We start from the raw sequence: 57671 nt of genomic DNA, 5'->3' as shown, positions 1-57671 counted from the left end.
CGCTGGGGATGCGCCCCGATTTATTGGAGCCCGCGCTATCGCACGCCGTTAACCCAACCGTGAGCGTGAGAGTGGTACAAATTACCCTGCATATCCCTATAGCCATCTGAACTCCATTGGCAACTTATGTTATTGAAATGTAAATCTATTAATCCGAAAATTGGCGACATTATACACAAAAAAGCCCCTAGGGAATAAAAAGCTCATGCCAATCAGGGGGCAAGATCAGTCGTAAGTTTGCATGATGAATATCGGCCTAAGGCGAGAAAGCCGATTGCCCTAATCAGGCTTCATCCTTTACTCTTGTTAACGCCGCTAGATAACTCACAAGCTAGGGAAGATAAACCTGTGGTAGCTTGTTCAATGGAGAAAGAACGATGAGCCCACAACCCAAGTCCGACAATAACGCGCCAGCTGCCCAGCCTATCCCGCAGGAGGCCTTCGATTGGTACGATGAATATGCCCACGGCATCATCGACCGCCGCGAGTTTATGGCTCGCCTCGCAGGCCTTGTGGCACTGGGGTTTACCATGACAACGCTCACTGGCGCACTCATGCCCAACTATGCCTTAGCCGAGCAAGTCTCCTTTAACGATCCCAGCATTCAAGCCAGTTATGTGAAGTTTCCCTCCCCCGAGGGCTATGGCGAAGGTCGCGGTTATTTAGTGATGCCAACTTCCATGCTAATTCCTGGCAAAGAGGCGGGCGATCCTAATACCTTGGACCCCACTAAAAAAGCCGCCGTGGTATTAGTGGTGCATGAAAACCGTGGCCTGAATCCTTATATCGAAGATGTGGCACGCCGCTTAGCGGCCAAAGGCTATATCGCCTTTGCCCCCGATGCGCTTTATAGCCTCGGCGGCTATCCCGGCAATGACGATGCGGGCCGTGCCATGCAAGCCAGTCTCGACAGATCCAAAATTGAGCAGGACTTTATCGCCGCCGCCCGCTTTTTAAAGGCCCACCCCCAGAGTAATGGCAAACTCGGCGCCGTCGGTTTCTGCTTTGGCGGCTATATAGTCAATATGCTCGCCGCCAGCATTCCCGATGAGCTAGCAGCGGGCGTGCCTTTTTATGGCACTCCAGCGGCAACAGAGTTACGCAGCCGAGTCACAGGCCCGCTGATGTTGCAATTTGCCGCGTTAGATCAACGGATTAACGACACTTGGGCCGAGTACGAAACCCAATTAAAGGCTAACAAGGCCGAGTATATTGCCTATCTCTATCCCAATGTGAATCATGGTTTCCATAATGATTCCACCGCTCGCTACGATGAGCCAACCGCCGAGCTCGCATGGGCAAGAACCTTGGATTTTTTTGGGAAATACCTACAAGGTTAGGGATTGCCGAACGGCAATTGAGAAACGTTTGATTTGCGGTCTATCGACCGAGGTAAACCAAAGTCGTGGGGCTTCACCCCACACTAGATCATATTGCTGTTATCTGTTTATTGCGGCCTATCGGCTGTGATAAGTCAAAGTCGCGGGGCTTCACCCCACACCCGACCAAGGAGGACTGCTCGTCCTATCCTCCTTGGATGCTCCAAGACGCCCCTAACGGAGTTGAAAGCCCCTTGTGCTTATAGCCAAATTTGCTATCGCTTCCGAAGGATGCGTCCCTGCACCTGCGAAAGCTAGCTCGCCATCCATGGCGAGACTCACGCAATTTGTCTATTTGCCCTGCGGCAACTCCGAGGGGATGGTGTATTCCTTAGGCTATGGAGTTGTAAGCTTGTTCTTAAAAGCTAAGTGCCAAGATTAGTCATCACTTAACTACTTAATTTGTAATGTGAAAGTGGTAGACAGATATTAAGCAGAACGTTATCTTAGGTTTTTAACAAGGATGAAACTTAATCGTGACCTCGGTTCAGTTCACTTGCATCAGGAAGATGTATCTTTATTTCGCTAGAAACGCCTCCTGAAGAATCCAGCCCTTACCATCGTTGGCTAATGACTGTTAGCCAAGTGCGGTAGCTATGGGAAGCTTTGTCGAACGACAAAGTTAAAACATTTTGATAGTGCTGGTTTGCTGGGCGTCGCGAATTGGCAATGTTATCACTGCCAATTATCAGTTTTTTGCGGCCTGTCGGCCGAGATGAATCAAGGTCGTGGGGCTTCACCCCACACCCGACCAAGGAGGACTGCTCGTCCTATCCTCCTTGGATGCTCCAAGACTCCCCTAGCGAAGTTACATGCATTAGTTACTGGCCTAGCGCTTATTCGAAAATCACTAACGCTTCCGATGGTACATCCTGTACCCCGAAAGCTAGCTCGGCATCCATGCCTCGCTCACGTGATTTCTTCAACGCTCGTCGGCAACTTCGCAGGGTATTGGCGCAACTCTTGGTATTAGTGTTTATTCAAAAAACTTTATTAAAATTCAGATTGTTACTTTTATGGCTACTATTTAGCTAAGGAATAAAATGTCTGTTGCTCTAAATACATTTAAGCGTGCAATTGGTGATGCGCGAGTTTTAATCGAATGCTATGACAACCTTAATGCTGGTCAAGGCAAGGCTGCACCAGAGGCATTAAAAAGAGCTGCTTTGATCATGACTATGACTGCTTGGGAAACCTATGTAGAAGATGTTGCTACAGAACTTTTCAACAACAAGTTTGGTGCATTAAAAGGGTGTCAAATTGGAAACTTTATGGAGCAGCAGTTTTCTACCCGCTTGAAAATGTTTCATAACCCTGACTCGGCTAAAACTAAGCAAATTTTTGAAGAGTTTTTCGGGGTTGATGTTACAGAGCATTGGAAATGGCCGAATTATATCCCTAAACAAGCCAGAGAAAACCTTAATACTTGGCTAAAAAAGCGTGGAGATGCGGTTCATCGTGCACAGGTCGAAATAGGAGCCCCTCAGATTATTAAGCGCGATGAAGTGGATAAGTGTATTCGATTTATAACCGAGTTAGTGACTGCTACAGATAAAGCATTGGGTTCAGTTTAGTTAGGTTAGTGTGAGCAGCGATGAAACTAGTACTCCAGATTACCTTAGGGATCTTGCTAGCGAGCTTGGTTACTTTGTTAGTACGAATTGGCTATCTAAGCTACGTCGAATATCGGGTTAAGCAAGAAATAAATGAAATCGCGCTACAGCAGCAACAGCGAGAAAAAGCTCGCCAACAAGCTGTAAAAGAGCGTCAGCTTGCTGAATATCAAAAGCAACAAATTGCAATGCAACAGGCTGCGGAACAACAACGTATCGCCCAGCAAAACGAAGCCGCACGCATACGTAAAGCTGAAGCATGGCGCAAATACTACATCGTCCCCGAAGACTGCAAAAACTATAAGTCAGATGAGCATATGGTCAACTGCCTAAACCATAAAGCCGATGCCAAAGCAGAATTTGATAAGGCGTATGACTCTGGTGAATTGGTACTTCCGCAATAAAGTAGTCGATATTTCTACCATAAATCAAAGTTGTGGGTCTTCTCCCTTGATTGTTAAACAAGAGTCGACCAAGGGGGGAGCAACAGCAATTCTCTCTTGCCTCTTTGTTAATAAGAATCCTTGCCGCCCCTAACGGAGTTGAAAGCCCCTTAGAATCATTGGCAAATTTGCTATCGCTTCCGAAGGATGCGTCCCTGCACCTGCGAAAGCTAGCTTGCCATCTGATAGGCAGGATGCGTGAATGTTGTGAAGTGCATGGTCAATGATGTTCCATGCATCACCCTGACATTTTACCATTTCCCTATGGATCAGATGCACGAGAGCGACCATGCCTCGCTCACACAACGAACGCAAATGCGCGCGGTAACTAGGGGCATTCCTTCGGCTTGTGAGTTATTCAACTTTTAAGCATAAAATGTGTCCCTCCGAGTTTTTACTTGCCTGAGTATTTTAGATTGAATTTGCACAACATATGTATCTTCCATACTCGTATGAGGTAAGTTATTATAACTTGTTTATTAATTGTGATTTTTTTGTTTGGTATGTGTTTTGATTTTTCTCAAGGATGAAAGGATATGAGAATAACAATTTTTGCAGTAACCATTTGTGGTCTGCTAACCAGTATGACAAGTATCGCTGTGGGCTATAAAGTAGTAAATACAAATCCAAAATTTGATAAGCTATCATATCTAGATTCTGACAGTGAATTCGTTATTCCAAGTGTCAATCCTACTGATTTTGAGGAAAAGGCACTGATTCTAGGTGATAGATTAGTTTTTACGGCTGTTGATTCTAATGGGAGTAGACAATTATATTCTTATTCTAATTTAGATAGAAACTTCAAAAAACTTAGTGCTTCAAATACTACAGGATTAATTAATGGTTTAAGACGAATAGGTAAAGATAAGGCTGTATTTACGGCAGAGAAAGGTCTTTTTGAGACAGATGGTACAATTGTCAATACTAAAAAAATATTTACTGATGATTTTATTAAATCTACTAGGATTATATCAGTTAATAATATAATAAGAGTCGATGATGATGGAATCGTACATCAAAACGTTAATGAAATCGTTAAACGACAAATTTCAGGAGAAGAGACTGTAATCTATTCTGGCGTTAATAGTACATATGATATTGCGAGAATAGGTCGTTATAGTGTTACACAACAAAGAAATTCTCAAATCTCTGCAGAAGGGTTTATAGACTCAGTTGTGACAGATGGAACTATAGAGAATACTCATGAAGTGAGTATGAAGAAAATTAAAAGTCCTGATAGATTGAAGCGCAATGTAACCTATAATTACAATGAAAATTCGATGTTCTTTTTGAGTGAAATTGGTTCTGATATTGTTTTTTCAAAACTGACAGATGATGGTATTGAAAATATTCTCAGCCTTAATGGCGACATTGCCTGTGGTGCTAAAAAATCAGATATGGTTACATTCTTCTCTTTTTCTAATATTTTTGAGAATGAATATAGCTATTATATATCGAGTGATGATGAAAATGATTTGATGGAATCAAGGACATTTAAGAAAAACTCTTGTGTGGTCGTTATTGGAAAACAAAGTAAAAAAATAGAAAAGATCATAAACTATAATAAAAATAGCTATGTCTATGCTGATTTCATCGGCTTTAATTCTGCAGGTGAATTGATAGCTGTAGTTGATCAATGGCAGAATGGAGATTATAGCTCCTATGGAACTCGTTTTGAAAAAAACAACATACTGATTTTCGACCCTGTAACAGAAAAGTCAAGATTTATTTTCGAGTCTGATTATAGAACATTTGAATCTTTATACGTTTCAGATTCAAACTTTATGTTTAATTTAGTGGACTTCAATTCACCAATGGTTGATTCAGAAAAATGGCGCACTTCAATCTATAAACTCAAATTAGATAATCTAAAGTTAACAAAGGTTTCTGGAAACTCGAATAATTTTGATCAATATGGACGGCCAGCAGGTTTCGTTCTTGTCGATAAGACAGAAGACCTTGCTCAATTTTACGAGATCAATGGCAATGTAATTTCAATTGGTTATTTCCCATTTTTTGGTATGTACAGTTTTACTGATAAGGTTAATTTAGTTAGATTAGATTCAAGGTATTATCTCGATGGTGGAAGTGATACCTCCGAATATAATTACTTTCCTGTATCGAATGGATGGGTTTTTAATGATAGAAAAAACAATAAGATTGGCCATATAAATTTTCGAGGAGAGATGGCTTATATTGACTTTCCTGTTAAATGTGGGGGGGAGTGTGGTTTTTATTTTAATGGAGTTATTGGTGATGGAAGTTATTACTATGTGAAAATTGACGTTAACGATGAGTCTTTACTTTTTAGACTTAATCAAGAAAATACTGCTCCAGTAGATAAAATAAGACTAGCGAATGAATTTTTAAATTTAAATCTTAATTCTGTTATTGATGCTAATCCTGTTGTTGATGGTAAATATCTTAAAACTGCGGTAGGTTTTTATGACTTTAAGGCTGGTACTTTTGTCGAACCACAATATCAGTGTGGAAATTCGACACTTTTTTCAAAGTATATAGATCATAATCAACATGTGAAGCTTATTTCTCAGCAAGGCAGAGAACTGTTTAATAGTGAGTATGTTGCTTCTATTGAATTCAGTTCAAAAACATTTGGTAAAGTTTTAATATCTTATGCTGACGAAAATTATAGATTTAAATTATCCTTGTTAGATTGTAACGATGGAAGTTTATCGGTTATACCAGAAGATAAATCACCGTTTGTCGATCTTAGTCGCAACATCGCATTCAATAAATATGATGGAAAATATTATTACTTTGCGAATAGTATGCTGTATTCACTGAATGTGATGACTGGTAATATTGATTTAGTCTATGATGCAACCCTGATACCATTCCCATATGGCATTCAGAATTTGGCCTTTGTTGGTGAAACAGTTTTATTTTGGTCTGAGCAACTAAGCCCCATGGATGAATACAAGGTCTATTACATCAAGGCTGGGAGTTTTGGTGAGATATATGTAAATGATGGCGTAACTCATCAGTTATCACTAGTTAAAGGCCAGTATAATACTGATGAAAGATATATTTATGGATATTATCGTCGCGCGTCTACTCAATTTGACTCTGGCAGTCAAAATAAGTTTTTTATTTTTGACAATGAAACATTGAAAGTGAAGTTCTTGGATATGTTTCCTGATTCCTCCCGTTCTGATATATCTACTCCTAAATTTTCATCCGGTCGTGTTATGTATAATGGTAGTGCTCCTGGTTTTCTTGATGAATTCATTTTGATCGATCCTGATTGTACATTTTATGAACGATGTGACTGGGCGAATTCCCCGCCAAATGTAGATATGAATTTGACATTATATTATGCGGCTGGGGATCATTTTAATATTCCAGTGAGAGCTATTGATTCGGATTTTGATAAGTTGACATTTAGCTTGGAAGATAAACCAAACTGGATGAGTGTTACCGCTGATGGATATATTAAAGGAGTAATTCCTGATAATGCAAAGGCAACCAATCCTATAACTATCTTCGTAGATGATGGTATTAATCGTGTCAGTCAGACATTTTCTTTAAAAATAGTGGATGCCAATGTTAATGATGATGGAACTAAGCCTCCTCCGATCGATCCGTCTGAGCCTCCGACGACAGAAGATTCAAGTGCGGGAGGTGGCGGGGTTGATATTGCTTTTTTATCGGCATTGTTGCTGCTCTTGTTTTTGAGAGAGTTTTTTTACTTTCGCAGAATGCAGTTTTAGGACGACGTCGTTTTCTTATCTTGTGCTACTGTTCTTATCTTGTGCTACTGAATGTGTAAACAGATCTCATTGCATAGTAAGCAAAGATCTAGGATAAAAGTCAGAACTTGCATAGCTCTTTTAGTGCGAAAAGTTAACTCTAACCTTGCAGAAGTTCACTATCCCCTGCGAAGTTGCTGAAGGGCGTTGAAGAAAATAGCGTGACGCAGACAGGACGCCTGCGTAGCTTTCGGGGGGAAGGGATGCCCCATCGGAAGCGTTAGCGATTTTCGAATAAGTACAAAGTCTGTCTTTTATGTGGCTAATTTTTTAATTAATTAGTCTACAAAAGATATGCTGAAACTGATGGGTGCACCAGATAAGGCATTGTTGCACCAGTGACCTTCTAAAACATGGATGTTTTAGTAGAGCCTACAAGGATACTTTTTTAAAGCATAAGTACGGCGTGTCACTGGGGTAACAGTGCGAAAGCCTGCGGCAGGCAATGAGTTGCATCATTACTTTACAGCGATATGGTTGCTAGTTCGCAATGCGACACGAACCAGCAACATCGGGTGTGGGGTGAAGCCCCACGACTTTGATTTTGATTTAAAATTTCAAACGAAGTTTGAATCAGCTTTTCAAACCGCGTTAGCGTAAGTCCGATCCTGATTACTCAGGATCATAATCCAACACTGGCGCTAGCCACTTCTCCGTTTCACTCACTGTCATTCCCTTACGCTTAGCGTAATCCTCCACCTGATCGCGGCCAATATTGGTCACGCCAAAGTAGCGGGATTTTGGATGGGCGAAGTACCAGCCGGACACTGCGGCGGTGGGGAACATGGCGTAGCTTTCAGTAATGTTTAAGTCGATGGTTTCATTCGGCTTTAACAGTTCCCACAACAGGCCTTTTTCGGTGTGATCCGGGCACGCTGGGTAACCCGGTGCGGGGCGGATCCCTTTGTATTTCTCACGGATTAAGGCTTCGTTATCTAAGGCTTCATCTGCGGCATAACCCCAGAATTCCTTACGCACGCGCTCGTGCATCCGCTCTGCAAAGGCTTCGGCTAAACGGTCGGCTAAACACTTGAGCATAATGGCGTTGTAGTCATCGTGATTGGCCTCGAAGCGGGCGATATGCTCGTCGATACCATGGCCAGCGGTCACCGCAAAGCCGCCCATATAGTCGGCAACGCCGCTGTCTTTTGGCGCCACAAAGTCGGCCAGACAGAAGTTATCGTTACCTACACGCTCAAGCTGCATCCGCAGGTGATGGGTGGTCATTTCGACTTCGGTGCGAGTCTCGTCGGTATAGAGCTCAATATCATCGAAGCCGACGGTATTGGCGGGGAATAGCCCAATTACGCCCTTGGCGGTGAGCCATTTTTCATCGATGATTTTTTTAAGCATCGCCTGACCATCGGCAAACAGCTTTTGCGCCTCAACGCCCACTACTTTGTCGGTTAAGATCTCGGGGTAATGGCCGTGCAGCTCCCAGGCGCGGAAGAAGGGCGTCCAGTCGATACGGTCGACTAAATCGGTTAATGGATAGTCTTCAAACACTTGGCGACCCAGCACATTGGGTTTGAACGGGGTGTAGTTTGCCCAGTCGTGCTGGCAGCGGTTTTCGCGGGCGGCCTCCAGCGAGACGATTTCCTTACGCTTGGTTTGCGATAAACGCTTAATGCGCATCTCTTCGTATTCGGCGTAGATCTCATCGATAGTCGCTTGGCGAGTTTCATTGCTCACTAGCTTGCTGACCATAGGCACGGCGCGCGAGGCGTCGGCAATGTAAATCGCGCCATGGGGATAATGGGGGGCAATCTTCACTGCGGTATGGATTTTCGAGCAGGTAGCGCCGCCGATAATCGCCGGAATGGTAAGGCCTTCACGGTGGAAGGTTTTCACATTGTGCACCATCTCATCGAGGCTTGGGGTGATAAGCCCAGACATACCGATAATATCGATATTGTGTTCTTTCACGGCCTCGAGAATGCGTTCCACCGACACCATCACGCCTAAATCGAACACCTCAAAACCGTTACAGGCGAGCACCACGCCGACAATGTTCTTGCCGATATCGTGCACATCACCCTTAACCGTGACCATCAAAATTCTGCCGTTAGATTGGCCTTCGACCTTCTCTTGCTCGATAAAGGGGTTGAGGTAGGCCACGGCCTTTTTCATCACCCGCGCCGATTTTACCACCTGTGGCAGGAACATTTTGCCCGAGCCAAACAGGTCGCCGACGATATTCATACCGTCCATCAGCGGGCCTTCGATCACATCCAGCGGACGGGAGGCAAGTTGGCGCGCCGCTTCGGTATCTTCGTCGATAAATTCGGTGATGCCTTTAACCAGCGCATGGGCGAGACGTTGATTAACTGGCCATGAGCGCCATTCTAAATCTTCTTTTTTCGCGCTACTTGAGCCATCGCCCCGGAATTTTTCAGCAATCTCAAGCAATTGCTCGGTATTATTTGAGTCTTCAACTGGGCAAGGCAGGTTGAGCACGACGTTCTCGACCTTATCCTTAAGCTCGGGGTCGATATCGTCGTAAATCGCTAATTGGCCCGCGTTAACGATACCCATGTCCATGCCGACTTTAATCGCGTGGTACAGGAACACCGCGTGGATCGCCTCACGCACTGGATTGTTACCGCGGAAGGAGAACGACACGTTTGACACCCCGCCGGAAATCATCGCGTGGGGCAGGGTGGCCTTAATCTCTTTAATGGCTTCAATAAAATCGACGGCATAGTTATCGTGCTCATCGATACCCGTGGCAATGGCAAAGATATTCGGGTCGAAGATAATGTCTTCGGGCGGAAAGCCGACCTTATCGACCAGCACGCGATAGGCGCGGGTACAGATCTCGACTTTACGCGCCTTAGTGTCGGCCTGACCTTGCTCGTCGAATGCCATAATAATGGCCGCAGCGCCGTAGCGTTTCACTAGGGTTGCCTGCTCGATAAACTTCTCTTCGCCTTCCTTCAAGGAGATAGAGTTGACGATTCCCTTGCCTTGAATACATTTGAGGCCCGCTTCAATCACCTCCCACTTAGAGGAGTCGATCATAATCGGCACACGGCTGATATCCGGCTCAGAGGCGATAAGGTTTAAGAACTTATGCATCACCTCCACGCCATCGAGCATGCCTTCGTCCATATTGATGTCGATGATCTGCGCGCCGCTTTCTACCTGTTCACGGGCGACATCGAGCGCCTGCTCGAACTTACCTTCTTTGATCAGCTTTAAAAACTTGGCCGAGCCAGTGACGTTGGTACGTTCACCCACGTTCACAAACAGGGTTTGGGCGTCGATAGTGAGTGGTTCCAAACCAGAGAGACGGCAGGCTACGGGGATCTCGGGTAATACCCGTGGTGCAAATGGCTCTACGGCTTCGCGAATGACCTTAATATGCTCGGGCGTGCTACCACAGCAGCCGCCGATAATGTTGAGCATGCCTTCGCGGGCCCATTCTTGGATAACGCTCGCCATATCCTCTGGGGTTTCATCGTAACCGCCAAACTCGTTCGGCAGACCCGCGTTAGGGTGCGCCGAGACGTAACACTCGGCGATGCGTGACAGTTCTTCAACGTAGGGGCGCAGCTCCTTAGGGCCGAGGGCGCAGTTAAGGCCGATGGATAAGGGCTTGATATGGCGAAGGGAGTTATAAAAAGCTTCGGTGGTTTGTCCGGTCAGGGTTCGGCCCGAGGCATCGGTAATAGTGCCTGAGATCATCACAGGCAAACGCGCTGGCGAATTTGGCCCAAAGAGTTCATCGAATACGGTTTCGATGGCAAATAAGGCGGCCTTGGCGTTCAAAGTATCGAAAATAGTCTCGACCATAATGATATCGGCGCCGCCCTCAATTAAGGCGCGGGTCGATTCGCAGTAAGCGGTCACTAACTCATCGAAGTGGATATTGCGAAAGCCTGGGTCGTTTACATCCGGGCTGATAGAGCAGGTACGGTTAGTGGGCCCTAACACACCGGCGACATAACGTGGCTTACCCGTGGCCTGCTCTATTTCATCACAGGCCTCACGGGCGAGGCGCGCACCTTCGCGGTTAATTTCGGCGGACAGCGACTGCATATCGTAGTCGGCCATGGCGATAGTGGTGGCGTTGAAGGTGTTGGTTTCAATAATATCCGCACCGGCTTTAAGGTAGTCGATGTGAATTTGTTTGATGATGTGTGGCTGCGTGAGCACTAAAAGATCGTTATTGCCCTTAACGTCGGTATGCCAATCCTTGAAGCGCTCGCCACGGTAATCCTCTTCCTCAAGCTTGTAGCCTTGGATCATAGTGCCCATGGCGCCGTCTAAAATCAGAATGCGCTTTGACAACTGGTTGCGAATGTCTGCCAGTGCTTGGCTGGCTCGATGGAGAGATATCGCCATAAATGATTACCTTTACTACAGCTAAGTTGAGTCCAAAGTACGCAATCGGGTGACAAATTGCATTTTATTATTGAATGTCGTTCGTTATGTTTTGGACATTTATACGTATAGACGTCCATAATACGCGACATCGGATTGTCAGGGCAAGGCTAAAGTTGGTATAGCATAGGCGAGATAAGGCTGATAAAAACGCTAAAAGGAAAGATTAGATGAAGCAGCTCAGGTTATTACTGTTACGCCATGGAGAATGCGAGGGCGGGGCAATTTTGCGGGGCCGAGTCGACGTGCCACTGAGCGACAAGGGCTGGCGGCAGATGTCGGCGGCGGTGGAGGCGCAGGCGACTGTGTGCCACGGCATTTATAGCTCGACCTCGAGGCGCTGCGCCGAGTTTGCCAAGGCCTTTGCGGCCGAGCTGCATTCGAGTGCGTCTGTAGGCATAAGTTTAGATGCACCCGCACCGTCGATGCTCAAGGTCAACCTGCTGGAGGAGTTACAGGAAATAGCCTTTGGCGATTGGGATGGCTGCCTGCTTGATGACTTATATCAACACGATGGCGAGCGGATGGCGGCCTATTGGCTGAATCCCTGGGAGGTGACGCCGCCCAATGGCGAAGCCATGGCAAACTTTGAAGCCCGTATCGATGGTGCGATAGCACAAATCTTCGATAAAGAGTTTGCCCTGCTGGCGATGGATGATGAACAGGCCCATGGGGAGTTTAATGCTAATGCTCCTGCGGCCAATATCTGGGTGGTGACCCACGGCGGGGTTATTCGCCACTTGATGTCAAAAGCGCTGGGGGCGGTGAAAACCCTAGGTTTTTACAGTCAGCTCGCCTTACCCGTGGCGGCGGTGGTGACCATTAATGTGCTCGAGGATGAGCAAGGCAAAAGATACTGGCGCTTAGACTGGCCATCGGGCCACTGTGAGTAGCTTGTAAGCATCAGTCATCGACATGATGAAAATTTTCTGATTTAAACAGCATTGCCTAATGGGCAAGATATAGGATAATGCTTTTCCCTGACATTTGAGCCAGATAACACACCCAGTACGTTAAGCTCAAAGGTCGCAGAAATAGGTGTTGGGAATTTTGTGCGATTTAGTGCTATTGCTTAAGGGCAACAGCGTTTAAGCGCGCCGGATAACCCAAACATAATAGGGAATCGGGGAGCTGCCCGTCAGTAGCCCGAACTGTACCCGCAACTGTGAGTAGTCGAAGCGCTTTGCTTCTTATCTACGAGTCAGGATACCTGCCTATTTCTGTTTTCGCTGCGTGCAGCCTTAGTTCTCGAGCGGGTAACTCGAGGGAGCAGAAGATGACATTAATGAGTTTCGCCCTGTTAGCCCAAGCGGCGGCAGGCACAGATAACACCAATCAATATCCATGTGGGAGCAATCGTTAGTGATGCACTCCACATCGAGCCTTGCGCCCTTAGCGCCCGCTGCGACTTCCGCCAAGATAGCACTTAAGGTCAGCCAACTGAGCTGGGCGATTGAGGGAAAAACCATCCTCTCGGAGATAAGCTTTGCCTTGCCGCAGGGGGAAATGCTCGGGCTGATAGGCCCCAACGGCGCGGGTAAATCCAGTTTGCTGCGCTGTTTATACCGCTTTATTCGCCCTGCTAAAGGTCATATCAGTTTGTTTTCGCAGGATATTAGCGAGCTGTCGCCCAAGGCGTTTGCCTGTAAAGTGGCTGTGGTGCAGCAGGATACGCCGCAATATTTCGATATGACCACAGAGCAATTGGTTGCCATGGGACTCACGCCGCACAAGGGGATGTTTGATACCAACTCCAGCGGCGACGGTGAAAAAATTGTTAAGGCGCTGGAAAAGGTAGGCCTCAGTCATAAAGTGCATCAACAATACGATCGTTTATCCGGCGGTGAGAAGCAACGCGCCCTGATCGCCCGTGCCATAGTGCAGCAGCCGCAATTGTTGATTTTAGATGAGCCGACAAACCACCTCGATATCCGCTATCAAATTCAAATCTTAGAGCTAGTGCGAAGCCTTGGGATCAGCGTAATCGCCTCGATTCACGACCTGAATTTAGCCAGCGCCCTCTGCGACCACTTATTGCTGCTCGATAAGGGGCAGGTGAGTGCCATGGGCACGCCAGCTCAGGTTCTAACCGAGGAACGTATCGCCGAAGTGTTTGGGGTATGCGCCCAAGTGACGCCCCATCCACAGCATGGTAACCCCTTGATTAATTACTTTTATGGTTATCAAAAGCCTAAGAGCGATGCTGTGGACGCGGCGAGTGACTTCCACTCAGCTTCGGCTCAAGAATTACCTTCTGTGGCCTGCGCCTGCCATAACTCTGGCGCGCCAAACGAGGTCTTACAAAGAGCTGCATTGCAAAATGAGAGCGTCGAGAACACGCCATGATAGACACACTTAAACTGGTGACCATGAATTTTTTTAGCCACATTTTTACGCCGCTCACGCGCCAGCAATGGCTCATCTTAGGCTTAACGGGGTTTGCCCTGCTCACCCCCATCGCCGCCGCAAGTTTTGGTGCGGCAAACATTAGCTTCTTAGATGTGCTGCAGGTGTTTATCAATAAACTCAGTCACTTGTTTATGGCCGATGAGGCCGTGAGTACCAGCAGCATGACAGAGCGGATTGTGATGGAGCTGCGACTGCCACGGATTATACTCGCCTTTGTGGCGGGGGCGGGGCTGTCCTTGGCGGGCAGCGTGCTGCAAACCGTGACTCGCAACCCCCTTGCCGATCCTTATCTGTTCGGCATTAGCTCCGGCGCCTCCTTTGGTGCCGTGGTCATGCTGACGCTATTCACAGGTTCTGGCCTGTTTGGCAATGCGGGCACGATAGCCAATTCGGGGATTTTTAGCGGTTCAGGGACTTTTGCTGGCTTGTTATGGTTTAGCTTACCCTTCGGTGCCTTTATTGGTGCCAGTCTGTCGGTGTTAATCGTGCTGGCGTTAGCTGGGTTAGGCCTTAAGAGTCAGGTGGAGCGCATGTTGCTCTCTGGGGTGGCGACCTCCTTTATGTTTAGCGCCTTAACCAGTTTATTACTGTACTTTGCCAGCCCGCAGGCTACCGCATCGGTATTGTTTTGGAGCCTTGGCAGTTTTGCTAAGGCCAGTTGGTCGCTGTTGGCGCTGCCGTCTTTAGTGGTGCTACTGAGCTTTTTTATTATCCTCGGTTGGAAACGCCAAATTATGGCCTTGCAGGCGGGGGATGAAACGGCCCACACCTTAGGGGTGAATGTGCCTAAGCTGCGCCTCAATATGTTGCTGCTCTGCTCGCTTATCACCGCGATTTTAGTGGCGACCTGTGGCGGCATTGGCTTTGTCGGCTTGATGATCCCGCACACAGTTCGTTTGTTATTCCCCGGTCGTCAGCCCATCTTACTGACGGCGCTGGTGGGCGGCCTGTTTATGGTGTGGATTGATGTACTCGCCCGATGTTTGCTTGGCAATCAGGAATTACCCGTAGGGATTATCACCGCCGCGATCGGTAGCTTCTTCTTTTTGCTGATTTTGCGTCGGCGCAAGCTATCGAATTAGCATGGGTCTTATGGATTGCCGAAATTTAGTACTAAGTGCGTATGGCAAATTGCAGCAGGATGCTTCGTAGTTGTTGTTCTAGAATGTGTTAGCGAACCTACTCGCAAATGAGTTATTAACAGCGGATCTATCATTGGATTCGACATTGCCACTGGAGTGTGAATGCCTCAATCTGTCCCGTTATTTCAAATCGAGCCTGTGAGTAAAGCGCAGAATCAACTCATCCAGCAAAAGATCGATCTTAAGACTAAGCCGCCCGGCGCTCTGGGGCAGTTAGAGTCCTTGGCGCTGCAAATTGCCCGCATTCAAGGACCGCAGCAATTACAGATAGTTAATCCGACCATGTTGGTGTTTGCTGGAGATCATGGGATTGCTGCCGAAGGCGTGTCGATTGCCCCGAGTGAAGTCACGCGGCAGATGGTGCAAAACTTTGCCCATGGCGGCGCGGCCATCAATGTGTTTTGTCGTCAGTTAGGCTTCAATCTCGAAGTGATTGATTGCGGTATTTTAACCCCAGTTGAAGATGCCGAAGGCATTATCGACCAACGCCTTGGTGCGGGAACGGCAGCGATTCACCTAGAGCCAGCCATGACGTTAGCCTGCGTGGATAAGGGCTTTGCCATGGCGCAGGCGTTAATCGAGCGTCACCATCAGGCGGGCTGTAATTTGGTCGCCTTTGGTGAGATGGGCATAGGCAATACTTCGTCTGCGGCGGCAATTATGGCGGTCATTATGCAACTCGATGTGGCCGACTGTGTTGGCCGTGGTACGGGCATCAATAGCGAAACCTTAGAGCGTAAACAGATGCTTATCGAACTCGCGCTGCTGTTACACCAGAGTGCGATGACTGGGCCTCGGCAAGTGCTGGCCTGTTTGGGTGGCTTTGAAATTGTGCAAATGACGGGAGCCATGCTCGCCGCAGCCGAGCGCAAGATGCTGGTCGTGGTGGATGGTTTTATTGCGACCGCAGCGGCTTTGGTTGCCGTGAATATCAACGCGAATGTGCGGGATTATTTGATTTTTGCCCACCGCTCCGAGGAGCAAGGTCATCAGCGTATGTTGGAACATTTAAAGGCTAAGCCCTTGTTATCTTTAGGGCTGAGATTAGGCGAAGGCACGGGCGCTGCCTTGGCATTGCCGTTAATTCAAGCCGCTGTAAATTTTTACAATCAAATGGCGAGTTTTAGTGATGCGGGGATTGAGGCTGTTGTATGATGTGCGCTGCTAAGTGGCTTATTTAAAATAATAACTTTTAGCTGACCTTTTAATCTTAAACCTTGCAGCAAGTGTTAATTCACTAAGGATGCTTTATGTCAGAACGCGAAAGCTGGCACAAAGAGATAGATTTGTTTTTAGTGGCCATGGGCTATTTTACTCGCATTCCTATGCCCAAATGGGTTGAGGTCGATGCCGACAAACTCAATAAAGCCAGCCGTTACTTTGGCTTAGTGGGCCTGCTGGTGGGGCTACTCAGTGCCATCGTATTTTGGCTCACCCAAAACTGGTTGCCCGCCGGCGTGTCTGTGCTGCTGTCTATGGTCACGGGCGTGCTGTTAACGGGCGGTTTTCACGAGGACGGTTTAGCCGATACCTTCGATGGTTTCGGTGGTGGTTGGACGGCGGAAGACAAGCTGCGGATCATGAAAGACTCTCGCCTAGGGAGCTACGGCGCCTTGGCTTTGATGCTCGTCCTGATGCTCAAGTGGCAATTGTTAGTGGAACTCGCGCTGTATGATCCTGTAGTTGCAGGCTCGGCGATGATAGTCGCCCATACTGTGAGCCGCGTAGTTGCTGCTAGCCTTATCTTTACTGAGAAATATGTGCGCGACGATGAGTCCAGTAAATCCAAGCCGTTAGCGCAGCATCAAGGCATTAATGAACTGTTTATTTTGATTGCCAGCGGCGTGTTAGTGCTGCTAGTGCTCAAGGGCATTGCCGCGCTGTCACTGTTATTGGTGATGATAGGTCTACGCCGTTTGATTGTGGTGATTTTTAGACGCCAAATCGGCGGCTACACGGGCGATACCTTAGGCGCGGCGCAGCAGATCTGCGAAATCGTCTGTTACTTCGTGCTGCTCGTTGTGGGTAGCATACTGTGATCCATTTAGTGCTAGGCGGCGCACGTAGCGGTAAGAGTCGCTACGGCGAAGCCTTAGTGCGCCAGTATACCGCCCTCGGATTCGATGCCTGCTATCTGGCGACCGCACAGGCGCTCGATGCCGAAATGAGCCGTCGCATTCGTTTACATCAGGATGGACGTGCCAAGGATGATATCGACTGGCAACTCGTCGAAGAACCCTTGGCATTAACCGCTAAGCTCAAACACTTAGCCAAACCTGGCCGAGTGATTCTGGTGGATTGTTTAACGCTTTGGCTCACCAATCAATTACTTGCACAAAGCCCCGAGGCAGAGCCCGCTTCAACGGAATCGGACTTTGCCTTGGATTTTGCCCGCTCTCGCCATGAACCTTTAGAACACTGGCGACAGCAGCGCGCCGATTTTATCCAGACCTTAAGTACCCTTGAGGGCGTAGTGATTTTAATCAGCAATGAGGTCGGCTCTGGCATTGTGCCCTTGGGCGAATTGAGTCGTCAGTTTGTCGATGAGGCTGGTTGGTTAAATCAGGCCGTTGCCGAGGTGGCGGATAATGTGACCTTAGTGGTGGCGGGTCTACCACTGGTGCTTAAATCGAGTTAAGACAAAGTATTGTCGACGCATTCTTAGGAAGGGAGCGAACCGATTCCCCTTTAGTTTATTTTCCTCTGTTGAGTGATGTTCTTGCCCATGAATTCAAATAACGCCTCTAATCCTACTTCGGCCTTGTCGCAAAACCAGTTTCAAGGTGTTGTAAGCCAAAGTGAAGCTCAGCACTCAGGCGTAAAAGTGCTTATGGTGCAGGGGACAACCTCGGATGCGGGCAAAAGTACGTTGGTGGCGGGGATTTGTCGTCTGCTCGCCCGTGAGGGGGTTAAGGTCGCGCCTTTTAAACCACAGAATATGGCGCTCAACAGCGCAGTCACCATTGATGGAGGCGAGATTGGCCGCGCTCAGGCGCTGCAAGCTGCAGCCTGTTTTCTCGCGCCGCACACGGATTTTAATCCCATCCTGCTTAAGCCAAGTTCGGACACGGGCGCGCAGATCATAGTGCACGGCAAAGCCTTGACCACCTTAGAGGCCTCGGCCTTTTTCGGAGAAAAATCTAAGGATTATAAAGCCATGGCGCTAAATGCCGTACTGGAATCCTTTGCCCGTTTAAGTCTGCAATATCAAACGATTGTGGTTGAAGGGGCGGGAAGCCCGGCGGAAATTAATCTGCGTGAAGGCGATATCGCCAATATGGGCTTTGCCGAGGCGGTCGACTGCCCGGTGATCATCATTGCCGACATCGATAAAGGCGGGGTATTTGCCCATTTGGTGGGCACCTTAGCGTTATTGTCGCCCTCCGAGCAAGCTAGGGTAAAAGGCTTTGTGATCAATCGTTTTCGTGGCGATATCAGGCTGTTGCAGTCTGGTCTCGATTGGCTCGAGGCCCATACGCAAAAGCCTGTGTTGGGCGTGTTGCCCTATTTGCATGATTTGCATTTAGACGCCGAGGATGCACTTATCGAGTCGCCCACTAAGCAGGCAAAGAGCCGTTTTAAGGTGCGGGTATTAGTGTATCCCCGCACCAGTAATCATACGGATTTTGACCCGCTTAGACTGCACCCCGATATCGATTTTGATTATGTCTCGCTCCAGACTCAGACCTCTGCACAGACGCAGGAGATTGCCGCCGATCTACTGATTTTACCCGGCAGCAAGAATGTCCGAGCGGACTTGGCTTTTCTGCGTGAGCAGGGCTGGGATAAACAAATTGCCAAGCATTTGCGCTACGGCGGTAAGCTGCTGGGGATTTGCGGCGGCTATCAAATGTTGGGTGAAAGCATTGCCGATCCCATGGGGATTGAAGACACGCTCGGCGTGAGCCAAGGGCTGGGATATTTACCCATTACCACCGAATTTAAGGCTGAAAAACAGCTACGTAGGGTCACAGGCCATTTAGCGCTGCAAGGGCAACAAGTAGAGGTGAAGGGCTATGAGATCCACTGCGGTGAGTCCCTATATCTCACGTCCAGTGATGCCGCCAAGAGTGCGCCATTACGCTTGAAAAGTGAGAGTGCTTGCGACCAACTGGCAGAAAAGTCTTTTGCCGATGGCAGTTTAAGTGACGACGGGCAAGTGCTCGGCAGCTATTTACATGGGTTATTCGACAGTCCAGAGGCCTGTCAGCTAGTCCTTAACTGGGCGGGGTTGGAAAATGCTCAAGCGATTGATATCAATGAAATTCGCGAACAACAGCTGGACCGTTTGGCCGATGTATTAGCCGAGCACCTCGATATGCAAAAACTCTCATCCATTATAAATGCATAAGTGTTAGCAGTAGGAAGAACAAAAGATCATGACAACAGAAAACGAAAAACAGCTCGACAACGAGCAAGCGCAAATCAAGGCTGAACGCCATAAGGCGCGTCAGCAGAAAGTGAAGGCGGGTGTGGACGCTAAAATTGCCGCCGCCCAAGAAGAAAAAGGCATTCTGTTAGTGCTCACAGGTAATGGCAAAGGCAAGTCGACCTCAGGTTTTGGCACGGTTGCCCGCGCGGTCGGCCATGGCAAAAAAGCGGCGGTAGTGCAATTTATCAAGGGCACATGGGAGTGTGGTGAGCGTAATTTGCTTGAAGGTGCAGGCGTGACCTTTCATGTGATGGGCACCGGCTTTACCTGGGAAACCCAAGACAGAGAAAAGGACACAGCCGCCGCCCTCGTGGCGTGGGAAGCCGCCGAAGCCTTACTCCAAGACGAGAGTATTGATTGCCTGATGCTCGATGAACTGACCTATATGGTGAGTTACCATTACCTCGATGTGGAGCGGGTGCTCACGGCGCTGAAAAACCGTCCGCCGATGCAGCATGTGATTATCACTGGCCGTGCTTGCCACCGCGCGATTATCGAACTGGCGGATACGGTCAGCGAAGTGCAACCCATTAAACATGCCTTCGAAGCGGGCATTAAAGCACTGCCGGGATTCGACTATTAAGCCGAGCGGCTAAGGCGGATGGGTGACACCGCGAGCCGCCCTTTAAACCCAATTAGGGCTGTTGTTCCTCGGTAAAATCCGTTAGCGTCTCTATCGTTAGCGTTTTTATTGATAGCGTGAGTAGCATGGGTAACTCAAGGATGATGCGATGAATAAACGTATTGTGATTTGTGCCGACGGTACTTGGAATCGGCCAGAGAAAGACCTTAAGGTGGATTTTCCCACCAATGTGCTGCGTCTAGCGCGGGCTATCAGCCCGATGGCGGCCGATGGTAAACCTCAGCAGGTGTTTTACGACTGGGGCGTTGGTTCTTACTACGATCAAGCCATCGGCGGCGCGACGGGGCGTGGGCTGCATAAAAACATCATGGATGGTTACCGCTACATAGTGCAGAACTACTCCCCCGGTGATGAGATCTATCTGTTTGGCTTTAGCCGAGGCGCTTACACAGTGCGCTGTTTGTGTGGCCTGATCAATAATTGCGGTATCCTCAAGCGCCCCGATGCGAGGCTGATTCAACAAGCCTTTGACCACTATAAAAAAAGCAGCGCACCCTTTGCCCCAAGCGGCGATAAATCCGTTGAATTTAGACAAAAGCATAGCCACGAATCGCGGGAGATTAAGTTTGTCGGCGTGTGGGATACGGTGGGCGCCATGGGGATCCCGATTTCGTTCCTCGGCTTATTCGAAGATAAAGACGAGTTTTACGACACTAAGATTGGCCGTAATGTGCGGGTTGCCCGCCATGCTTTAGCAATAGACGAACACCGCAGCGACTTTGAACCCACGATTTGGCAATTGCGCGACAATATGGATATGCAGCAGGTCTGGTTTGCCGGTGCCCATAGCAATATTGGTGGCAGCTATCAGCCGGATAAGGATGGCTCGCTACTGTCGGATAATGCGCTCGCGTGGATGATGGCCGAGGCTGAGCGGTTTAATTTGAGCTTAGAGCCGCACCTAGCGGCGAGTTTACACCCTAATCCTTTGGCAACCTTACACGACTCGCGCCGCAGTTTTTACCGAATTAAGCAATCCTATTTGCGCCCAATTGACCCTAACGTCGCGCCCGTGTTGCTGCATCGCTCGGTAAAAACCCGCTGGGATCAAGACCCTAAATATCGGCCTAAAAACCTGCAGACCTACCTTGAGCAGTACGGCTGGCCAGAAGAATTCATCGATTAAATCATAAGGAACATCATGTTAATGCGACGCTTTATTGCCCTCGGCCTGAGCTTGGCGCTGTTACCCATAGTGGCGATGGCCGAGCCTGCAAAACGTATTATTGCGCTTTCGCCCCATGCGGTTGAAATGCTCTACGCCATCGGCGCGGGGGAGTCGATTGTGGCCGCGACAGATTATGCGGATTATCCCGAAGCGGCGAAAAAAATCCCCAGTATCGGTGGTTACTATGGGATCCAGATTGAGCGGGTATTAGAGCTTAATCCTGATCTGATTGTGGTGTGGGACACGGGCAATAAAGCCGAGGATATAAATCAACTCAAAAACTTAGGTTTTAAACTCTATAGCAGCTCCCCAAAGACGCTTGAGGATGTCGCCAAAGAAATTGAGGAGTTAGGTGAGCTGACAGGGCACACAGAGCAGGCGAGTCGAGTGGCGGCGGATTATCGCAGTGAGCTGCTGCGATTACGTAGCGAGAATGCGGCTAAATCCGAGCCAAAGGTGTTTTATCAGCTGTGGTCGACGCCTTTAATGACGGTCGCGAAAAATAGTTGGATCCAGCAAATCATCGGTGTTTGCCATGGCAAAAATGTTTTCTACGATGCGGCGAGTGATTACCCGCAGGTGAGTTTAGAGAACGTGTTGCTGACCTTGCCCGAGGTGATTTTACAGAGCGAAGAGGAAGGCAATGTCAAAGGGATAGATTGGAGCCAATGGGCCGAAATCCCCGCGGTTAAAAACCAGCATATTTATCAATTAAATGCCGATTTATTACACCGCGCGACACCCAGAGCGTTACTCGGAGTAAAAGCCGTATGTGATGCCTTGGATAAAGCGCGTTAGCTAAAGCGTGTAACTAAAGTGCGTAATTAAAGCGCGTTAATAGTCTATTGCAGCAGGGAATGCGCGTAAGGGGGATAAAGATGTCGACATCAATCAATGTCAGTGTAGATATCAGTTCAGGCGCCAATTCAGAAATCAGTGATAAGGGCACACTCGTGCTGCTGTGCGGCAAGATGGGCGCGGGTAAATCGACCTTGGCTCGTGAACTGGCCAAGGGTGAACGCTGCGTGCTCATCAGTGAAGATGAATGGCTATCGACTTTATATCCTAATGAAATTAAAGACTTTGATGCCTATATTCATTACGCCGCTCGCCTAAAACCGCTACTGAAGCGCCATATTGAGGCACTGCTGCTGGCCGGATTAACTGTGGTCATGGATTTTCCTGCCAATACTCTGAATCAAAGGCGTTGGTTGCTGGGCTTGAGTCTCGATACGGGGGCGGCCCATCGACTGATTTACCTAAAACACAGCGATGAGTTATGTCTGAGTCGCCTTGCCCTGCGCCGCCAAGCAGAGCCAGAACGCGCCCAGTTCGATACCGAAGCCGTGTACTGGCATGTGAGCAGTTTCTTTCAAGCGCCCACGGAAGAAGAGGGCCTTAATATTGAAATCCTTGAGTCATCAGACTGTTGAGTAATGAACTATGTATCAAGTGATAGAGCAAGTGGCGTCGGTTGACGATTTTATCCGTTTACGGCAGATTTCGGGCCTAAGTCCTCGACCCTTGGCGGGCGTCGTTAAGGCGCTGCCAAATAGCTTATACGGCGTGCAAATTAACTGTGGAACCCAAACCGTGGGTATGGGGCGGGTTGTGGGGGATGGGGCGATTAACTTTGAGATCGTCGATGTGGCTGTGGATCCTGAGCATCAAGGCAAGGGGCTTGGCCGATTGATTATGCAGCATATTATGGCCTACCTAGACCGTGAGGCTTTTACGGGGGCTTATATCACCTTAATGGCCGATGTACCTGAACTCTATGAAAAATTTGGTTTTAAATTCAGTCGTCCCGCCAGCGAAGGCATGTATCTGGTGAAATAGGTGCAGGCCTGCATACACAACAAAAACAATAGGATCCCTTAAAGATGAACACGTTACTGATTTGCTTATTTATCGCTATGTTATTGCCGTATTTGGCCAAAGGCCCAGTCGCATGGGCAATGGCCAAAGCCGGCGGTTATGATAATCATCATCCGCGAACTCAACAGGCGCAATTAACCGGATTTGGTGCGCGGGCACTGGCTGGGCATCAAAACGCCTTCGAATCCTTACTGATTTTTGGTTTGGCCGTAGTGACAGTTATCGCCACGGGCAAAGTCACTGCGACTGCTGAGTGGTTGGCGGTTGTGCATATTGTCGCGCGGGTGGCGTATCAGATCTTGTATCTACTGAATAAAGGCACATTACGTTCACTGTCTTGGTTTGTGGCGATTTTCAGCGCCTTTGGGGTCTTCTTCCAAGCGTTTTAACGGCCAGGTGTGAGTTTACAGTGATGTGAGTCTCTAAGACCGAAGGAGTTGAGATGAGAGTGATGGATACTGAGAATCGAGCCTGGTTTTTGTTTGAACATGAGGGCGAACTTTATCTGGATGCCAACTGCAGTATGAGTGCATTTGGTTATCACTACTTGATCCCATTAAAATAACAGGAATCTGCGCGCTATCGTGAGATGGGGCGAGAATACTTAACGCAACTCGTCTATGACATTCATTATTCGGTGCCGATTGCTGAAAACAGCCGCTCAATTTATCGAGGCAGAGATCAATCCAGAGAGTTTGAACCCTTAACTCGTCGTGCAATCCAGCTATGGCGAGAAAGGGTTTCTCCAACAACTTAATACAGCACTCTAGCTTAGGCTTGGCTTGCTGTGTCAAAAATCACAGTTGATGAATTTATCGTCGACTTTCTGACATTAGTTAAGCAGTACATGATTTATTGTCACTTAAAAATCTATGTCAAATAATCGCTCATTTTTAATGGTTAATCGCCAATTTTGACGGTTAGAAGCTGACTTTGGACTCAAATAGCTAAATTGATGTAATTAAAGGTTTTTGTGTTTTTGTATCCTATTGAATAATGGTGGTAATTTGACAATTTCAAGCCATTAAATTGACAGTTTTCTTTATGAAAAACCTCAGTTATATTGCAGTTGTTGATACAATTGTTGAGGTTTAAAAACCATGTTACGTCTAATGACCTATGGCATTGTCGCCTTTGCATCTTGGTTTATTTATCAGGATGTTTCCGACCATTTTGGAATGGAGACCTTTGATAAGGTCTTGGTGGAGAATGTGCAACATAAGGTAGAGGCTCGAAAGGCAAAAGCGGCGGCGGAGCAATATGCTCAGCAACTGAAGCGTCAGGCTGCTGTCGACTGCCAAACGACAAACGCATGCACTCAATAACGGCGATGTATCATCTTTGTTCTTGCTGCGCATAAGTAAGAAGCTGTTCGCCACAGTGTCAGACTAGAGGGGCAAATAATCCTATTTGCCCCTCTTGGGCTTATCAGCCTTAATTTGCTGAGTTGCCCTGCGAAAACCAGCCAACAATCCTCTTGGTTAATCACGGTTTCTGTTTTACTTCCGCACATTATCGATTCCTACTTAAGCTTATTTTCCGTAAACGTTGGCACAGTCTTGAGTCGATAAGAATCAAAGCGATGGAGCCGAGCAAACTACGAGCTTAGTTTGCGAAAATGGCATATCTCAAATTAGTCTGTGAAGACGAATCTTGAACGAAGTGGAACTTTAGCGATGGGGTAGAAGCTAATACCAAAAACCGCTAGATTTAGCTGCTCGCTCACTTGGGTGAGTATGTGCAGGTTTTATATTTAAGGATGAAGATGAGAACGCTACAGCTTTTTGGATTTATGCTGACGGTTGCTGGAATTATTCTAGCGATTGTTATGTTCGCGCCTGTAGATAGTGAAATCTCGGAAGCCTCCGCTGGCGCGAGCGGTTTAGGATTCCTATTTATGGTATTACCTATGCTGGGCTGCTCGGCATTGATGCTGGTGCCTTCTTCAACGGTATTGTTTTTCCACGACGTTAGAAGACGCACTTATTTCACTGGCCATTTCTGGTTAAATCTCTGGAGAGTGAATCTGATGATTTCCCTTGGATATATTGCCCTAGTGCTTTACTTGGCTTTTGTATGGCTAAAGGCTAGCAGTGGTCATTAGAAAGTCATAATTAACACGCCCCAATCACTTTTCGCATGGGGCGTATTATCACTGATTACTTTTGTGTGGCGCGGTAGTGGTCGAAGTTTTCGATATAGTCTTCGAGATTGGCGTCAATCATCTCTTTGTAGCGCTCGATATAGTAATCCATCATTTCCTGTTTTTTGGCCTGCATTTGTTCTTTGGATTCAAAGCTGGTGGAGCCAAACCAAGCGTTGTAGCGGGCGACGGCCCACATAAAGGAAGCGCTGACCTCACCGGTTTGGATCTCGGTGTTTTGGTTTTGCTGGTTCGCGAGCTTAATCATCTCGGTGGCACGTTCGTAAAAGGCTTGTTGGTTATCAGACATCAGCAATTCCTATTGTTGGGCAAAGTGAAGAGGGCGTTGAGTGCATCGCCCTTTTAATAACCCTAAGGCATTTTGTGGTTGAGGGACAGTCGTGTGCTTCACAGAATCCGTTGATATCACACCAAAAGGCGGCGCCGAAATGAAATATGGGATAGGCGTAACATTTTTCACCGCTTTGGCGAGCGCCTTTTCCGATGATGCTTTCTGCTAGGCCATTCAGCTTGATATGACCAGTTAGAGCTCGCCCTAGTTAGCGGCAAAGCTCCACATTGCTTGGATAAGGCCATTAGCGACTTCAAAGACCACCATGACTTCAAAAGGCTCCTCGCGGATGCCGCAGATCCGTTCGTGATCGACCACCTTATTGCCGACCACCATACGATTTAGGATCTCGGCGTGCAGATGCGGCAAGTTAAAGCGTTCATTCTGATAGAAATCACTAAAGGCAGCCTTGCCTCGGATCACGGGCTCTGTGGCGGGTGGGCGGTAGATACAAACATCGTCGCTAAAGAGCGCCACAAAGCTTGCAAGGTCGCGTTGGTTATAGGCGACTAACTGGGCTTGCACTAAGGCTTCGGCTGTTTGTTCTGCTATCTGGGGCATTTGCTGGCTCAAGCTATCTTCCTTCAAAATAGGGGCAGAGTCTGATAAGAGACGTTAGCCCGACAAGATTAACGGGAAAGGGCTTTTCTAACGCTTATTATCGTTATCTCAGCCTGCTTTCCCGCTATCGCGATTAATGATGAATTTATATTAAATTTTATTATTCCAATAGCTTAAGCTGCGTTTGCCCCCAAGGTGTGGCAAAGGGCATGGCTTCTTGTGGGGTTAAGGTAAACTCCTGTTCACAACCATCGCCACGGGGCATTTCCCAAAACTTAATCCCATTCGCCTCGAGGGTGAGTTGAAAATACCCAGAGCCGTCGGCACTTGGGCATTCAGCAGCTGGGACTGCATTGGCAAACAGCTTTTCCTTAAGTGCAGGTGGGAGCTGATAACTCATGCTTTCTGGCAAGGTTTGTGTTGGCTTATCGGCGATAAACCACTGCCACGGATGGAAGGGTTTACCATCGGCGAGGGAGAAGCTAACAAACTCTTGGCTGATCCCATTGGCGCCAAAACCCGCCGCCCAGCGATATAAGCGCACGCTGAGCCAATGCTGATTGAGGAAAATCGGTTCTGCATAGGTTTCATCGGCCACAAAATGGCCCATTTGCGACAACATTCTGCGGCGCGTGTCAAAGGTTTGTGCTAGCTGAGTATCATCGGTGAGCTTTTTCTCAAGCCACTGATTAATGGCGGGAATGCCTTTTTGTGGGCCGTTAAATTCGATGCCGACTTCTGTGCCATAGGTCAGTGGACGGTATTCAATGGTTTGAAAAGCTTGCCATTTTCCACGGCTCAGTGAAGGCTTGGTTTCAAGCAGCAAATTGTAGGCATCGGCGCTGCAGTCATCCTGATTATCGGGGCTGAGTTGGCGCTCAAGCTTTATGGGTAAGGATTTGCCTGAATTGTCTTTAAACCAATGGCCGTTGAGTTGCTGCGCCGTCGCGCTATCGAACTGCCAGTTTCCAGTATTGTTTTCTTCTTTCCAAATACCGTTTTGCAGATCGAGCTGTATTGGGGTTAGGTAGCGTTGATAGTAATAACTGCCGCTGCCGTATTGGTTAAAGCAGACTCTAATACTGCTTTTACCCAGCGTGCCCTGCCAAATCCCTGAGAGTTCATCGGCGGCAAGAGTGCTAAAAGGTAGCGTAGTGGCAAGCAATAGGCTTGAGGACAACAGCGTTAGTAACTTCCGTGTATTCATGTTTTTCTCTTAAAAGATAATCGCTTATGGAGTTATTTACTGGTTATAAAAAAGTCGCCTTAAGGCGACTCTTAACGGTGTCGAGCTTGATAAACAGCAGGCTAACCGTTTATCGCCTCAAAAGGCCTGTTTATTCGACCTGCCAATCGATTTGTTCGCCGGCGCGAATTGGCACAACGTTGTTGTCGCCAAGTGGGTAACTGACGGGCACATCCCAAGATTTTTTCACTAGGGTGATGGTATCGCTGTTGCGGGGCAGATTGTAAAAATCTGGGCCGTTGAAGCTGGCAAAGGCTTCTAATTTATCCAGCGCATTGACCGATTCAAAGGCTTCGGCGTACAGCTCAATGGCCGCATGGGCAGTATAAGAACCCGCGCAGCCACAGGCGGCTTCTTTACGATCTTTAGCGTGTGGCGCAGAGTCGGTACCGAGGAAGAACTTCTTATTGCCACTGGCCGCGGCGCCTAACAGCGCTTGCTGGTGGGTATTGCGCTTTAAAATCGGCAGGCAATAGAAATGCGGACGAATACCGCCAGCCAACATGTGGTTGCGGTTATAGAGCAAGTGGTGCGCGGTGATCGTGGCAGCAACGTTGTCAGATGCTTGAGTCACGAAATCGACCGCATCCTTAGTGGTGATATGCTCGAGAACGATTTTAAGCTTAGGGAAATCGGCCACGATCTTGCTGAGGATATTCTCAATAAATACGCGCTCACGGTCGAAAATATCAATCGATGAATCAGTCACTTCACCATGCACTAGGAACAACATGCCCACTTCCTGCATCGCTTCGAGGGCGGGGTAGATGTTCTTCAAATCGGTCACGCCAGAATCCGAGTTGGTGGTCGCGCCTGCTGGATAGAGTTTAGCGGCAACGATTTTGCCCGAGGCTTTGGCTTTACGGATTTCTTCTGGGCTGGTTTTGTCGGTGAGGTACAACACCATTAAGGGTTCAAATTGCGAGCCTGCTGGCACTTGCGCCTTGATACGATCGTAATAAGCCAAGGCGGTTTCGGTATCGATAGCGGGAGGAACCAGATTAGGCATCACGATAGCGCGGCCCATATAGCGGCTGATATCGCGAACCGTGTCTTTTAATTGTGCGCCGTCTCTTAGGTGAATGTGCCAGTCGTCAGGACGAGTAATAGTGAGTGTTGTCATAGGGCGATTCATCTTGTTGAATGTTTCTGCTGCGAGGGTGGCAGGATCTTATGTGGCAAGGATTTAGCTGTAAAGGGAAACTCAGCCATTTCACCAATAAAAGTGTTAACGCATGTTGAGTGTCCGCACTCCGTCTTACTCCTATGTTCACAAACCGCTTTTCAGCGGACACTTTCGCGAAAACCAGCGGACACTTTTTAATAAAGCCCTCGGTGTCCGCGGACACTTTTATCTTCAATTCTACCTAACATGCTGAAAATAAATGTTTTAATGAAATTGGCATAGGCGTTGCTATTACTGGATATCGATTTTTAATAGTGTCCGTAGCGATGGGCCTATCCAGCCCTCCGACAGGGAAGCGAGAAACGCCATGATTAAAGATACCAGCGGCCAAGATAAAGTCCTTGTGCCATCGACCGCAAAACGCCTCAAGTTGCCTCTGATGATTGGCGGCTGCACCTTACTCGTCAGCGCCTTAGTGTGGGCCAGTTTTGGTAGCGATAAAGTCAGCCAGTCCATCAGCCGTAGCGAGCTCACCACCGCTACTTTATATGTTGGCACACTCACTCGAGATGTGGCCACCACGGGCAAAATTGTTGCCGCCAATGCGCCGATCCTCTACAGCACCGAAGAAGGCACTGTGACGTTACTGAGCAACCCAGGGGATAGCGTCAGCAAAGGTGATGTGGTCGCAAAGCTGGAGAGTCCAAGATTAACCAATCAATTAGAGCAGGCGAAATCACTATTGGCGGGATTAGAGAGCGCCCTTGAGCGTGCCAAGCTAGACGCCAGACGTAACCAATTACAAGTCAATCAAACCTTAGACATGGCCTCGGTCGATTTGGAAGCCGCCGATCGGGAGAGCCGCCGTGGGGATTTATTGATCCAATCTAAACTGATCAGCCAAATCGACTATGAGAAGGGCAAGGACGATCTGCACAAGGCAAAACTCAAATTTAAGCATGCGGAGCAGGAAGTGGCCTTAACCAAGGATACCTTAACCTTTGAGGTGAAAAACAAGGCCTTGGAAGTTGAGCGTCAGAGTCTGGCGGTAAAAGAGCTTGAGCGTCAGGTCGATGCCTTAAATATCAAGGCGCCGGTGAGCGGCATTATTGGTAACTGGTTGACCGAGCAAAAAACGCGTTTAAGCGCCAATCAACCCATCCTGACCGTGGTCGATTTAAGTGCCTATGAGGCCGAGTTGGCAGTGCCTGAATCCTACGCCGACGAGTTAGGACTCGGAATGGAGGTCGAACTGAGCTTCGGTGAAGTCAAACTCATGGGCAAACTATCCTCGATTTCCCCCGAAGTGCGTAACCGTGAGGTGACCGCCAGAGTGCAATTTGTCCAGAGCGAAAGCTTGAAGCTGCGCCAAAATCAGCGGATCTCCGCCAGAGTCTTGCTCGAACACAGGGCGAATGTGTTGATGGTTAAACGCGGTGTCTTTATGACCAGCGGTGGTGGCGATGAGGTTTACCAAGTCGAAGGCGATATTGCTACCCGCCGCGACATTAAGCTCGGCAGCACCAGCATGAGTCAGGTGGAAGTGATCGAAGGCGGTAAAGCGGGTGACGAATGGGTGATCTCCAGTGTTGAGCCCTTCAACCATGCCGAACAGGTCAAAATGCATTGATGACCGATAGTCAAAAATTACTTATTAATCAAATTGATGTAATTAACGCCGCTCTGGCTGAAAAGTCTGCGGCTAAGGTGTACAAGGAGTTCATTATGCGTACTAAAAACGTCGATCTTGGTCTGTTGATGTCATCCAAATTGTTTGGTGTTCTGGCCTTAGCCCTACTGGTCGTGGCGGTTGAGCTGGGCATAGGTGAGGCTAATAGCTGGTTTTTCCTCGGCTTAAATATTTTGGAATGGACGAATCCCCTAGAAGAAGCGCGTCAGGTGGGTGATGTCTCGATGGAAAGTGTGAGCTTTATATTCGCCTGTCTCAATGGGTTTTTCGATGCCTTGAGTGGGTTTGTGATGGGCCGTTTTGCGGGGTAAGGGCTTTGTGTAGCCGTTACCACTTAAAGATAAAGAAATACTGGCGCGTTTTATAAGCCGTTTGCGCGCAAAGATAAAAATTAATCAAGGAAATTAAAATGTTATCAATGAAGAATATCAGTAAGGTTTTTAAAACGGACTTAGTGGAAACCCACGCGCTGCGGGATTTCAACCTTGAGGTGAACGAGGGCGAGTTTGTGGCGGTTACGGGTCCTTCTGGCTCAGGTAAAACCACCTTCTTAAATATCGCTGGCTTGCTCGAAGGCTTCACCCATGGGGATTATTTTTTAGATGGGATTAATGTCTCCAACCTCAGTGATAACAAGAGTGCCGCCGTACGTAACGAGAAGATTGGCTTTATCTTCCAAGGCTTTAACTTGATCCCCGATCTTAACCTCGCGGAAAACATTGAAGTGCCGCTGCGCTACCGTGGTTTTAGTGCCAAGGAGCGTAAACGCCGTGTGGAGCAAGCGTTAGAGCAAGTGGGCTTAGGCGCGCGGATGAAGCATTTGCCGACCCAATTATCCGGCGGTCAGCAGCAAAGGGTGGCGATTGCCCGCGCTTTAGCGGGGGAGCCTCGTTTTCTGCTCGCCGACGAACCTACGGGTAACCTCGACAGTTTAATGGCCCGCCAAGTGATGGAATTATTGGAGAATATTAACCAATCTGGCACCACGATCATCATGGTGACCCACGATCCTGAACTGGCTCGCCGAGCCCAACGCAATATCCAAATTGTCGATGGTCAAGTCTGCGACTTTACCATGTATCAACCTAATGCGGCCCGCAGTGCAAGCCACGGCAGTGTCGATAAACTGGTTGCTAACGCCCAAGGCTAGGAGCGGTTATGTTCTTCTATTACTTAGATTTAGCTTGGCGTAGCATCAAAAAAACGCCCATGTTGTCGGCATTGATGATCATGGCGATTTCCATCGGCATTGGCATCACTATCACCACACTCAATATTTATAAAATGATGTCGATTAACCCTGCGGGGGAGAAATCCGGCCAATTGTTTGCGGTGCAGCTATGGAGCCAAGGTCCAGATGCCTGGGATCGCTTCGATCAACAGATCACCTATCAAGACGGGATGAACTTACTCAAGAGTGATATTCCTAGCCTACAAACACCTATGTTTCGCACGGGCGGCGCGGTGCAAACCGAAGATCCGGCTTTTTTACCCGTGCTGCAATCTCGGGTTAGGGTAACCAATAACGACTTTTTTCCACTGTTTGGCCTTGAGTTTCAATTTGGTCAGGCGTGGGATGACAGTGTCGATAAGGATGCTCGCTACGAAGTGGTGTTGACCGATGAGCTGAATAAAACGCTGTTTGCGGGCCAAAATAGTGTCGGCAAGACGATTTATTTCAATGCTAAGCCCTATCAAGTGGTTGGAGTACTTAAGCCTTGGGAGCCGAGTCCAAACTATTACGACCTTAACAATGGCGCCTTTGGCAATGTGGATACTTTGTTTGTGCCCTACAGCTTAGCGCCGATTGAGGAATATGGCAGTTGGGGGAATACCAACGGTTGGAACTATGAAAGCATCAACACCTATGCACAGCGTTTAACCTCTGAAAAGCATTGGACCCAGTATTGGGTGCAACTGGATACGCCTGAGCAAGTGGCTGAGTACCGTCAGTGGGTACGCCAATATATTGAACAACAAAAGAAATTAGGCCGCTTTAGCTCGCCTAAGGCCGATGTGCAGTTGTCCGATGTTGACCAATGGTTAGCCATCAATAAAGTGGTGCCGGAGGATAACAAGGTGCTGGTGGGCCTGAGTGCACTCTTCTTAATTGTCTGTTTAGTCAATATGTTAGGTCTGTTGCTGTCTAAGTTTTTACGTCGAGCTCCCGAGATTGGTGTGCGCCGCGCCATCGGGGCCAGCCAAGGGCAGATCTTTGCCCAACATATGGTGGAAGTGTCCTTGATGGGGTTATTCGGCGGTTTACTCGGCTTGGCTTGGGCCTGGGGCTCATTGATGCTGCTGACCAAGAAGTTTGATTTGGAGGCGTCTTTAACTCACCTCGATACCAGCATGTGGTTGATAGCGCCAATGATCGCGATTTTGGCGGCTGTGGTGGCTGGCATTTACCCCGCGTGGCGTGTGTGTACGACTAACCCAAGTGTTTATCTTAAGAGCCAATAATCGGGGGCAATATGTTACATATTAAACCTATTCTCAGCAGTTTATTACGCAGTAAAAGCGGCCCCTTGTTGCTGTTATTACAGATCATTTTATCTGTGGCTATCGTCGCGAATGCGAGCTTTATTATCGCCGAGCGTTTGAATTTAATGGCGCGTGATTCGGGGGTTGTTGAAAGCGAAGTTTTCGATTTCAGTATTTATCATTTTGATAAATCGACGGATTTAGTCGCGCAGGATAAACGGGATTTGGAACTTCTGCGTGCGATTCCTGGGGTGATTGATGTTGCGCCCACTTCAATGGCTCCCCTGAGCGGCGGCGGTTGGTCGAGTAACTTTACGCTGGGGCCTGAGGAGCGCGCTAAATCCACGCCCAATACGGGCATGTATATGAGTGATGAGCATTTTATCAACTCCCTAGGGCTGAAGTTAGTCGAAGGACGTAACTTCTATCCCCAGGAGATCACCACAGAGTTGCTGGAAGATGGTGGCAAGATGCTCGTCACTAAAGCCTTTGCCGATAAGGTATGGCCGAATGAAACCGCACTCGGGAAAAGCGTCTATATGGGCACGCAGCACTTTGTGGTGATTGGAGTGCTGGAGCGCTTACAAACGGCGTGGGTGGATAACAAAAACCTGGAGTTTAGCTCAGTGTTGTCGGTGAATTATCCCGCTGACTATAAACGCTATTTAGTGAGAGCTAAGTCGAGCGATATGGCTCGCCTCAAGGAAGTCATTCCCGAGCTGCTGCACAAGGAATATCCGAGCCGCGTGGTCGAAGGTTTTACGACCATGGGAGAGCGCCGTATCGAGGCGTACCGTGACCATGAGTTAATGGCAACCGTACTGACCATGATGGTGGTGTTACTGCTGCTGATCACATCCCTTGGGGTGACAGGCATGGTGATGTTTAATATCCAGCGCCGCACTAAACAGATCGGCACTCGCCGTGCGTTAGGGGCGAAAAAGCGCGATATTATCAGCTACTTCCTCGTAGAGAACTATCTGCTCTGCTTGCTCGGCGGCAGCATTGGTGTGCTGTTAGCGATTCAGCTCGGTCAGCAATTGATGAGCCTCTATAGTCTGCCGATGCTGGAGATAGTCTATCCATTATTGACTGTGGCGGGGCTGTTTGCGGTAACCACTCTTGCGGTGTACTTACCGGCTCGCAAGGCCGCTAAGATTTCTCCGGCGACAGCCACCCGCAGTGTTTAAATAAGTTGAAGGGCATTAAGTGCGATAACAGTAGGATGTTATTGCACTTTTTGTTACTTTAAGGTTAATAGTTTTACTCTGGACGCATATGCTCACATGGACACTATTCTGATTGTCGACGATAACCATGCCATCTGCCAGGCCTTAGGATTAATGCTGGAGATCAATGGTTATCAGGTCTTGACTTGTCATACGCCCGAAGATGCCCTTAGCCTAATGTCAACCCAAGATGTTGATTTGGTTATCCAAGATATGAACTTCACCCGCGATACTACCTCGGGGGAAGAAGGGCGGCAGCTGTTTTATGCCCTGCGTGAGCGTCAGCAAGATCTGCCGATCATCCTGATGACGGCGTGGACCCAGCTTGAAACAGCGGTCGAGTTAGTGAAAGCGGGCGCCGCCGATTATATGGGTAAACCGTGGGATGATGCTAAGTTACTAAACAGTATCACTAATTTAATCGCACTACATAAACTTGCCCGTGCAAACCAGCAACTCGAACGGGTGAACTCCCAGCGTCAGGTGGCGATCGCCGATGCGGATCTTTGTGGAATCGTGTTTGGCAGTGGCGCTATGCAGCGCTGTATCGACTTAGCCTTGCAACTGGCGCGTTCCGATGTGTCAGTGTTGATCACTGGCCCCAATGGTGCGGGTAAAGACAAACTTGCCGATATTATTCACGCTAATTCTCCCTTAAAAAACAAACCTTTTATCAAGGTGAATGTGGGCGCCTTGCCGATGGAGTTGCTCGAAGCAGAACTCTTTGGTGCCGAGGCGGGAGCTTTTACCGGCGCCAATAAGGCGCGCATTGGTCGCTTTGAAGCGGCCGATGGCGGCACGCTGTTTTTGGATGAAATTGGTAATTTACCCCTGTCTGGCCAAGTGAAATTGCTGCGGGTATTACAAACCGGAGAATTCGAGCGCTTAGGCAGCCATAAAACCTTAAAGGTGAAGGTGAGGGTGATCAGTGCGACCAACGCCGACCTAGCCCAAGATATTGCCGAGGGGCGTTTCCGTGAGGACTTATTCTACCGTTTGAATGTGATTGAATTGGCCTTACCGCCGCTGAATCAACGCATTGATGATATCTTGCCCTTAGTGAAGCATTTTGTCGGCGAGGGTTTTAGCCTGAGTAAACCGGCGCAGCAAGCCCTGTTGCAGCACCGCTGGCCGGGCAATGTGCGCGAGTTGGAAAACGCCTGCAAACGTGCGGCGCTGTTGGCCCAAAGCCGAGTGTTAACCGAAGCCGATTTTGGGTTACCACCCGCCCATGGAAGTCATTCAAGTGCAATAAACACTACGACATTTGGGCGAACCTTGTCCGCAATAACACCGATTGAACCGCAGGTGAAAAGTTTGCATCATGACGTACCTGCTCAATCGGACTCCAGCGACGCTATGGATGTTAGCCGTGAGCAGATTGAAATGGCCCTAAGGCAACACAAGGGCGTGATTGCGCGCGTGGCTAAATCCTTAGGCTTGAGTCGACAGGCCTTGTATCGCCGCATGGATAAGTTTGGTCTAGAAAAATAACCATAGCATGATAAACACTGAGCATTAGGCGGAATTTTAGGTGCAACTGCGAACAAAATTAATCATTTATTCAACCGTTTGTTGCGCCTTAGGTGTGCTCTTGACCTTAGGTGTTGTGAGCTATCGTCCGACTATCTCGCCCGTTGAAGTCGCTGCGCCCATCAAGATCCCCGATATAACTATACCGCCCCTCGATGTAGATAAGCTGCAAGAGACTGTCGAGGCAGCAATTAAAAATAACGAGCAATTACAGCAAGCTCTGCCATTGCAAGAGCGTTTAAGGGCGGAACAGATTAAGCATGAGCTGCAAAAGTTGGAGCAACTTAAGCAAGAACAGCTGCAAATTAAGCTCTATAAACTCGAGCAACTTAAAGACGGACTCTTTAGCCCTTCAGTCCATCCTGAAGTGCCGCCCATAGCGCCACCCGCTGAACCTATCTCGCTGCCTAAGTTGAAGTTAGAACACGAGGCAGTGTCCACACCGCCAATCACTGAATGGCTATTCATATTACTGTTTGCCTGCGGCACCTGTGCCTTGGGTGTGGCTTGGTTTACCCGCCATTTAGCTCGCAGTCTCAATGCATTAGAGGTTGGTTTACTCAACTTTAACGACAATGACTTTAGCGTCAGCATTCCGGCGAATGGTGAAGGGCAGCTGAAAGCATTGGCGGAGTTATTCAATGATTCGGCGGCTAAGCTGCGCCAAGAGCGGCAATATATTTACCAGCGGGAATTGCTGCTGGATAAGGTAATTCAAAGCTCTCCGAATGTGATGCTGCTGTTTAACGATCATCAAAAACTCATGTATGCCAACGATGCGGCGCGGCATCTTTTTCATATCAAAGGCAAGATGGAAGGCTTGAGCCTCGACGAGCTGCTGCAAGACTTACCCGAAGCGCTTGCCTTGGCCCTTAAGCAGGAAAAGAGCGGCCTGTTTACCATGGGTGAGGATGATACTGAGACTTGGTATCTGAGCCGTGGCCAGTTTTTACTGAATAACCAACAGCATAACTTAATCTTGCTTAAGCAGATGACCCGAGAGCTTAATCGTCAGGAAGTGGCGGTATGGAAGAAGGTGATCCGCATTATCAGCCATGAGCTAAATAATTCCGTTGCGCCCATCGCCTCCATGGTGAACTCGGGGCGTTTACTGACGAAAGATCTCGATAATCCCAAGCTTAAGCTGATATTCGACACCATAGAGAGTCGCACGAATCACTTGAGCCAGTTTATTTTCAATTATGCGCGCTTTGCTAAACTGCCTTTACCGCAGCGACGTGATGTGCCGTGGCAGCAGCTTATCGAGCATTTAACCCAACATTACCCTTTTACCTTAGCCAATGAGTTACCCGCTGAAATGGGCTATTTCGACCAAGGGCAAATGGAGCAAGTCCTGCTGAATTTACTGAAAAATGCCCATGAATCAGGTTCTAACCCCGATGAAGTCACGCTCTCGATTCGTCACCAAACCATGGTGGATGGGGCGGGCTTTAGTATCAAAATCGAGGACCGTGGCAGTGGTATGTCCGAGGAAGTGTTAGAGCAAGCCCTATTGCCCTTTTACTCGACTAAACAATCGGGCACGGGTTTAGGCCTGCCACTTTGCCGCGAAATTATCGAAGCCCACGATGGCAGCATTAGCATGCATAACCGCAACGACGGCGGCCTATCGGTACATTTGTGGCTGCCGCAATAAACCGCGTTTAAGTGTGTATCAAGAGGTTTCACTCCTCAGACGAATGTATTACCCAAATGGGCTATTTTGCGGTTTTTACCTTAGCTTTTCGGGCTAATTTACCCCTCCCTCTAATGACGAAAGATCGGCTGCCCTGTTACCCTGCGTAAGCGAAAATGTTGACTAAGGGCTGGCCCTTGGTTCGGCTTTGGATATCGCTCAATGGGTGGCTTTCATCAACAGGGAGAGGAAAGTGAGATCGTTAAAAAAGCGGTTGTTCGTCTGCATCTTGTGTCCCTTGCTGCTTGTCAGTTCCCCCAGTGTTTTGGCCGATGATGACATTGAAATCAGTGGATTAGTTATAGACAGAACCTTAACCCGTTTTGGTAAGGATTTTGGCTTTTACTATTCAAGTTATTGGCGCGAATTGCCCTTTACCCAAGGCTTTAACGTGACCCTATATGAAACCGTGTTTCCACAGGCGGGCACGGTTTTAACCTTAGAGGTCAACGGTACGCGTATCTATACCACGCACTTTGGCCGCCGCGCCAATCCTATTAAGGAAAGCGCAGAGCAGGCCATATTGCTGACCATTGATTACTTAGCTCAGGTTCGAGCCAATGCCATTACGGGTGATTTTTCAGGAACAACGGACGACTTTTAGGATAATAATAATGACTTACAGGACGTTACTTTCTCTTGCCGTGCTCAGCATGGCATGCACAAGCCAAGCAACCGAATTAATCTATACCCCAGTGAATCCCAGCTTTGGCGGTAATCCGCTTAATGGCTCCTTTCTGCTGAATAAAGCGCAGGCTCAAAACGATAACAAAGCCAGCTCGACCGAAAAGGACTTTGTTACCCGCTTTAAGGAATCCTTAGAACGTAACATCATTAACTCCATCACCCGTGGGGTGGCCGACGGGGAGATCACTGATGGGGTGTACGATACGGGTGATTTCCGTATTGAAGTGGCTTCAACTGGCACAGGGGTGATGCTGACCATCACCAATATCGAAACCGGTGAAGTGACAGTGATTGAAATGCCAACCTTCGGAGGCGGAAACTAATGACTCGTTTAGTGTTTATCGCCCTGATGCTGCTGAGTATGTCAGCCTGTAGCTTGATCCCAAAGCCAGACTTAAATATCACGCCCGCTCAAGTTAATCCGATGAGTGAGGTGATGAAAGGGCTACAGAGTCAGCCTGGGCCTAAGTTTCCTATCCCTGTGGCCGTGTATTCCTTTCGCGACCAAACGGGCCAGTATAAGCCCCAGGCTAACGTGAGTTCATTCTCTACTGCGGTTACACAAGGGGCGACATCGATGCTGATGCAAACCTTGATTGACTCTAAATGGTTTACGCCCGTCGAGCGTGAGGGCCTGCAAAACCTACTGACCGAGCGCAAAATCAGCAACAAACAAAATGGCACTAAGGGTGATGATATTCCGGTATTATCGACGGCGAGATTGCTATTAGAAGGCGGTATTATCAGCTACGAGACCAACACCAGCACCGGCGGCACTGGGGTGGAATACTATGGCATAGGCGCCTCGGAAATGTACCGTGAGGATTTAGTCACTATCTATCTGCGTGCGGTCGATGTGCACACGGGTAAAGTGATGATGTCTGTATCTACGAGTAAAAGGGTACTTTCGCAGGAAATGCGTGCAGGCCTGTTCCGCTATACCAGTTTGAATCGTTTGGCCGAGGCGGAAGTCGGTTTTACCACTAACGAGCCAGTGCAATTTTGCGTGTTGCAGGCCATCGAACTCGCGGTCGCCGAGTTGATTGATAAGGGCATTAAGCAAGGTTATTGGAGTCAGGCTCAGGTTACACAACCCGCTGAAAGACAGCAGGAATTGAGCCAAGGTTAATTCCCATTGCGATAACAAGCACCGAGCCCGCGACATGTCTGGCTCGGTTTTTTTATGGTTAATCGGCCTGTAATGCCTTCCAAAACAGTGCAAAGCTGGCATCGCGGTAATGTTTATCTTTGCCTAATGCTGGATTATCGATAAAAAAGCGCGTGGCGGCCAAGTATTGTCCGTGACAGTTTTCCAACATCAAATCAACGGGATAGTGTGCAATCAGTCCCATTAACTGCCCCTGTTTTATCAATTGCGCGATAAAGCCTAGGATGCTGTTCATCGCCTGCTCACGAATATGCAGTGCGATCTGCGGCGACATAGAATACTGCTGGAAAAACAATTGTTTGACTGGATTTTCAATCGACCAATCGATCGCACTCTGCCAGAGTGTTTCGGCATTGTGCTTAAGATCTTGCCCCTCGCCGACCTTTAACAACAAGGCATCGGCAAATTCTTGCTTGATGGTAAGAAACAGGCTTTCCATCAGTGCTTCCTTGGTCGGAAAATGATGGAAGAGGGTGCCGGTGGCGACGCCCGCCTGCTTGGCTATCGATGCGGTCGAGGTGCCATGAAACCCTTGGTCGACAAATAAGCGTAAGGCGGTCTCCAAAATGGCCTGACGTTTATCTGTCATGGGTTTAGTGTCTGTTGATAATATGGTCGACATAACTACTCCTAAGCGCCCGTATTAGCGTAAAAACAGCTTCATCAACATGCGTTGGATAAAAGTGCCATAGGGAGGATGGACAAACTTACCCGTGTTGAAGCGACCTCGGCTAAGCACGGTTTTAGTGTGGCTAAAGGTGAGGAATCCTTCTTTGCCGTGGTAATGCCCCATACCCGATGGACCGATACCGCCAAAGGGGGCATCATCGGCCGCCACATGGAACACGGTTTCGTTGATGCACACACCGCCGGAATGGGTTTGCTTGAGGATTTTTTGTTGGCTCGCTTCATCAAAGCTCATCACATAAAGGGCTAAAGGGCGGGCGCGATGGTTCACATAGCTAATGGCCTCATCTAGGTTGTCATAACCAATCACTGGCAGCAGTGGGCCAAAGATTTCTTCTTGCATCAATAGCATATCTTCAGTGGTGTCGGTAATGAGCTGAGTGGCGAGTTTACGATGCTGGCTATCAATCACGTCATTCGAGGCGGGGATTATCTTAGCGCCTTTAGCCTTGGCATCCTCAAGCACGGTTAGCAAACGCTCAAACTGACGGGCATTAATAATGCTACCGTAGTCTTTGTTATGAGTAATGGCGCCATACATGGCTTGGAATTTCGTCTGATAGGCTTGGATAAATTCTGCCACTTTCGCCTTAGGACAAAGCACATAGTCAGGTGCTACACAGATTTGTCCAGCATTCAAACACTTACCATAAATCATTCGTTCTACTGCTATCTCAAGTGGCATATCGGGGGCGATAATCACTGGCGACTTCCCACCGAGCTCGAGAGTCACTGGCGTGAGATTATTAGCGGCGGCGCGCATCACATGGCGACCGACTGTGGTTGAACCGGTGAACAGCAGATGATCGAAGGGGAGGGCGGAAAACTGCGCCGCGACATCGGCTTCCCCTTCGACCACGGCAACATGGGATTCTTCAAACACTTCGGCGAGTAATTGCTTGATGACGCTATTGGTCGCGGGAGTGAATTCCGAGAGTTTGAGCATGGCATGGTTGCCTGCGGCGATGGCCGTAACTAAGGGGCCGATGGAGAGCATGACGGGGAAGTTCCAAGGCACGATTATCCCAATCACGCCGAGTGGCTGATAATGCACTTTCACTTGGGCGGGGGCGAGTAAGATGCCCGCATGACGGCGGCTTGGCTTGAGCCATTTCTTTAGGTTTTTCAAGCTGTAATTGATGTTGTTGACCACGGGCATAATGTCGGAAATCAAGCTGTCGTCGACCGATCTGTGGCCATAGTCCTGTGACAGCGCCTCGACGAGCGGCTGTTGGAATTTCAGCAAGGCGGCCTTAAGGCGTAGTAAGCGCTCTTTACGGATAGCGTAATCGGGATTCGGGGCTGCCAAGTAACTTGCACGTTGGCGCTGGAGTAACTCGGTAAGTGGCGAGATTTTTGCTGGGTCTGTTGCCATATTCATAGTGATCCCTCGGGTGCAAGCCTTAAGCTTTGGAAGCGATTTGTGGTGTATAAAAAAACCGACTGATTAGTCGGTTTATCCTAGCGGACAGCGTGAGCATACGCAAGTGTTCTGGTGCTTTTATGAGCAAGATCACGGCCTGTTATGGGCTTAACTTCTACACTTAAAAGGTAGTTTGTTAGACAAGGAGTAGGTATGACTTTGTTAAAGCATGGTATTTCTGTTGGTATTGAGCGTTATGGCGATGATGATTTTTTTGTTGCCTTTAAAGCGGTTGGTACCTTAACTCATCAAGATTATGAGGTGATGGTGCCGGTGCTTGAGGCCGCGTTAGCAGGGGTTACAGATCCCGATATTTATGCCTTAGTCGATGTGACTGAGCTCGAAGGTTGGGAACTTCAAGCCGCTTGGGACGATCTAAAACTAGGGGTTAAGCATGTTCGTCACTTTGAGCGGATTGCCATAGTCGGTAAAACGACGTTACAGGAGGTGATGGCAAAGCTGGCAAACTGGTTCACTCCGGCCGAGGTTAAGTTTTTTGTCGATAAGCTGGATGCTATTACTTGGCTCAAAGATGAGCTTAACGATGACTAGCCATTAAGGAGAACAGATTATGCGTTCAGGTCAAATACTCTGGCCCACAGATTTTTCGGAAACTGCGGCCCATGCGCTACGTTATGCTATTGAAATGGCAAATCTATATCATGCAGGGCTAAAGATATTACACGTTGTTGAGCAACCAATTGGTGACGAGAACTATATGATCTTAGCGATCACGCCTGAGGAACTCGCTAGGAGTATGGAAGAAGCCGCCGCAACCAAGATGCAGGCTTTACTCGAGGGCCTCAAAACCGAATTACCTATTACCACCCTGATTCGCCGTGGCGATCCCGTCGATCAGATTTTAGAAGAGGCCAATGGTAAGGATGTGGGCATGGTGGTGATTGCCAGCCATGGCCGGACGGGAATCTCGCACTTTTTACACACTAATGTCGCCGAGGCCGTTGCCAATGGCGCCGCTTGCCCCGTACTGGTAGTGAAATAGCATTTAAAGCTCTGATAAGAGGGCGCTAAGGCGCCCTTTGTTTTTGATTGCTAAAGCATAATTAATTTTACGGCCTAGCTGCTTGTCCCGATTTACTGCTATAAAATACAGATTATCAGCCCCCATTTATTGGGCGAAACAACCATAAGCGATGGATAAGATTATGCGTACTCAAGAAGTGTTATGCCCGACGGACTTTTCGGCAACTGCCGCCCACGCTCTTAAATATGCGGTTGAAATGGCAAATCTTTATCAGGTGGATATCCGCTTACTGCATGTCGTTAGCCCAGCACGAAGCGCCCACTTTTACGGTGTGGCAGTGGAGACGCCTGCGACGTTAGAGCAACAGCTCGCTGAATTTGTTGAACAAAAAATGCAAAGCCTACAGCAGGATATGCAACAGGGATTAAAGTCAGGCCTTAGTATCAAACCCGTCATTCGCCATGGTGATGCCAGTGAAGAAATTCTCGCCGAAGCCACCGATGTGGGCATGGTGGTCATTGCCAGCCATGGTAGCACTAGCTTAATGGACTTTTTAAAACCCCATGTGAGTCAAGATGTGGTGCGACTCGCTAAGTGTCCGGTACTCGTCGTTAAGTAGGATCAGAGCGGATCATGCTTTAACACTGAATGATCCAGCAGGGTATTAGCCGCCTCGGCCTCATTATCTAGGGACACTAAACGTCGATATTTTTCCTGTAGCGCGTTCAGTGTTCCATCTTCGGTGATCTGCTTTAATCCTTGATTAAAGTCATCACGAATTTGTTCATTTAAGAAGGCAAATTTATATTCTGTAGGTGGGAAAATACGATTGCAAATAGCCACTTGCTTGATTTCTGCCTCGGTCAATTTCCCCTCGATAAATGCCTGCTTGAGATAGTATTTAAAGATATTCTTATCCATCACCACGACATCGGCCCTGTGCTTCATCAGCATATACACCTGTTGTATCTGTCTGGCCTGTTCCTGATAACTGGGATTGGTTTTCGCCATTTGGGTAAATTCTTCCCCAAGCAATATCGAAGCGCGTTGAAAGGCCACCACCTTCTTACCGTCTAAGTCTTTAACGCTATTGATAGTGAAATCTTTATCATCGAGGCTGATGGCGCAGTTTTGGTAGCGGATGGCGACATCGGAGTAAAAGACTTTATCAACCATGCCGTCTTTAATGTTGATAATGCCGTCGAGTTTGCCTTCCTTGAGCTCATGGAAAGTACGGGCCAAGGGCAGGTAATGAATGCTGGCGTTGTGACCTTTAACGGCTAATGCTTGATATAACAATTCAAGCTCTAAACCGCTGTTGGATTCTTGGATGACATAGGGGGGAATAGACAGGCTTACACCAATTTTCAGCTCCGCCGCCTGCATTATTTGGGGATGTATTAGGGCGGCTAAGCCCAACAATCGGTAACGAAACCGGGACATTCTGGCGGAACCTGAAGCAACTTTAGCGTGTTTTATCACTCATCAATACCTCGTTGTGAGTCACCAACCTGTATTGGCCGCTCCATGACCTACAGCAATAAGTGTAGTTTGCTAATTTATAGTCTTAGTTATTTTATTTAGCAAAAGCGCAATCAGGCTTTTAGAAGGAGGACCCTGGCTGGCTTAAAAAGGCGATTTCTTCTGTGGTAGATTCTCTGCCTAATATCTTGTTTCGATGGGGATAACGACCAAATCTGTCGATAATCTCCTTGTGCCTCAGTTCAAATTCTAAATTGGCGATAGCCGCTTCTCGGTTGAACAATTTCACCGCAACTTGGTGAATAAGCTGCGACTCGCTATGCATGTAGGGCATAAATAAAAAGGGCACTTGTTTTGGCTTAAGTACTTGGTCAACCTGCTGGGCGACGGCCTCTTGAGCAAGGACGAGGGCGATGGCATCGGCCTCAAACGCGGCGGGCGTATCGCGATAAATATTTCGGGAGAATTGATCCAGCACTATGATTTCGGCTAAACGACCTTGAGGCGTTACGCGCCAATCGGCAAGTTCACCCCGCTTGGCTTGTTTGAGTAAGTCTTCAAAGCGGGACTGGATTAAGGCATCAAATTCAGGGTCTTTGATCCACCAAGATTTAGGTGAGATTTCCTCAAACCAGAAATGTAGCACTTGCTCAGCGGTAATCATTTGGTTCATCACTTACTCCCATCGATTGACTCCTCTTAGAAATAACAGCCATGGGGGGATAAACACAAGTCAATGAGGATAATTTGTTCAATATTGGCGGGAGTAACCCTGTAAACTCTGCCTAATAATTTGCGCTGAGGCTATTTCTTATTCACTGAATATCAAGTAGTTTTATAGACTCTTGATCAATTTTTGGATCGTTCCTCTATGCCCCTAGAAGCCGCAGCCACTCAATCGATGTCGAAACAGCATAAGGCATTTTTGCGTAAGCTATATTTAGCGCATTTAATGGATGATGAACGACATAACCTATTATCACTCAATAAGTTAACTGGAATGCCGCGGCGCACGCTACAGGATTCTATCGCCGCATTTGAAGATATAGGGATTCGAGTCGAGTTTGTGCAGGACGGCAACCGTAACAATGCGGGTTATTATCGTATCGTTACCTGGGGGCCTATCAGCAGCGCTTGGGTTGATACCCATGTCGATGAAATTGCTGCAATCATTGGTGTTAATGCCTCGAGTGAAACGTTGGCGTGAAAGAGCGCGGATTTTGGTTCGACACTGAGCCTCAGTTAAATCAACGAGCCGTTTTACCACCCTTAGAGCAGGATATCACCGCCGATGTTGCCATTATCGGTGCGGGGTATTCCGGGCTTTGGACGGCTTATTATCTAAAGCAATACCAGCCAAATCTGTCTGTGGTTATCCTTGAGGCCGAATACATAGGCCAAGGTGCATCCGGCCGCAATGGCGGTTGGTTGATGGGCAGTTTCAGTGGCGATGTGGCCTATCTTAATCGGCTCGAGGGCGAGCAGCGCCTTATCGCTAAAGCCATTATTCAAGAAACTATTTCTGAAGTGGCCACAGTTTGCGCTAAGCACCATATCGACTGTGATTTACACCATGGCGGTAACTTGCGGGTCGCGGCGCGTTATCCAGAGCAACTCGCTAATATTAAAGCCGAATTAGCGCAGTGGCGCGCAGATGGCTTTGGTGAAGAAGATATACGTTGGCTGGATAAGACCGAGCTCGATAAGCAAGTGTCTATGGCCGAGGGCCAAGCGGCACTTTTTACCCCCCATTGCGCGCGAATACATCCGGCGAAACTCGTCTGTGGCTTGGCTGATCTGGTGCAAAGCTTAGGGGTGAAGATCTACGAGCGCACGTCTGTAAATCACATGGCGCATCTTGGTGATGCACTTACTCAATTACAGACGCCGCAAGGAAATGTTCGTGCGGCGATTGTGGTGCCCGCAGTGGAAGGTTATCTACGTCAGCTCAGTGGGCTGGGGCGATTTACTTTACCAGTGCAGAGTTTACTTATCGCCACCGAGCCGTTAACGAACGTTACATGGGATGCAATTGGCTTGGCTAATCGCGCGACCTTTAGTGATGCCAGCCGTATAGTGACTTACGGTCAGCGTAGCCCTGATAATCGGTTGATATTTGGTGCCCGTGGCGGCTATGGCTTTGGCGCGAAAATACGCACCGAATTTGGTTTTGACCCTAAACTTTTTAATGGGAAATTTCCTGTAAATCAAAGCCCACCTCAGTGTGCTTTCGAGGGCGAATTTGGCTTTCGTTATCAATTATTGTTGGCGTTATTTCCTCAACTTAAGGGCGTACAAATTACCCATGGTTGGGGCGGAACGTTAGCCTTGGCGAGGCGTTTTGCTCCCCATGCCATCTTTGATCAAAGTCTGGGTTTAGGCCTGATTGGCGGCTATGGAGGGGAAGGTGTCGGGGCGGCAAACCTATTTGCCCGCACGCTGGTGGACCTGATATTAGGGCGTGATACACAGCTTGCATCTATGCCTTGGGCGTTTAATGCTTCAGTTCAACAGGTATTAGCACCCTGGGAGCGCGAGCCTTTGCCTTGGCTCGCTTACCATGGCATGAACAAGATTTTTGCGTGGGAAGATAGGCTCTACAGTCAGCCAAAGAGTGCGGCTTGGCAAAAGGGCTTAGCTAAGCGGCTCGCGAATCGATTAGAAGGCTTAATGAGTTAATCTGCTTATAAACCAGTGAGTTAATCAGCCCATTACCGAGTCATTTTTATTCATACACGATTTATTCATACACGATTTTTCATACATGATAACTACTTTGATGATCCGAATATGTTAACCGAACAGTTTTTTCTACAGGGCCGCTTTAAGCTTGAGACCATTCCCCATGAAATGCGAATGTCCCATTGGGTGTATGCGCCGAGATTAACCGATACACAAAGCGGGCAAGTGCTGCTCGATCTTGTCGGCCAATGCTGGGATTGTCAGTTTGCGATAGAGCGGGACAATACGCTTTGTCTAACACTCGATGGCTACCCCGACAGAGCCAACTGGCTTGAGTTGGCCTTTTTGCCCGAGACGGGGCGGGTCCAGCTAAAGGTTGGCAATATCAATGCTAAGGCGCTAACTGCACAAGCGTTTCATCCGCATGAGCTAACTGGTTACCTTGATAGGTTACGCGTTAATCTCCTCAGTTAAAGGAATATATAAGCCCCAAAGCCCAGCCAGCTAAGGAGTAATAGGGCGATGGCTGCCCAAGCAACAGCAGTAAATTGAGTCTGCGGTAGCGAAAAATCTTCGCCGTCATCCATCTCGTCGGCCGCGCTCGCTTGTTGGTTTCTTGCTCTTAGTTGTTGTTTTCTCAATTTATCGCGCTCACGGGCCTTGGCTTTTTGGCGTTTTTTGTATTCGGCAATGCCCTTTTCAATCCCCTGCGCGATAAGCTTGGTCTGTTCCTTCGTTTGCCCCGGTTTTTGCGTGGCTTTGGCAATGCTTAAGGCGTCTTGCTGCGTTTCTGTGGAAATTGTGTTTTTCATCTGCTCAATGTACTGGCGATATCGATTGGCACGATTATACCCTTAACCTTAAGTGAAAAAGCTTAGCGGGTTCGATTTTGGATTAAAAAATCAATGGGTAACCGCCCTGTGGTGCAGGAATAAACTCAGGTTCATAATCCCATACCTGCCGAATAATCTCGGCCGATAAAGCCTTGCTTGCCGAGCCTTCACTGACAATTTCGCCATGCTTGAGGACGATAACTCTATCGCTATAACGGGCGGCCTGATTGAGATCGTGTAGTACCACAATCACAGTGTAGGCGTGTTTATGGGCGAGATTTTTTGCCAGCGCTAATACCTTATGTTGCTGTGCCAGATCCAGCGCCGAGGTGGGTTCGTCGAGCAGTAAAATCGGCGGGAAGGGGGATTGGCTCAACTGAGTTAATACCCGCGCCAGTTGTACCCTTTGTTTTTCGCCGCCAGAAAGGGTGGGGTAGCTACGCTGCGCCAAGTGCACTATCTCCACCTCGGTGAGCCATTTTGTGACTAACTGCTGTCCCTCTTTTTGACTCAAGGTTAAGGGATAAAGCCCCATGGCGACCACTTCATGCACCTTAAAGGGAAAGGTTAAACTCGCGTGCTGTGGTAGCACCGCTAGCGATTTTGCCAGTTCAGCCCTTGGCCAATCGACAAGCGGGCAGTGCCCAAGCCGAATGCTGTCGCGCGCGGCGGGGATCTCTTGGCACAGCGCCTTTAACAGTGTGGACTTACCCGCGCCATTCGGTCCTAACAGTGCGGTGAAACTGCCCGGTTGAAATTGCACACTAATGTCCTTTAACACCGCCTTATCGCCGATAGCGTAGCTGAGTCTATCCACGCTTAGTTGAGCACGTTCAAAATGTTGTTTAGCGACGGGCGCAGCCGATAAGCTCATAGCCATGGGGTTCTCGCTTAGATTAATTTGCTGCGTTGTTGCAGGAGTAAAAAGATAAAGAATGGTGCACCAATGAGCGCTGTCACTAAGCCAACGGGGAGTTCCGCTGGGGGTAAAAAGGCGCGCGCGCCGATATCGGCAAGTGCCAACAAGGCCGCACCTAGCAGGGCGCTCATAGGGAGGAGGCGTTGATGATCTGGCCCCAGCAACATACGCACTAAATGGGGCACCACTAAGCCAATAAAACCGATAATGCCTGTTGCTGCAACACTGACGCCGACCCCTAAGGCGCAGAGCAGGATGAGTCTCAGCTTGAGTGAATCAACATCAATCCCTAAATGCCTGGCCTCGGCCTCACCGAGTAGCAGGGCATTAAGCGCCTTAGCATCACGATTAAATTGCCAACTCAGCAGTGCTAACACCACTAAACACAAGCCCACATATTGCCATTGTGCGCCAGCAATACTGCCCATTTGCCATAGGGTTAAGTCCCTAAGCGCCATATCATTGGCTAAATAGGTCAGCACGCCAATTCCAGCTCCGGCGAGTGCGGCAACGGCGACGCCAGATAACAGCAATAACACGACCGATGTACCTAAAGCGCTGCTGGCAAGGCGATAGACAATAAGGGTAGTGATTAAGCCAGAGGAAAAAGCACTGACAGAAATCATGACAGATTCGGCGTGAGGGAACTGCACTATGCAGATTGCTGCGCCTAATGCCGCGCCGGATGACACGCCAATAATCCCAGGATCTGCCAAGGGGTTACGAAACAACCCCTGCATCACAGCACCGCATTGGGCCAACATGGCCCCAACGGCAAGGGCGAGTAAGGTACGAGGCAAGCGGACATTGCTGACAACCAGTTGCTCGTGGGGAGCAAGATTGCCAATATTTTGCTCCGTGGCCCAGTTAAACACCGCGCTGAGGGAGTCGATAAGGCTGATATTCACTGGCCCGACACTGACGGAAAGTAAACTGCTGAGGATAAGCAGCGTTGCCATGGTGGGCCATAGCCAGCGATGTTGTAACATACTCATCAGCCCCACAACTTATTGATCTTGCTTGAGCAAAGTGGCTGCCAAGGTTTCAGCCGCACCGATAGCGCTAATACCTAACCCGCCGAGTAAGGCCTGTGGGGCAAGGGTTTGGATATGGCCATTTTTGCCTGCTGGAGTGTGGGCGAGTAACGGCATTTCCTTCAGTAGTGCTTGCGCGGTTTGTTCATCAGTTTGTGTATCGCTCTGCTCGCTGCGCTTAGAGAGTAAAATCACATCGGGCTGGAGTGAGAGTATGCCCTCTTGGGATAGACTCTTATAACCTTCAAAGTCGGCAATATTCTTCGCCCCTGAGAGCGCGATAATGGTATCGGCCGCAGTGCCTTTACCGCCGACGCGGGCGCCGCGTCCTTCCTGTAATAACATAAACAGGATTTTCGGTTGGGCCTGTTGCTGGCTCAATTGCTGTTGTTTATTTAGCCCTTCAAGTCTTTGATGCAAATCTTGTTTTAACTTTATCGCTTGGTCAGTGCGTTTCAGTAGCTGAGCTAGGGTATCAATATTCGTCATCAGTTGTTTCTCATCGGCACTGGAGGGTAACTTCACCACCTCTATCTTGGCCTGTTTGAGTACATTGAGTGTGGTTTCTGGCCCCATTACCTCAGAGCCGACAACTAGAGTTGGCGACAATGCCATAATGCCTTCGGCCGACAACATTCTGTGATACCCCAGTTTGGCAATTGACGCTAAATGCTCGGGAAGATAGCTGGTGGAGTCCACTGCAACCAGCTCGTCAGCTGCATCGAGGGCAAGTACCAACTCAGTCACTCCAGCGCCCGCGCTAACCAGTTTTATCTCCTGCGATAAGGCATTGGTCGAGAATAAGGCCGCGAATGTTGAGAGGCTGAGCGCCTGGAAAAATAGCCGCCAGTTATTGGCTGATTTATTGGCATGACGATTGGCTTGAAACAACATGGATAAACTCCTACTTCATCTGTGTGCAAGGCAGGCAAAAGGTACTGCCAAGGGAAATGGTTTCGAAAAATGTTCTGCTTTAACCTAAGCGATTAATGCTCCATCAAAATCTGCGTCTGGCTGATGGCATTGCCCTGCAAGAGCGCTAACAGCTGCATTAAGGGTTCTACTGGCGCGGCTTTATCCGCCGCGATAACAATACTGGCCTGAGGATGACGTTTTAGCTGTTCTTCAAATGCCGAACTGAAGGCGTTTAACTCGGAATAGGTCTCGCTGTTTAGCGCCCAATGGGGAGCGTTTGCCATAATATTGATAGCAATGGATTCTTTCGGTTCGACGGCCGTGATGGCGCTGCTTGGGCTTTGCGGCACTTCCACGGGTAAACTCATCAAACGGCTATTAGCGGTGAGCAATAGAAACACTAAGACGATAAAAATAATGTCAATCAGTGCCGTAAGATCGATGCTCGGAAGGGGCTCTAAGGCCGAGATCCCCGCTTGAGGTAATGAGGCTCTATCGGCACTGATCATGGCTGTGACTCGAGTTGAGTGTTAGATGCGGGTTTAGCGCGATTAACGTCGGCAAAAGCCTGATAGTGATTCTGCTCGAGGGCGATATGTTCAACCCCAGATAGCCACAAATTGAGCTGATTCAGCACATGACTTACTTTTACGCACTGACTATGGGCCCAGATCCCAAACAGATGGGCGGCGGTAATGGTCGGCACCGCAATAATCAGGCCCGCTGCCGTGGTGTTCATCGCCAGTCCAAGCCCTGCACTGAGCTGTGCTGGTGTGACTGGACCTTGGGATTGCCCTAACTGGGCAAACATTTCAATCAGCCCCAGTACCGTCCCCAATAAACCGAGCAATGGGCTAATAATCCCAATCACTTGCAGTAACTTGAGGCCCGCTTGTAAGTCCCTTTGCTGTTTGTTCAGCCACAGACTGAGTAATTCTTCTCTGAGCTGCTTTGGTTTATCGGCTTGTTTTAGCAGTAAATTGGCGCCTCTTGTCAGTAAGTCCTGCTGACGGCTGGTGCTATCGATAAGCACTTGAACGGTTTCATTGCTGGTCTTGGCGTCGGATTGACGCAGCGCTTTCACCCAAGCCTGTTTTTTGGGGGACATAGATGCAAAGGATTGCTGTAAAAATAAGGCACTACGTTCGAGACAAATCATTAACGCGAGAAAGGCGCAGATAAGTAGCGGCCAAGTCAGGGCACCGAGTTGAGCCTGTAGGGTGGAAAAGTCAGTCATGGGCAATTGAGCCTCTTAGGTCAAAATCGTTATCTAATAATGGGTTATCAAGCTATCAGCGATAACTGGAATGCTGCGGTTAGGGACGTTCAATTTAAGGCGAAGCGAATAGGTACTCTCACTTTGTAATGGCTGGCCAGTTTGTTGGTGGGAGCTTGAAATTCCCAAGTCTCAACCGCTTCTAATGCCGCTTGATCTAGCAGCCCCACGCCTGAGCTTTTCACTAAGGTGAGGGCAAGCTGTTGTCCAAATTCGTTAAACATCACTTCTACCGTCGCCGTGCCTTCAAGCCCTTTTTTACGTGCCATGCGTGGGTAGGTGGGTTGCGGCGGTTTACTGGCAAAAGTCGGTGTTGCCAGCTCGATAACCTCGGGAGTGGCTTTAGTGTTCTCGCTGACACTGGTGGGCGTCACATTGGTATTGTTAATAACGGTTTTATCTTGAGTGTTGCTTTCTGCCATTTGCGACAACAGTTGGTCAGAAGGTTTTGTTATCTCTCCAGTTTCTTTCTGATGTTGTGTATTTGCGGCCATAAGAGGTTTGGCAGTTGTCGCACCTGCCTTAGAGGATGTGTTCGGCGTTGGCTTGTTTTGCACTGCGGATTGAATCGTTTGCGGCTTAGCTTTGGTTGGTTTGGGTGCTTGCCTTGCTATTTCAGTTACTGGTGTATCAGTGAGTGTTGGCGCCGTTTGGGGCTTACTGGTATTAGGCACATTTGTTGAAATCGCATCTTCGGTAATCGTATTTGCAGGCGTATTTTTTATCGCTGATATGGCCGCTGATTTTTCTGCTGCACTATGGGTTGCAAAGCTTAAGGTAACCGCTTTATTTGCTTCTTTGAATGCGGTCATTTGTGTCGATTCACTGAGACTACTTAGTAATGGCATAGCAGGCTGCGATGCAATCACACCCGTTTGGATTGCAACGGTTAATGCGCCAAAAACCAGATATCGTTTCGGTGTCACAGTACGCCTTCCAAGTTCAAAAAACGGTCTCTCATCAATCAATGCTAATTAAGATACACAAATACAATTGAGATCGCAAATGATAATTATTTCTATTTGATAAATTTTCCAATCTCAGTTAGAGTGCCAGCAATTACGAAAATGGATGCTCAAAAATGCAGCAGTTCGACCAAGGTTGACGGACTAACCACAAATGGTCGATTTGAATTCTAATCGATTAATATCATTGATGATTTGAGGATGTAACCATGAAAAAGAAGCCGTTAGTTATCGCCGTTGCGATCGCATTAACGACTACGGCGCTAAGTTTTACGTTAGCGGCTGAAGAAGGGGTAACTGCTCAGCAAAAGGAAAAAAAGCCAGGAGTAGTCGAGACTGAGTTTGATGAAGTATTAGTAAGCGCGACACGCTTGAGTGAAAAAGTCTCCCAAACGAGTCGCAGTGTCGCCGTTGTGAGTGAAGAACAGCTCAATGTGGCTCAGGCATCATCGGTTGCTGAAGCATTAAAAAATGAAGCTAACATCACTTTAACCAATGGGCCGAGAGCGACGTCTCAAGGGGTTGAGATCCGTGGCTTAAGCGGCGATCGCGTATTACAAACCATTGATGGTGCAAGACAGAATACCAGTTCAGGTCACCGTGGTTCTTACTTTATGGATCCTGAATTACTCAAATCGATAGAGGTGATTCGCGGTCCTGCCAGTAGCCTCTGGGGCAGTGGTGCCATCGGTGGTGTGGTGGCGCAGAATACTAAATCGGCTCAAGACTTCTTAGCCCCTAACGAAAGCTTCGGTGGTTATCTAAAGCAAGGCTATGACACTAATGGCGACCGCACTAAAACCAGTGCCGCCGTGTATGGCCAACAAGATACAATTGATTGGTTAATCAATGGATCTTACTTTGACTCCAATAATATCAATACGGGGAATGACGAAACCTTAGCTAACAGTGCTTCTTTGGGGAGCAACGGTTTGGCTAAGTTTGGATGGCAAGCCGATGAGGCTTCACGCTTAGAGTTATCGGCAAGAGTTGGCAAGATTAATGAACTGGTGCCGAGTAATCCTTCCGCCGCGGTGAGCAGTTCGGTGCCTTTAGTGCGCCGTAAAACGGACGATCAAAACGTCACCCTTAATTACAGCTTGGCGCCGGTAAATAATCCGTATTTGGACACCAAAGTGCAAGTCTATTGGAATAGCACGGATTATGACGAAGACCGAGTGACCAAAGGTCAATTCGATAGCACCGAATACCGCACCATTGGGATTAATCTCAACAACAGTTCGCAGTTGGGTAACACTAAGTTGACCTATGGTGTCGATGGTTATCGCGATACCCTTAAAACCGTCAGAGACGATAGGGGCCAAGTGGGACAGCGCCCAGGGGATATTGATGGTGAGACCACTGTGTGGGGCGCCTTTACCCGTGCCGATATTCAATTGACGCAAACCGTCAATCTCGACGCTGCTTTACGTTACGATAGCTTCAAAAACGAGAGTCACAATCTCAATGCCTCTGCGGATGACAATGAGTTATCACCTTCGCTGGGTTTGAGTTGGCAGACTCAGCCGTGGCTGACCTTAAGTGCACGTTACGATCAGGCTTTCCGTGCGCCGACGGTTGAGGAAATGTTTTCTACCGGAACCCATTATTGCATTCCGCCGATCCCCGGTTTTTTACCCCAAGGTCTGTGTAATACCTTTGCGACGAATCCCAACTTAAAGTCTGAAGTCGCCCGCAATAAAGAACTGAAAGCCGATTTTCGTTTCAACGACTTAGCTGGAGATGATGAGCTGGCTTTCACCGTAAACATCTTCCGTAACGATGTGGACGATTTTATCGTTCAGCAAGTCTCCAATCCGTTAATGGGGATCCCAGGATTTGAGCAAACGACCTCATGGAATAACGTGGAAGATGCGCAGTTAACTGGGTTTGAGCTCAGCGGCCGTTATCGCATTGGTCAGACACGGCTGGCGATGAATTACGGTCAGACTCGTGGTGAAGACCGAAAGACTGGCGACTATATCGAAGGTATGCCCGCCAATAAGTTTAACGTCGATCTTTCCCAAGGCATCATGGAAGGCGATATGAAACTCGGCACCCGAGTGACTTATGTCGCCAGCCAATCCAATACGCCCGAAGGTTATCGCGTGGCTAAGTATGACGACTACACCCTGTGGGATGTGTACCTCGCCTGGGAGCCAGCTATGGGGGCTATGTCTGGCCTGAGAGTTGATTTCGCCATTGAAAACATTGGTGACGAGAAATACCAGCAGGCATGGCAGACCCTGTATCAACCTGGCCGCAATATGAAGTTGTCAGCACGTTATATGTTCTAGGCCCAGCTTTAGGAGACGCAAATGACACAGACAATCGACCCCGAAATCGCTCACTCGAGCCATCAAATCGATGCCGACTCGCAGTCAATGTTAAGGCAGCGCTTTGTCAGCCAGCCCGATTTAATGCCTGCACAACTGGCGAGTGAATTAGGGATTGCCGAACTTGATGTGGTCGCGGCACTGCCGCAAGCGCAGCGAGTGTTTCTTCCTTTGACACAAATCGACGAGTTGCTGCAGAGCTTACCCGAGTGGGGACCTCTGACCACGATAGTGATGCTCTCGGGCAGTGTGTTTGAATTTAAAGGTGATTTTCCCCAAGGAAAATTTGCCCATGGTTACTACAACCTCTACAGCAAAGGTGATGGCCTTCATGGTCATCTCAAGCTGGATAACATGCGAGCGATCGCGTTAGTTAGCAGACCCTTTAGGGGCAGCGAGAGCCATTCGATTAACTTTTTTGGCCCTCAAGGCGAGGTGGTATTCAAAGTTTATTTAGGACGAGACAAGCAAAGAGTGCTTTTTCCTGAGCAAGTTCGCCGTTTTAAAACGCTAGCGGGCACCTTTGCTACTCAATAGTCACCGACATAATTTATTAAGGTATCCAATATGAAGTCTGAAATCTTCGAGCAAGAACAACGTTTAAGGGACAAACTGTTACCCGAAATTGAGGCCTTTAAACAGCAGCGCCATACTTTGCAACTCGCCACTGTGGATGCGGATGGGCAACCCAATGCCAGTTACGCGCCATTTGCCTTAGCTGACGATGGTTTTTACATCTTAGTGAGTGACTTAGCCCGTCACGGCCACAACCTTAAACAGTCGACCAAAGTGTCTGTGATGCTGGTGGAGGATGAAGCCGAAGCTAAGTCGGTATTCGCCCGTAAACGTCTAACTTTCGATGCAATCGCTCAAGCGGTTGAGCGGGATACACCCACCTTTAGTAAGGGAGTCAGCCTGTTATCAAAACGCTTTGGTGACATGTCCGATAACCTCGCGGCACTGATGGACTTTAATCTGTATAAGTTAGCGCCCCATCAGGGATTGTATGTGAAAGGTTTTGGCCAAGCCTTTAGTCTGACGGGCAGTGAATTACTCGACGTTAACTGGAAGCGTGATGGTCACCATGGCACGCCTAAAGCGCCCGAAGATATGCAAGTAGCTTAAGTGTCTTTAGCTTAAACATTTGTGTTTTGAATACCTATGTTTTGAAAATCAGCGCCTTGAGCTTGACCTACTTAAGGCGCCAGCATAAACCCGCTATCTAGGCGGGTTTATTGTTATATTCCTCAAGGCATTTTCACTTTTACCTTCATCCTTTGTTATTGCCTTCTTTAAGCGACGCCTTGCTAAAGTCACTTTGTTTATCCTTAGGGCTTTCGGGTATGCTCTGTCGATACTCGCATGTGCTAAGGTTGATGGGCGCATAAAGCCTAAGGATATCAATAGTGAACAAACCGCTAACTGAGCCTACAGAATCGAGTACACTTCCCCCACGATCATTATCAGAGTCCACTATGCCTCACAACGCTGCTAATACCTCGATTCGCCAACGGGCGGTATTGCCCTGGATTTGGCAATTTCTTAAGCCCTATCGCCTGCGGGTGGTCGCGGCGATTGTATTTCTTTTGATTGGCTCCTTGGCCTGGCTATCCCTCGGGCAGGGCGTGCGGCTGATGGTGGACGAAGGTTTTATTAAGGATAACGCCCAGCGTCTCAATGAAATTATTCTGTTGGTGCTGCTGATCACCGCCGTGAGTGGCACTGCGGTGTTTTGTCGTTTTTATTTGATGACTTGGCTCGGCGAGCGGGTCAGCGCCGATATAAGGCTGACGGTTTACAATCAACTGCTGAAGTTGTCTCCAGCCTTCTACGCCAAGGTGCGTACCGGTGAGGTGATTTCGCGCTTTACCGCCGACTCGACTCTGCTGCAAACCGTGGTCGGCTCGAGTCTCTCGATGGCGCTGCGCTCCGGCGTGACTGTGATCGGTGGGCTGGCGATGATGGGGATCACTAGCGTGAAGATGACGCTGCTGGTGCTACTGGCCGTGCCTTTGGTGCTCGGGCCTGTCGGTTTCTTTGGCCGAAAAGTTCGAACCTTAGCGCGCGAAAGCCAAGATAGGGTGGCGGATTTGGGGGCCTATGTGGATGAAACCTTACATGAAATCCACACAGTGCAAGCCTATGGTCATGAGGATAAAGACCGTAGTTTGTTCAATGGTCGTGTCGAAGATGTGATGACCGCCGCCAGTGGCCGCATTCGTTACCGCGCCATGTTGATTTCCTCCGTGATGTTTTTAAGTATCGCCGCCATTGCATCTGTGACTTGGGTCGGCGCCCACGACGTGATGTCGGGAAAAATGACGGGCGGCGAACTGTCGGCCTTTATGTTTTATGCCGTAATGGTGGCAGGCGCAGTCGCGACCATCAGTGAAGTTGTCGGTGAGATCCAACGCGCCTCGGGCGCCGCCGAGCGCTTAATCGAGTTGGCTGAAACTGAGGTCGATATTCCTGCGCCAGTGGTGCCTAAAACACTGCCCACGAAAGTGCGTGGCGAGCTGCAACTACAAGAGCTGAATTTTCATTATCCCGAGCAAACTCAGTTAGTGCTCAGCGACTTAGATCTAACGATAACCGCGGGCGAGCGGGTGGCCTTGGTCGGGCCAAGTGGGGCTGGAAAGAGTACGCTGTTTCAGTTATTGCAGCGGTTTTATGTGCCGTCATCGGGCAGCATTCATTTGGATGGGATTGATATTGCTGAGCTTTCACCAAAGGATTTACGGGCGCAGTTTGCGCTTGTGCCGCAGGACTCAGTGATTTTTGCTACTAGTGTGCTGGAAAATGTGCGCTATGGCCGCGTCGATGCTAGCGAGCAGGAGGTGATTGATGCCTGTATTGCGGCCCGTGCCCATGAGTTTATCTGCGAATTTAGTGAAGGTTATCAAACCTATTTGGGTGAGCGCGGCGTGCGCTTATCGGGTGGTCAAAAGCAGCGTAT

At 48.5% G+C, this 57671-nt stretch carries 56 protein-coding genes and 1 riboswitch (2 of these 57 running past the window's edge); of the genes, 39 read left to right on the top strand and 17 right to left on the bottom strand.

Going from position 1 to position 57671, the window contains the following annotated elements:
* A protein-coding gene (locus tag N7386_RS17070) for a hypothetical protein (protein ID WP_279769906.1) crosses the window boundary here: on the bottom strand, positions 1-106 show its beginning. The gene continues 2183 nt to the left of window position 1, outside the view; the window shows 106 of its 2289 coding nt (coding positions 1-106); its start codon is at positions 104-106; its stop codon lies off the left edge, out of view.
* A gap of 271 nt (positions 107-377) precedes the next feature.
* Between N7386_RS17070 and N7386_RS17065 the strand changes: the two genes are divergently transcribed.
* From N7386_RS17065 to N7386_RS17050, 4 genes are all read left to right on the top strand, one after another.
* Positions 378-1340 carry a dienelactone hydrolase family protein gene (locus N7386_RS17065; protein ID WP_279769905.1) on the top strand — a complete coding sequence of 321 codons (963 nt, stop codon included), beginning with the start codon at positions 378-380 and terminating at the stop codon, positions 1338-1340.
* Positions 1341-2422: 1082 nt separating this feature from the next.
* Positions 2423-2953, top strand: coding sequence for a HEPN domain-containing protein (locus tag N7386_RS17060; protein WP_279769904.1), 531 nt, complete (start codon positions 2423-2425; stop codon positions 2951-2953).
* Between the two features lie 20 nt (positions 2954-2973).
* A complete protein-coding gene (locus tag N7386_RS17055; protein WP_279769902.1) occupies positions 2974-3396 on the top strand; it encodes a hypothetical protein in 423 nt (140 codons plus the stop codon).
* Positions 3397-3971: 575 nt separating this feature from the next.
* Positions 3972-7166, top strand: a complete 3195-nt coding sequence (locus N7386_RS17050) for a hypothetical protein (RefSeq protein WP_279769901.1) — start codon at positions 3972-3974, stop codon at positions 7164-7166.
* A 651-nt stretch (positions 7167-7817) separates the two neighbouring features.
* On the opposite strand, the gene metH is transcribed toward N7386_RS17050, so the two are convergent.
* Entirely contained in the window at positions 7818-11552 is a 3735-nt protein-coding gene (metH, locus tag N7386_RS17045) for a methionine synthase (protein WP_279769899.1), read from the bottom strand.
* 209 nt (positions 11553-11761) lie between these two features.
* Between metH and N7386_RS17040 the strand changes: the two genes are divergently transcribed.
* The 15 genes from N7386_RS17040 to N7386_RS16970 all read left to right on the top strand — a co-directional run bounded on the left by N7386_RS17040 (position 11762) and on the right by N7386_RS16970 (position 25367).
* Complete coding sequence (locus N7386_RS17040) at positions 11762-12484, top strand: histidine phosphatase family protein (RefSeq protein WP_279769897.1); 723 nt, start codon at positions 11762-11764, stop codon at positions 12482-12484.
* Between the two features lie 180 nt (positions 12485-12664).
* Positions 12665-12824: riboswitch (cobalamin riboswitch) on the top strand.
* Between the two features lie 132 nt (positions 12825-12956).
* Positions 12957-13937, top strand: a complete 981-nt coding sequence (locus N7386_RS17035) for an ABC transporter ATP-binding protein (protein WP_279771052.1) — start codon at positions 12957-12959, stop codon at positions 13935-13937.
* Positions 13934-15082: an iron ABC transporter permease gene (locus N7386_RS17030; protein ID WP_279769895.1), complete on the top strand. Its 1149-nt coding sequence runs from the start codon at positions 13934-13936 to the stop codon at positions 15080-15082. Before N7386_RS17035 ends, N7386_RS17030 begins: the two co-directional genes overlap by 4 nt.
* A 162-nt stretch (positions 15083-15244) precedes the next feature.
* The gene (cobT, locus tag N7386_RS17025; RefSeq protein ID WP_279769893.1) at positions 15245-16297 is read left to right on the top strand and encodes a nicotinate-nucleotide--dimethylbenzimidazole phosphoribosyltransferase; all 1053 of its coding nucleotides are present in this window, start codon (positions 15245-15247) and stop codon (positions 16295-16297) included.
* Between the two features lie 95 nt (positions 16298-16392).
* On the top strand, positions 16393-17181 hold the full coding sequence (locus N7386_RS17020; RefSeq protein WP_011621638.1) for an adenosylcobinamide-GDP ribazoletransferase: 789 nt from the start codon (positions 16393-16395) through the stop codon (positions 17179-17181).
* Positions 17178-17780 (top strand): bifunctional adenosylcobinamide kinase/adenosylcobinamide-phosphate guanylyltransferase, encoded by a 603-nt coding sequence (gene cobU, locus N7386_RS17015; protein WP_279769891.1) that lies wholly within the window; start codon positions 17178-17180, stop codon positions 17778-17780. Before N7386_RS17020 ends, cobU begins: the two co-directional genes overlap by 4 nt.
* An 87-nt stretch (positions 17781-17867) precedes the next feature.
* Positions 17868-19493, top strand: coding sequence for a cobyric acid synthase (locus N7386_RS17010; protein WP_279769889.1), 1626 nt, complete (start codon positions 17868-17870; stop codon positions 19491-19493).
* Between the two features lie 28 nt (positions 19494-19521).
* Positions 19522-20157: a cob(I)yrinic acid a,c-diamide adenosyltransferase gene (gene cobO, locus N7386_RS17005; protein WP_279769887.1), complete on the top strand. Its 636-nt coding sequence runs from the start codon at positions 19522-19524 to the stop codon at positions 20155-20157.
* Between the two features lie 148 nt (positions 20158-20305).
* Complete coding sequence (locus N7386_RS17000; protein ID WP_279769885.1) at positions 20306-21343, top strand: DUF2235 domain-containing protein; 1038 nt, start codon at positions 20306-20308, stop codon at positions 21341-21343.
* 15 nt (positions 21344-21358) lie between these two features.
* On the top strand, positions 21359-22183 hold the full coding sequence (locus tag N7386_RS16995) for a cobalamin-binding protein (protein ID WP_249556110.1): 825 nt from the start codon (positions 21359-21361) through the stop codon (positions 22181-22183).
* An 80-nt stretch (positions 22184-22263) separates the two neighbouring features.
* Positions 22264-22818, top strand: a complete 555-nt coding sequence (locus tag N7386_RS16990; RefSeq protein WP_279769882.1) for an ATP-binding protein — start codon at positions 22264-22266, stop codon at positions 22816-22818.
* 10 nt (positions 22819-22828) lie between these two features.
* The gene (locus tag N7386_RS16985) at positions 22829-23224 is read left to right on the top strand and encodes a GNAT family N-acetyltransferase (RefSeq protein ID WP_279769880.1); all 396 of its coding nucleotides are present in this window, start codon (positions 22829-22831) and stop codon (positions 23222-23224) included.
* 44 nt (positions 23225-23268) lie between these two features.
* Positions 23269-23652, top strand: a complete 384-nt coding sequence (locus N7386_RS16980; RefSeq protein ID WP_011718077.1) for an MAPEG family protein — start codon at positions 23269-23271, stop codon at positions 23650-23652.
* Between the two features lie 711 nt (positions 23653-24363).
* Positions 24364-24588 carry a hypothetical protein gene (locus tag N7386_RS16975; RefSeq protein WP_279769877.1) on the top strand — a complete coding sequence of 75 codons (225 nt, stop codon included), beginning with the start codon at positions 24364-24366 and terminating at the stop codon, positions 24586-24588.
* Positions 24589-25028: 440 nt separating this feature from the next.
* Positions 25029-25367 (top strand): carbon starvation protein CstA, encoded by a 339-nt coding sequence (locus tag N7386_RS16970; RefSeq protein ID WP_279769875.1) that lies wholly within the window; start codon positions 25029-25031, stop codon positions 25365-25367.
* 55 nt (positions 25368-25422) lie between these two features.
* Here N7386_RS16970 and N7386_RS16965 read toward each other — a convergent pair whose 3' ends face one another.
* From N7386_RS16965 to pyrC, 4 genes are all read right to left on the bottom strand, one after another.
* Positions 25423-25716: a DUF3144 domain-containing protein gene (locus N7386_RS16965; protein WP_011621652.1), complete on the bottom strand. Its 294-nt coding sequence runs from the start codon at positions 25714-25716 to the stop codon at positions 25423-25425.
* 246 nt (positions 25717-25962) lie between these two features.
* On the bottom strand, positions 25963-26319 hold the full coding sequence (locus N7386_RS16960; RefSeq protein WP_279771050.1) for a nuclear transport factor 2 family protein: 357 nt from the start codon (positions 26317-26319) through the stop codon (positions 25963-25965).
* Between the two features lie 160 nt (positions 26320-26479).
* Positions 26480-27526 carry a hypothetical protein gene (locus N7386_RS16955; RefSeq protein ID WP_279769872.1) on the bottom strand — a complete coding sequence of 349 codons (1047 nt, stop codon included), beginning with the start codon at positions 27524-27526 and terminating at the stop codon, positions 26480-26482.
* Positions 27527-27656: 130 nt separating this feature from the next.
* The gene (gene pyrC, locus N7386_RS16950; protein ID WP_023269013.1) at positions 27657-28688 is read right to left on the bottom strand and encodes a dihydroorotase; all 1032 of its coding nucleotides are present in this window, start codon (positions 28686-28688) and stop codon (positions 27657-27659) included.
* Between the two features lie 370 nt (positions 28689-29058).
* Here pyrC and N7386_RS16945 point away from each other — a divergent pair, with 370 nt between their 5' ends.
* The 10 genes from N7386_RS16945 to N7386_RS16900 all read left to right on the top strand — a co-directional run bounded on the left by N7386_RS16945 (position 29059) and on the right by N7386_RS16900 (position 39139).
* Complete coding sequence (locus N7386_RS16945; protein ID WP_279769869.1) at positions 29059-30321, top strand: HlyD family efflux transporter periplasmic adaptor subunit; 1263 nt, start codon at positions 29059-29061, stop codon at positions 30319-30321.
* A gap of 95 nt (positions 30322-30416) precedes the next feature.
* Positions 30417-30692 (top strand): hypothetical protein, encoded by a 276-nt coding sequence (locus tag N7386_RS16940; protein ID WP_279769867.1) that lies wholly within the window; start codon positions 30417-30419, stop codon positions 30690-30692.
* Positions 30693-30790: 98 nt separating this feature from the next.
* Positions 30791-31531, top strand: a complete 741-nt coding sequence (locus tag N7386_RS16935; protein ID WP_011621658.1) for an ABC transporter ATP-binding protein — start codon at positions 30791-30793, stop codon at positions 31529-31531.
* Positions 31532-31539: 8 nt separating this feature from the next.
* Positions 31540-32844: an ABC transporter permease gene (locus N7386_RS16930; RefSeq protein WP_279769865.1), complete on the top strand. Its 1305-nt coding sequence runs from the start codon at positions 31540-31542 to the stop codon at positions 32842-32844.
* Positions 32845-32855: 11 nt separating this feature from the next.
* Positions 32856-34055 (top strand): FtsX-like permease family protein, encoded by a 1200-nt coding sequence (locus N7386_RS16925; protein ID WP_279769864.1) that lies wholly within the window; start codon positions 32856-32858, stop codon positions 34053-34055.
* A gap of 96 nt (positions 34056-34151) precedes the next feature.
* A complete protein-coding gene (locus tag N7386_RS16920; RefSeq protein ID WP_279769863.1) occupies positions 34152-35588 on the top strand; it encodes a sigma-54 dependent transcriptional regulator in 1437 nt (478 codons plus the stop codon).
* Between the two features lie 40 nt (positions 35589-35628).
* On the top strand, positions 35629-37284 hold the full coding sequence (locus N7386_RS16915; protein WP_279769862.1) for an ATP-binding protein: 1656 nt from the start codon (positions 35629-35631) through the stop codon (positions 37282-37284).
* A gap of 232 nt (positions 37285-37516) precedes the next feature.
* A complete protein-coding gene (locus tag N7386_RS16910; protein WP_086902698.1) occupies positions 37517-37927 on the top strand; it encodes a curli production assembly/transport protein CsgE in 411 nt (136 codons plus the stop codon).
* Positions 37928-37937: 10 nt separating this feature from the next.
* Positions 37938-38333, top strand: a complete 396-nt coding sequence (locus N7386_RS16905) for a curli assembly protein CsgF (RefSeq protein ID WP_220053730.1) — start codon at positions 37938-37940, stop codon at positions 38331-38333.
* Positions 38333-39139, top strand: a complete 807-nt coding sequence (locus N7386_RS16900) for a CsgG/HfaB family protein (RefSeq protein WP_279769861.1) — start codon at positions 38333-38335, stop codon at positions 39137-39139. Before N7386_RS16905 ends, N7386_RS16900 begins: the two co-directional genes overlap by 1 nt.
* Positions 39140-39197: 58 nt before the next feature.
* Here the strand turns inward: N7386_RS16900 and N7386_RS16895 are convergent, their stop codons facing one another.
* Both N7386_RS16895 and N7386_RS16890 read right to left on the bottom strand, forming a co-directional pair.
* A complete protein-coding gene (locus N7386_RS16895; protein ID WP_279769860.1) occupies positions 39198-39800 on the bottom strand; it encodes a TetR/AcrR family transcriptional regulator in 603 nt (200 codons plus the stop codon).
* Positions 39801-39821: 21 nt separating this feature from the next.
* Positions 39822-41246, bottom strand: a complete 1425-nt coding sequence (locus N7386_RS16890) for a coniferyl aldehyde dehydrogenase (RefSeq protein ID WP_279769858.1) — start codon at positions 41244-41246, stop codon at positions 39822-39824.
* Positions 41247-41441: 195 nt separating this feature from the next.
* On the opposite strand from N7386_RS16890, the gene N7386_RS16885 reads away from it, so the two are divergent.
* From N7386_RS16885 to N7386_RS16875, 3 genes are all read left to right on the top strand, one after another.
* Entirely contained in the window at positions 41442-41840 is a 399-nt protein-coding gene (locus tag N7386_RS16885; RefSeq protein WP_279769857.1) for an STAS/SEC14 domain-containing protein, read from the top strand.
* A 19-nt stretch (positions 41841-41859) separates the two neighbouring features.
* Complete coding sequence (locus tag N7386_RS16880) at positions 41860-42291, top strand: universal stress protein (RefSeq protein ID WP_279769856.1); 432 nt, start codon at positions 41860-41862, stop codon at positions 42289-42291.
* 163 nt (positions 42292-42454) lie between these two features.
* On the top strand, positions 42455-42892 hold the full coding sequence (locus N7386_RS16875) for a universal stress protein (protein WP_279769855.1): 438 nt from the start codon (positions 42455-42457) through the stop codon (positions 42890-42892).
* 2 nt (positions 42893-42894) lie between these two features.
* Here the strand turns inward: N7386_RS16875 and N7386_RS16870 are convergent, their stop codons facing one another.
* Entirely contained in the window at positions 42895-43716 is an 822-nt protein-coding gene (locus N7386_RS16870) for a transporter substrate-binding domain-containing protein (RefSeq protein ID WP_279769854.1), read from the bottom strand.
* Positions 43717-43876: 160 nt separating this feature from the next.
* Positions 43877-44428: a DUF924 domain-containing protein gene (locus tag N7386_RS16865; protein WP_279769852.1), complete on the bottom strand. Its 552-nt coding sequence runs from the start codon at positions 44426-44428 to the stop codon at positions 43877-43879.
* A gap of 198 nt (positions 44429-44626) precedes the next feature.
* Between N7386_RS16865 and N7386_RS16860 the strand changes: the two genes are divergently transcribed.
* The 3 genes from N7386_RS16860 (at position 44627) to N7386_RS16850 (ending at position 46911) form a co-directional block, all read left to right on the top strand.
* On the top strand, positions 44627-44962 hold the full coding sequence (locus tag N7386_RS16860; RefSeq protein ID WP_279769850.1) for a winged helix-turn-helix domain-containing protein: 336 nt from the start codon (positions 44627-44629) through the stop codon (positions 44960-44962).
* Positions 44959-46434: an FAD-dependent oxidoreductase gene (locus N7386_RS16855; protein ID WP_011718057.1), complete on the top strand. Its 1476-nt coding sequence runs from the start codon at positions 44959-44961 to the stop codon at positions 46432-46434. Before N7386_RS16860 ends, N7386_RS16855 begins: the two co-directional genes overlap by 4 nt.
* A 111-nt stretch (positions 46435-46545) precedes the next feature.
* Positions 46546-46911 carry a hypothetical protein gene (locus N7386_RS16850; protein ID WP_011718056.1) on the top strand — a complete coding sequence of 122 codons (366 nt, stop codon included), beginning with the start codon at positions 46546-46548 and terminating at the stop codon, positions 46909-46911.
* On the opposite strand, the gene N7386_RS16845 is transcribed toward N7386_RS16850, so the two are convergent.
* From N7386_RS16845 to N7386_RS16815, 7 genes are all read right to left on the bottom strand, one after another.
* Positions 46908-47249, bottom strand: coding sequence for a DUF2956 domain-containing protein (locus N7386_RS16845; protein ID WP_011718055.1), 342 nt, complete (start codon positions 47247-47249; stop codon positions 46908-46910). The genes N7386_RS16850 and N7386_RS16845 overlap by 4 nt on opposite strands.
* An 82-nt stretch (positions 47250-47331) precedes the next feature.
* On the bottom strand, positions 47332-48150 hold the full coding sequence (locus tag N7386_RS16840) for a heme ABC transporter ATP-binding protein (protein ID WP_011718054.1): 819 nt from the start codon (positions 48148-48150) through the stop codon (positions 47332-47334).
* An 11-nt stretch (positions 48151-48161) separates the two neighbouring features.
* Positions 48162-49178 (bottom strand): iron ABC transporter permease, encoded by a 1017-nt coding sequence (locus N7386_RS16835; RefSeq protein ID WP_011718053.1) that lies wholly within the window; start codon positions 49176-49178, stop codon positions 48162-48164.
* Between the two features lie 18 nt (positions 49179-49196).
* Positions 49197-50117: a hemin ABC transporter substrate-binding protein gene (locus N7386_RS16830; RefSeq protein ID WP_011718052.1), complete on the bottom strand. Its 921-nt coding sequence runs from the start codon at positions 50115-50117 to the stop codon at positions 49197-49199.
* Positions 50118-50209: 92 nt separating this feature from the next.
* Positions 50210-50647, bottom strand: a complete 438-nt coding sequence (locus N7386_RS16825; protein ID WP_011718051.1) for a biopolymer transporter ExbD — start codon at positions 50645-50647, stop codon at positions 50210-50212.
* Positions 50644-51381, bottom strand: a complete 738-nt coding sequence (locus N7386_RS16820; RefSeq protein ID WP_279769843.1) for a MotA/TolQ/ExbB proton channel family protein — start codon at positions 51379-51381, stop codon at positions 50644-50646. Before N7386_RS16820 ends, N7386_RS16825 begins: the two co-directional genes overlap by 4 nt.
* Positions 51382-51464: 83 nt before the next feature.
* Complete coding sequence (locus N7386_RS16815; RefSeq protein WP_011718049.1) at positions 51465-52340, bottom strand: TonB family protein; 876 nt, start codon at positions 52338-52340, stop codon at positions 51465-51467.
* A 248-nt stretch (positions 52341-52588) separates the two neighbouring features.
* On the opposite strand from N7386_RS16815, the gene N7386_RS16810 reads away from it, so the two are divergent.
* The 4 genes from N7386_RS16810 to N7386_RS16795 form a co-directional block, all read left to right on the top strand.
* A complete protein-coding gene (locus N7386_RS16810) occupies positions 52589-54676 on the top strand; it encodes a TonB-dependent hemoglobin/transferrin/lactoferrin family receptor (RefSeq protein WP_279769840.1) in 2088 nt (695 codons plus the stop codon).
* Positions 54677-54697: 21 nt separating this feature from the next.
* Positions 54698-55252, top strand: a complete 555-nt coding sequence (hutX, locus tag N7386_RS16805; protein ID WP_279769838.1) for a heme utilization cystosolic carrier protein HutX — start codon at positions 54698-54700, stop codon at positions 55250-55252.
* Between the two features lie 30 nt (positions 55253-55282).
* Positions 55283-55840 carry a heme utilization protein HutZ gene (gene hutZ, locus N7386_RS16800; RefSeq protein ID WP_279769836.1) on the top strand — a complete coding sequence of 186 codons (558 nt, stop codon included), beginning with the start codon at positions 55283-55285 and terminating at the stop codon, positions 55838-55840.
* Positions 55841-56190: 350 nt separating this feature from the next.
* A protein-coding gene (locus N7386_RS16795; RefSeq protein WP_279769834.1) for an ABC transporter ATP-binding protein/permease crosses the window boundary here: on the top strand, positions 56191-57671 show its 5' portion. It continues 307 nt past the right edge of the window; the window shows 1481 of its 1788 coding nt (coding positions 1-1481); it begins with the start codon at positions 56191-56193; its stop codon lies beyond the right edge, outside the window.

Source organism: Shewanella sp. GD04112, from assembly GCF_029835735.1.
Classification (GTDB): domain Bacteria; phylum Pseudomonadota; class Gammaproteobacteria; order Enterobacterales; family Shewanellaceae; genus Shewanella.
This window is presented reverse-complemented; position numbering and strand designations above follow the sequence as displayed.

Excerpts from the sequence above, each read along its gene's own strand:
- cobO (WP_279769887.1), top strand. The coding sequence starts at position 19,522 with ATGACAACAGAAAACGAAAAACAGCTCGACAACGAGCAAGCGCAAATC.
- N7386_RS16865 (WP_279769852.1), bottom strand. The coding sequence starts at position 44,428 with ATGAACCAAATGATTACCGCTGAGCAAGTGCTACATTTCTGGTTTGAG.
- N7386_RS16990 (WP_279769882.1), top strand. The coding sequence starts at position 22,264 with ATGTCGACATCAATCAATGTCAGTGTAGATATCAGTTCAGGCGCCAAT.
- N7386_RS16935 (WP_011621658.1), top strand. The coding sequence starts at position 30,791 with ATGTTATCAATGAAGAATATCAGTAAGGTTTTTAAAACGGACTTAGTG.
- N7386_RS16880 (WP_279769856.1), top strand. The coding sequence starts at position 41,860 with ATGCGTTCAGGTCAAATACTCTGGCCCACAGATTTTTCGGAAACTGCG.
- N7386_RS16905 (WP_220053730.1), top strand. The coding sequence starts at position 37,938 with ATGACTTACAGGACGTTACTTTCTCTTGCCGTGCTCAGCATGGCATGC.
- N7386_RS16985 (WP_279769880.1), top strand. The coding sequence starts at position 22,829 with ATGTATCAAGTGATAGAGCAAGTGGCGTCGGTTGACGATTTTATCCGT.
- N7386_RS17040 (WP_279769897.1), top strand. The coding sequence starts at position 11,762 with ATGAAGCAGCTCAGGTTATTACTGTTACGCCATGGAGAATGCGAGGGC.
- N7386_RS16825 (WP_011718051.1), bottom strand. The coding sequence starts at position 50,647 with ATGATCAGTGCCGATAGAGCCTCATTACCTCAAGCGGGGATCTCGGCC.
- N7386_RS16810 (WP_279769840.1), top strand. The coding sequence starts at position 52,589 with ATGAAAAAGAAGCCGTTAGTTATCGCCGTTGCGATCGCATTAACGACT.
- N7386_RS16875 (WP_279769855.1), top strand. The coding sequence starts at position 42,455 with ATGCGTACTCAAGAAGTGTTATGCCCGACGGACTTTTCGGCAACTGCC.
- N7386_RS16945 (WP_279769869.1), top strand. The coding sequence starts at position 29,059 with ATGATTAAAGATACCAGCGGCCAAGATAAAGTCCTTGTGCCATCGACC.
- cobT (WP_279769893.1), top strand. The coding sequence starts at position 15,245 with ATGCCTCAATCTGTCCCGTTATTTCAAATCGAGCCTGTGAGTAAAGCG.
- N7386_RS16900 (WP_279769861.1), top strand. The coding sequence starts at position 38,333 with ATGACTCGTTTAGTGTTTATCGCCCTGATGCTGCTGAGTATGTCAGCC.
- N7386_RS17000 (WP_279769885.1), top strand. The coding sequence starts at position 20,306 with ATGAATAAACGTATTGTGATTTGTGCCGACGGTACTTGGAATCGGCCA.
- N7386_RS16860 (WP_279769850.1), top strand. The coding sequence starts at position 44,627 with ATGCCCCTAGAAGCCGCAGCCACTCAATCGATGTCGAAACAGCATAAG.
- hutX (WP_279769838.1), top strand. The coding sequence starts at position 54,698 with ATGACACAGACAATCGACCCCGAAATCGCTCACTCGAGCCATCAAATC.
- N7386_RS16965 (WP_011621652.1), bottom strand. The coding sequence starts at position 25,716 with ATGTCTGATAACCAACAAGCCTTTTACGAACGTGCCACCGAGATGATT.
- hutZ (WP_279769836.1), top strand. The coding sequence starts at position 55,283 with ATGAAGTCTGAAATCTTCGAGCAAGAACAACGTTTAAGGGACAAACTG.
- N7386_RS16840 (WP_011718054.1), bottom strand. The coding sequence starts at position 48,150 with ATGGCTATGAGCTTATCGGCTGCGCCCGTCGCTAAACAACATTTTGAA.
- N7386_RS16980 (WP_011718077.1), top strand. The coding sequence starts at position 23,269 with ATGAACACGTTACTGATTTGCTTATTTATCGCTATGTTATTGCCGTAT.
- metH (WP_279769899.1), bottom strand. The coding sequence starts at position 11,552 with ATGGCGATATCTCTCCATCGAGCCAGCCAAGCACTGGCAGACATTCGC.
- N7386_RS16975 (WP_279769877.1), top strand. The coding sequence starts at position 24,364 with ATGTTACGTCTAATGACCTATGGCATTGTCGCCTTTGCATCTTGGTTT.
- N7386_RS16895 (WP_279769860.1), bottom strand. The coding sequence starts at position 39,800 with ATGTCGACCATATTATCAACAGACACTAAACCCATGACAGATAAACGT.
- N7386_RS17055 (WP_279769902.1), top strand. The coding sequence starts at position 2,974 with ATGAAACTAGTACTCCAGATTACCTTAGGGATCTTGCTAGCGAGCTTG.
- N7386_RS16970 (WP_279769875.1), top strand. The coding sequence starts at position 25,029 with ATGAGAACGCTACAGCTTTTTGGATTTATGCTGACGGTTGCTGGAATT.
- N7386_RS16960 (WP_279771050.1), bottom strand. The coding sequence starts at position 26,319 with ATGCCCCAGATAGCAGAACAAACAGCCGAAGCCTTAGTGCAAGCCCAG.
- N7386_RS16885 (WP_279769857.1), top strand. The coding sequence starts at position 41,442 with ATGACTTTGTTAAAGCATGGTATTTCTGTTGGTATTGAGCGTTATGGC.
- N7386_RS16835 (WP_011718053.1), bottom strand. The coding sequence starts at position 49,178 with ATGTTACAACATCGCTGGCTATGGCCCACCATGGCAACGCTGCTTATC.
- N7386_RS16955 (WP_279769872.1), bottom strand. The coding sequence starts at position 27,526 with ATGAATACACGGAAGTTACTAACGCTGTTGTCCTCAAGCCTATTGCTT.
- N7386_RS17060 (WP_279769904.1), top strand. The coding sequence starts at position 2,423 with ATGTCTGTTGCTCTAAATACATTTAAGCGTGCAATTGGTGATGCGCGA.
- N7386_RS16920 (WP_279769863.1), top strand. The coding sequence starts at position 34,152 with ATGGACACTATTCTGATTGTCGACGATAACCATGCCATCTGCCAGGCC.
- N7386_RS17010 (WP_279769889.1), top strand. The coding sequence starts at position 17,868 with ATGAATTCAAATAACGCCTCTAATCCTACTTCGGCCTTGTCGCAAAAC.
- N7386_RS17030 (WP_279769895.1), top strand. The coding sequence starts at position 13,934 with ATGATAGACACACTTAAACTGGTGACCATGAATTTTTTTAGCCACATT.
- N7386_RS17035 (WP_279771052.1), top strand. The coding sequence starts at position 12,957 with ATGCACTCCACATCGAGCCTTGCGCCCTTAGCGCCCGCTGCGACTTCC.
- N7386_RS16940 (WP_279769867.1), top strand. The coding sequence starts at position 30,417 with ATGCGTACTAAAAACGTCGATCTTGGTCTGTTGATGTCATCCAAATTG.
- N7386_RS17065 (WP_279769905.1), top strand. The coding sequence starts at position 378 with ATGAGCCCACAACCCAAGTCCGACAATAACGCGCCAGCTGCCCAGCCT.
- pyrC (WP_023269013.1), bottom strand. The coding sequence starts at position 28,688 with ATGACAACACTCACTATTACTCGTCCTGACGACTGGCACATTCACCTA.
- N7386_RS16890 (WP_279769858.1), bottom strand. The coding sequence starts at position 41,246 with ATGAATATGGCAACAGACCCAGCAAAAATCTCGCCACTTACCGAGTTA.
- N7386_RS16845 (WP_011718055.1), bottom strand. The coding sequence starts at position 47,249 with ATGAAAAACACAATTTCCACAGAAACGCAGCAAGACGCCTTAAGCATT.
- N7386_RS16930 (WP_279769865.1), top strand. The coding sequence starts at position 31,540 with ATGTTCTTCTATTACTTAGATTTAGCTTGGCGTAGCATCAAAAAAACG.
- N7386_RS16925 (WP_279769864.1), top strand. The coding sequence starts at position 32,856 with ATGTTACATATTAAACCTATTCTCAGCAGTTTATTACGCAGTAAAAGC.
- N7386_RS16830 (WP_011718052.1), bottom strand. The coding sequence starts at position 50,117 with ATGTTGTTTCAAGCCAATCGTCATGCCAATAAATCAGCCAATAACTGG.
- N7386_RS16995 (WP_249556110.1), top strand. The coding sequence starts at position 21,359 with ATGTTAATGCGACGCTTTATTGCCCTCGGCCTGAGCTTGGCGCTGTTA.
- N7386_RS17020 (WP_011621638.1), top strand. The coding sequence starts at position 16,393 with ATGTCAGAACGCGAAAGCTGGCACAAAGAGATAGATTTGTTTTTAGTG.
- N7386_RS16870 (WP_279769854.1), bottom strand. The coding sequence starts at position 43,716 with ATGTCCCGGTTTCGTTACCGATTGTTGGGCTTAGCCGCCCTAATACAT.
- N7386_RS17050 (WP_279769901.1), top strand. The coding sequence starts at position 3,972 with ATGAGAATAACAATTTTTGCAGTAACCATTTGTGGTCTGCTAACCAGT.
- N7386_RS16850 (WP_011718056.1), top strand. The coding sequence starts at position 46,546 with ATGTTAACCGAACAGTTTTTTCTACAGGGCCGCTTTAAGCTTGAGACC.